Source organism: Pantoea trifolii (genome assembly GCF_024506435.1).
Lineage (GTDB): Bacteria > Pseudomonadota > Gammaproteobacteria > Enterobacterales > Enterobacteriaceae > Pantoea > Pantoea trifolii.
The window spans coordinates 345563-402380 of record NZ_JANIET010000001.1; the positions used below are offsets into that span (position 1 = coordinate 345563).

The following is a 56818-nucleotide window of genomic DNA, read 5'->3' on the forward strand; positions in this document are numbered from 1 at the left end:
GCCCGTGCTGTATCTGCAGGATAAAACCTCTGACTTTGCCGATGGCATCGAAGAGGACAACTGGGATGCACATGCGGCTGATAAGCTGAGCGATGCGATGCTGAGCCTCGACGAGCGTAGTCAGGATATTATCCGCGCCCGTTGGCTGGACGATGACAACAAAACCACGCTGCAGGAGCTGGCCGATAAATACGGCGTCTCTGCAGAGCGCGTGCGTCAGTTGGAAAAGAACGCCATGAAGAAACTGCGAGTGGCGATTGAAGCCTGATAACGATCGGGTGGAAAAATGGGGCGACTTTTAAGTCGCCCTTTTTATTGCGCGCGAATCGGTCGCCATGAATGGCGACCCTACGAACGGCGCGGGTTTTGTAGGGTGCGCATTTATGCGCACCGTTTCACCAACCGCACGAAATCCTTTCAGCGCACCCAACCCTCAGCCTGCGCACGAAAACCACAAGCCTGCATAAACGCCGCACGCACGCCCTGATCGGCATCGCCGTCATCGGCAATCCACCAATCGGCTAACGCGCTGTTCTGCGCCATCGTCTCTTCCAGCAAGTATTGTCCCACACCGCGTCGACGCGTGACTTCACGCACGTTGAAATGAGTGATTTTCCCCTGCGTGCCGCTGAGGGTCAGCTGCAGCGCCGCCAGCAATCTGTCATTAAAACGCGCCGCATACAGACGCTGCGTGTCGCTGAGTTGCGCTTCCAGTTGCACAATATCGATTTCCGGCCAGACTTTAGCTAAATCGATACGATCCTGAGCGGTTAACGATGCTAAGCGCTGGATTGTCAGCTTCATACCTAATACCTGTACTAGTGCAAAGGCGATAGTGTAGCGAATTTAGACAGTCAGAGCGCTGTCACTTTTTTCTGATGAAAATAGGTCAAATGCCAGCCAGTTTGCCAGGATTGTGGAGTAAGCCATCAATGTTAGCCAAAAAAGCCAGCATAACGCGCTGGTATCCTGCTGAAAAATCGGCCATAACAACCAGACGATTCTGCTGATCCACACAGCCAATTCTGAATATGTCAGTTGATTTACAGAAGAAAGTTCCTGTTTAATAACCTGAAAAATAAAGCCTTATTACCTATAAATGCCAGAAAAGCGTGCTAACCCATTATTGCAAAATGAGTTTTCCTCTTTGACTGGCAGAAAATAAACAATCACAACAAACACGACACAACAGATGGGGAAGTTCGCATGAAAATGAGTAAAGGACGCGCATTACTGGCGGGCTGCGTTGCCCTGGCGATGAGCCATGCGGCGCTGGCAAAAGACATTAAAATTGCCATCGTCGGCGCATCAACCGGTCCGGTCGCGCAGTACGGTGACATGCAGTTTACCGGTGCCGCGCAAGCGATTAAGGACATCAATGCTAAAGGCGGCGTTAACGGTGACAAACTGGTTGGCGTGGAATATGACGATGCCTGTGACCCGAAACAAGCGGTTGCGGTTGCCAACAAAGTGGTTAACGACGGCATTAAATACGTTATCGGCCATCTTTGCTCCTCCTCTACTCAGCCTGCTTCAGACATCTATAACGACGAAGGCGTGCTGATGATCACCCCAGCCGCGACCGCGCCAGAACTGACTGCGCGTGGCTATGCTGACGTGCTGCGTACTACCGGTCTGGATTCCGATCAGGGCCCAACGGCGGCGACCTACATCCTCGACCACATCAAACCAAAACGCATCGCCGTGGTGCATGACAAGCAGCAATATGGTCAGGGTCTGGCGGAATCCGTGCAGAAAACCCTGAAAGCCAAAGGCGGCAACGTGGTGCTGTTTGAAGGTATCACCGCCGGTGATAAAGACTTCTCCACGCTGATTGCGCGCCTGAAGAAAGAGAACGTCGATTTTGTTTACTACGGCGGTTACTACCCGGAGCTGGGCCAGATTCTGCGTCAGGCAAAATCCGCAGGCCTGAATGCCGGCTTCATGGGCCCGGAAGGCGTGGGCAACGCTTCTCTGTCTAACATCGCCGGTGATGCGTCTGAAGGCCTGTTCGTAACGCTGCCGAAGCGCTACGACCAGCTGCCAGAGAACAAAGCGATTGTTGATGCGATCAAAGCCAACACCGCGTCGAATCGCAAAGATCCAACCGGTCCGTTCGTCTGGACCACCTACGCGGCGATTCAGTCGCTGGTGGCCGGTATTGAGCGCAGCAAGAGCGATGAGCCCGATGCGATTGCTAAGAACCTGAAAGCAGGTGCTGCCGTTCCAACCGTGATGGGCAACCTGAACTGGGATGAGAAAGGCGATCTGAAGGGCTTCGAATTTGGTGTCTTCAAATGGCACAAAGACGGCTCTTCTACCGCAGTTAAGTAATCCCCCCAAATTCCCTCTCCCGCGCGCGGGAGGGGGAATTATTTAGCTCCAGAGCAGGTCCTCACTATGTCCGAGCAGTTTCTCTATTTCATTCAGCAGATGTTCAACGGGGTTACCCTCGGGAGCACCTACGCGCTGATCGCCATCGGTTACACCATGGTTTACGGCATTATCGGCATGATCAACTTCGCCCACGGCGAGGTGTACATGATCGGTAGCTATGTCTCCTTTATCGTGATTGCCGCCCTGATGATGATGGGCATCGACACCTCGTGGCTGATGATCGCCGCCGGTTTCGTGATGGCGGTGATCATCTCCAGCGCCTATGGCTGGAGCATCGAACGCGTGGCGTACAAGCCGGTGCGATCGTCCAAACGCCTGATCGCGCTGATCTCCGCGATCGGTATGTCGATCTTCCTGCAGAACTACGTCAGCCTGACGCAAGGCTCGCGCGATCTCGCGCTGCCAAGCCTGATCACCGGCCAGTGGACGCTGGGCGAGAGCAACGGCTTTGCTGCCACGCTCTCCACCATGCAACTGGTGATTTGGGTGGTGACCTTCCTGTCGATGCTGGCGCTGACGCTGTTTATCCGTTATTCGCGCATGGGCCGCGCCTGCCGCGCCTGCGCAGAAGACCTGAAAATGGCCAGCCTGCTGGGCATCAATACCGACCGCGTTATCTCTCTCACCTTTATCATTGGTGCGGCGATGGCGGCGGTGGCGGGCGTATTGCTCGGTCAATTCTACGGCTCGATTAACCCGTTCATCGGCTTTATGGCCGGGATGAAAGCCTTCACTGCCGCAGTATTGGGCGGCATCGGCAGTATTCCTGGCGCGATGATTGGCGGCCTAGTGCTGGGTATTGCGGAAGCGCTGACCTCAGCGTATCTCTCGACCGAATATAAAGATGTGGTCTCCTTCGCGCTGCTGATCGTGGTGCTGCTGGTGATGCCAACCGGGATTCTTGGCCGTCCGGAGGTGGAGAAAGTATGAAACGCCTCGGTTTGGTCAACGCCGTGATCTCCACGGTGATGTTGCTGATTCTCGCCACCTTCTTTATGGGCGTGCGCCTCGATCTGGACGGCACCAAACTGGTGGTCGCCAACGCGGGCGCGGTGCGCTGGAACTGGATTTTCATTGGTTGTGCGGTGGTATTTGTCTTCCAGCTGCTGCGTCCGCTGGTGCAGGGTAAATTCAAGCGCAGCGGCAAAGGTTTTGTCCTGCCGGGCTTTGATGGATCGACGCCAAAGCAGAAGCTGTTGATGGCACTGGTGATTGCCGCCGCGGTCATCTGGCCGTTTCTGGTCTCGCGCGGCAGCGTGGATATCGCCACGCTGACGCTGATCTACGTGATGCTCGGTCTCGGGCTGAACGTGGTGGTGGGTTTATCTGGTCTGCTGGTGCTGGGCTACGGCGGTTTTTATGCCATCGGCGCTTACACCTTCGCCTTGCTGAATCACTATTACGGCTTTGGTTTCTGGGAAAGCCTGCCGCTGGCTGGTTTAGTCGCCGGTGCGTTTGGTTTGCTGCTTGGCTTCCCGGTACTGCGCCTGCGCGGTGACTATCTGGCGATCGTCACGCTAGGTTTCGGTGAAATCGTGCGTATCCTGCTGCTGAATAACACCGCGATTACCGGCGGACCGAACGGCATTGCGCAGATTCCCAAGCCAAGCCTGTTTGGTCTGGAGTTTGGTCGTCGCGTCAGCGAAGGCGGCTGGAGCACTTTCCATGACTTCTTTGGCTTGAAATACGATCCCAGCGACCGCGTGATTTTCCTTTATCTGGTGGCGCTGCTGCTGGTGGTGCTGACGCTGTTTGTTATCAACCGTTTGCTGCGTATGCCGTTGGGCCGTGCATGGGAAGCGCTGCGCGAAGATGAGATCGCCTGCCGTTCGCTCGGCCTGAGCCCGACGCGCATCAAGCTGACGGCATTTACCATCAGCGCGGTGTTCGCCGGTTTTGCAGGCACGCTGTTTGCGGCGCGTCAGGGCTTCGTCAGCCCGGAATCCTTCACTTTCGTCGAGTCGGCCTTTGTGCTGGCGATTGTGGTGTTGGGCGGCATGGGCTCGCAGCTGGCGGTGATCCTTGCGGCGATTCTGTTGGTGGTATCGCGCGAGCTGATGCGTGATTTGAACGAATACAGCATGCTGGTGCTCGGCGGTTTGATGGTGCTGATGATGATCTGGCGCCCACAAGGTCTGCTGCCGATGAAGCGTCCGCATCTGAAGTTGAAAAGCAGTAAACAAGGAGAGCAGGCATGAGTCAGCCTTTATTAGCCGTTGAAGGCCTGATGATGCGCTTCGGCGGCCTGTTAGCCGTCAACAATGTGGCGCTTGAGCTGCATCCACAGGAAATTGTTTCACTGATCGGCCCGAACGGTGCCGGTAAAACTACGGTGTTCAACTGCCTGACCGGTTTTTACAAACCGACCGGCGGCACCATCAAACTGCGCGATCAGCAGCTGCAAGGTTTGCCAGGGCAGAAAATCGCGCGCATGGGCATCGTGCGGACTTTCCAGCACGTACGTCTGTTCCGTGAAATGACGGTGATTGAAAACCTGCTGGTGGCACAACATCAGCACCTGAAAAGCGGCGTGTTCTCTGGGCTGTTCAAAACCCCGGCTTTCCGTCGCGGTGAGAGCGAAGCACTGGATCGCGCAGCCACCTGGCTGGACCGCATCGGTCTGCTGGATTTGGCGAACCGGCAGGCGGGTAACCTTGCTTATGGTCAGCAGCGTCGTCTGGAGATTGCGCGCTGCATGGTGACGCGCCCGGAAATCCTGATGCTGGATGAACCGGCGGCCGGTCTTAACCCGCGTGAAACGCACGAGCTCGATGAGCTGATCGCCGAACTGCGCGGTGAGCACAAGGTTTCCGTGCTGCTGATTGAACACGATATGAAGCTGGTGATGGGCATTTCTGACCGCATTTACGTGGTGAACCAGGGAACGCCGCTGGCTAACGGCACGCCGGAACAGGTGCGTAACAATCCGGATGTGATCCGTGCTTATTTAGGTGAGGCGTAACATGGCAAACCCGATTTTAACTTTGCAGAGTGTCAGCGCCCATTACGGTCCGATTCAGGCGCTGCACAACATTAATCTGCACATCAATCAGGGTGAGATCGTCACGCTGATCGGTGCCAACGGCGCGGGTAAAACCACGCTGCTCGGCACTTTGTGCGGCGAACCGCGCGCCACCAGCGGCACTATCACCTTTGATGGTAAAGAGATCACCGACTGGCAAACCGCGAAAATCATGCGTGAAGCGATTGCGATCGTGCCGGAAGGTCGTCGCGTGTTTTCGCGCATGACGGTGGAAGAGAATCTGGCGATGGGCGGCTTCTTCGCCACGCGTCAGCAGTATCTGGAGCGTATCGACCGCGTTTATCAGCTGTTCTCTCGCCTTGCAGAACGTAAAGCGCAGCGCGCGGGGACCATGTCCGGCGGTGAGCAGCAGATGCTGGCGATTGGTCGCGCGTTGATGAGCCAGCCGCGCTTGCTGCTGCTGGATGAGCCGTCGCTGGGTTTGGCGCCGATTATCATCCAGCAGATCTTCGATACCATTGAGCAGTTGCGTAAAGAGGGCATGACCATCTTCCTCGTCGAGCAGAACGCCAACCAGGCGCTGAAGCTGGCGGATCGGGGTTATGTGCTCGAAAACGGTCATGTAGTGCTGGAGGATAGCGGCGAAGCGTTGCTGTCCAACGAAGCGGTGCGGAGTGCTTATTTAGGCGCGTAAGTTAGTGCTCGCTGTCCCCCATCCCGGCCTTCCCCCGCAAGCGGGGGAAGGAGACGCTGCCACATGCAGCTTCAACACTGACATGTGGCAGCATCTTCCTCCCCCATTAATGGGGGAGGACCGAGGAGGGGGACAGCCTGCACGTACGAAAGAGCAGCCAGCACGTACCAGCCAGCACTCCCAACCCACCTGTCACACCGCCGTCATAAACCTGTTATTAATCCGTCATTTCCCCGTGTCATGTTACGTCGCGAACTAAAAAATGCGCGAATTCGCGCGTACTTAACAGCACAGGAAAAACCTTATGTCCGCTTTTACGCTTCGTCCCCGCCTGATGAGTGTCGTACTCGGTCTGGCGCTCAGCGGTAATGCGCTGGCTGCAACTGAGATCCCTTTCTGGCACTCAATGGAAGGCGAGTTAGGCAAAGAAGTTGATTCTCTGGCACAACGTTTTAACCAGGCTCATCCCGATTACAAAATCGTTCCGACTTACAAAGGCAACTACGAGCAGAGCTTAGCGGCGGGTATCGCGGCGGTGCGTGCCGGTAAAGCGCCTGCGCTGCTGCAGGTGTATGAAGTCGGTACGGCGACCATGATGGCGTCAAAAGCTATCGTCCCGGTCAACCAGGTGTTTAAAGACGCTGGCGTGCAGATGGATCCGAAGCAGTTCGTGCCAGCCGTTGCCGGTTACTACAGCGACAGCAAAGGCCAGCTGATCTCTCAGCCGTTCAACAGCTCCACGCCGGTGCTGTACTACAACAAAGACGCGTTCAAGAAAGCCGGTTTGAACCCGGATCAGCCACCAAAAACCTGGCAGGAGCTGGCGAAAGACGCCGAAGCGCTGCGTAAAGCGGGCCTGACCTGTGGTTACGCCAGCGGCTGGCAGGGCTGGATTCAGATTGAAAACTTCAGCGCCTGGCATGCGCTGCCGGTCGCCACCAAAAACAACGGCTTTGACGGTACCGATGCGGTGCTGGAATTCAACAAGCCGGTGCAGGTGCGCCACATCGAAATGCTGGAAGCGATGAACAAGAAGGGTGATTTCACCTACTTCGGTCGCAAAGATGAATCTACCGCCAAGTTCTATAACGGCGATTGCGGCATCACCACCGCGTCTTCCGGTTCGCTGGCCGACATCAAACACTACGCCAAATTCAACTTCGGCGTGGGCATGATGCCGTACGATGAAACCGTACCGAACGCACCGCAGAACGCCATCATTGGCGGCGCGAGCCTGTGGGTGATGAAAGGCAAAGATGCCAACACCTACAAAGGCGCGGCGGAATTCATGAAGTTCCTCGCCCAGCCAGAAATCGCTGCTGAATGGCACCAGAAAACCGGTTACCTACCGATCACCACTGCCGCGTACGAGCTGACCAAGCAACAGGGCTTCTATGACAAGAACCCAGGCGCAGACATCGCGACGCGTCAGATGCTGAACAAAGATCCGCTGCCGTTCACCAAAGGCATGCGTCTGGGCAACATGCCGCAGATTCGTACCATCGTGGACGAAGAGCTGGAAGGTGTGTGGACCGGCAAACAGGCGCCGCAAGCTGCGCTGGATAACGCTGTGAAACGCGGTAACGAACTGCTGCGCCGTTTTGAGCAGCAAGTGAAGTAACGCTGTTATCTCGGGGCGGATGCCTGGCGTTCGCCCCGATTTTCTTCTTTGATTGAGCCTGCTATGTCCTCATCGCGCCCGGTATTTCGCTCCCGTTTTCTGCCCTATTTGCTGCTGCTGCCGCAACTGGTGATTACGGCCATCTTCTTCCTGTGGCCAGCCGGTGAAGCCTTGTGGTATTCACTGCAAAGCATTGATCCTTTTGGCATCTCCAGCACCTTCGTTGGGCTGGCGAACTTCAAGCGACTGTTCAGCGACGAATACTATCTGGCCTCCTTCTGGACCACCATTGAGTTCAGTGCGCTGGTGACGATTTGCGGCATGACCTTCTCCCTGCTGCTGGCGGCGCTGGTCGATTACGTAATTCGCCTGCGCAAGCTCTACCAAACCTTGCTGCTGCTGCCGTACGCGGTCGCGCCAGTGGTGGCGGCGGTGTTGTGGATGTTCCTGTTTAATCCGGGCCTCGGTTTGTTTAGCCATCTGCTGAACCAAATGGGCTACAACTGGAACTACGCGCAAAACAGCGGTCAGGCGATGTTCCTGATTGTATTGGCGTCGATCTGGCAGCAAATGAGCTACAACTTCCTGTTTTTCTTCGCCGCGCTGCAGTCGATTCCCAAATCGCTGGTGGAAGCGGCGGCGATCGATGGCGCCGGTCCGGTGCGTCGCTTCTTCAATTTGTCCCTGCCGCTGATCACGCCGGTGAGCTTTTTCCTGCTGGTGGTCAATCTGGTGTACGCCTTCTTCGATACCTTCCCGGTGATCGATGCCGCCACCGGCGGGGGTCCGGTGCAGGCCACCACCACGCTGATCTACAAAATCTATCGCGAAGGCTTCACCGGGCTGGATCTCTCTTCCTCCGCCGCGCAATCGGTGGTGCTGATGCTGCTGGTGATTGGCCTGACTATCCTGCAATTCCGCTTTGTCGAGCGTAAGGTGCAATACCAATGATTGAGAATCGACGCGGGCTGGACATCTTCAGCCATACCTTGCTGGTGTTGGGCGTGCTGACCATTCTGTTCCCGCTCTACATCGCTTTTGTCGCGGCAACGCTGGATAACGAGGCGGTGTATCAGGTGCCGATGACGCTGCTGCCGGGCACGCATTTGTGGGAGAACATCTCGCGTATCTGGACGCACGGCGTGAATGGCAGCGGTCCGGCGTTTGGCATGATGATGCTCAACAGCCTGCTGATGGCGCTCGGCATCACCATCGGCAAAATCAGCGTCTCGATGCTCTCCGCCTTCGCGCTGGTGTGGTTCCGCTTCCCGCTGCGCTCGCTGTTTTTCTGGCTGATTTTCATCACCCTAATGCTGCCGGTGGAAGTGCGTATTTTCCCGACGGTGGAAGTGATCTCGACGCTGAATATGCTCGACAGCTACAGCGGTTTAACGCTGCCGCTGATGGCGTCGGCTACCGCCACTTTCCTGTTCCGTCAGTTCTTTATGTCGCTGCCGGACGAGCTGATTGAAGCGGCGCGTATCGACGGTGCCAGCCCGATGCGCTTCTTCTGGGACATCGTGTTACCGCTGTCCAAAACCAATCTCGCCGCGCTGTTCGTGATCACCTTCATCTACGGCTGGAACCAGTATCTGTGGCCGCTGCTGATCATCAACGATACCAGTCTCAGCACCGCCGTCGCCGGAGTGAAAAGCATGATCAACAGCAGCGGCGGGCCGACGCAGTGGAATGAAGTGATGGCGGCAATGTTATTAACCCTGATTCCACCGGTGGTGGTGGTACTCGTGATGCAACGTGCGTTTGTGCGTGGCCTGGTAGAGAGTGATAAATAAATGGCAGGCGTAACCCTTCAGACCGTGACCAAATCGTATGACGGCAAAAATCAGATCATTCAGCCACTGAATATCACCATTAACGATGGCGAATTTATGGTGATGGTCGGCCCTTCCGGCTGCGGTAAATCGACGCTGCTGCGCATGGTGGCGGGCCTTGAGCGCGTATCGTCGGGCGATATCTATATCGACGACAAACGCGTCACCAACATGGAACCGAAAGATCGCGGCATCGCCATGGTGTTCCAGAACTACGCGCTCTATCCGCATATGACGGTGGGCGAAAACATGGCGTATGGCCTGAAAATTCGCGGCATGGGCAAAGTGCAGATCGATCAACGCGTAATGGAAGCGGCACGCAGCCTCGAGCTGGATCATCTGCTGCATCGCCGTCCACGCGAGCTGTCGGGCGGACAGCGTCAGCGTGTGGCAATGGGGCGCGCCATCGTGCGTGAACCGGCGGTCTTCCTGTTTGATGAGCCGCTGTCGAATCTGGATGCGCGCTTGCGCGTGCAGATGCGCCTTGAGCTGCAACAGCTGCATCGTCGCCTGAAAACCACCAGCATTTACGTGACGCACGATCAGGTGGAAGCGATGACGCTGGCGCAACGCGTAATGGTCATGAACAAAGGGGTGGTGGAGCAGGTGGGCACGCCGGTGGAAGTGTATGAGCGTCCAGCCAGCCAATTTGTGGCCTCGTTTATCGGCGCGCCCGCCATGAATTTGCTGCCGGGACAAATCAGCAGCGATGGCACGCGTTTCACGCTGGATGCGCTCAACAGCTTGCTGCTGGGTGAAAGCAAAGCCAAATGGGCCAATCGTCCGCTGACGCTCGGCATTCGTCCTGAGCACATCAAGCTCAGCAGCCGCGACGCGGGCGGCATTCCGCTGCTGGTGGAGACGCTGGAGATGCTCGGCGCGGATAATCTGGCGCACGGCCGCATCGGTAATGCGCGCATGGTGGTGCGTTTGCCGCACAGCGAGCGCCCGCAGGCGGGCAGCACCTTGTGGCTGCATCTGCCGTCAGATGCGTTACACTTTTTCGATTCAACCTATGGAAAGCGTCTGGAATGAGTCAACATAACTGGCCTTATCCGCACATTGTCGCGCATCGCGGCGGCGGCAAACTGGCCCCGGAAAATACCCTCGCGGCGATTGATGTCGGTGCGCAGCACGGTCACACCATGATCGAGTTTGATGCCAAGCTATCGGAAGATAAGCAGATTTTCCTGCTGCACGACGACACGCTGGATCGCACCAGCAACGGTTGGGGCGTGGCGGGCGCGCTGTCGTGGCATAAGCTGTCGCAGCTGGATGCCGGCGGCTGGTTTAGCCGCGATTATGAAGGCGAACCGCTGGCGCTGCTGAGCGAAGTGGCCGAGCGTTGCCGCCAGCATCAGATGATGGCGAATATCGAGATCAAACCCACCACTGGGCAGGATGTGGAAACCGGACGCAATGTGGCGCTGGCCGCACGCGAACTGTGGCAAGGACAAACCGCGCCGCTGCTCTCTTCATTCTCTTACGCTGCGCTGGAGGCGGCAATGGAAGCGGCACCTGAACTGCCGCGTGGTTTGCTGCTGGATGAATGGCACGACGATTGGCAGGCGCTGACTTCGCGTCTGGATTGCGTGTCGATCCACCTGAACCACAAATTACTCGACGCCGAACGCACCGCGCAGCTAAAAGCGGCCGGTCTGCATATTCTGGTGTATACCGTGAATCAGCCCGCGCGGGCGCGCGAGCTGTTAGGTTGGGGCGTCGATGCCATCTGCACCGATCGCATCGATATTATCGGGCCCGACTTCCGTTAGTTCTGCTGCTGTTGCTGGCCCGGCTGCGACTGAATCACGCGCTGCTGGGCGCTATCCCGCTGTTCCTGCACCTTGCGCTGTACATCCTGACTTTGCTGCTGCTGACTCTGCTGCAACTTGAGCTTCTGCTGTTGCTGCTGACTCTGCATCTGCGACTGCATCCGCTGCTGGCTCGGGTTATAGCCGGGTTTGTTCGGGTCGTTGGTGCTGTTCAACGTATTTGCCATGCTGCTTAACGGCAGCAATGCTGCGATCACAATTAGCCATTTGTTCATGGTCTTCCTCCATTCATGCAGCCTGCTGTGTGCTGATGCTGCCAATGCGGCAACACGCGCTGCAGCCATAAGTTTATGCGATATCACAAACCTATGATCCAGGAGTGCGCCGAATTTAGCTTACTGCTACGCTTTTTACCGTGTTTGCAAACACTTGCATCAATAAATAACAAATGGATACCCAAAATAATTCAAGGCGCAGGAAGGCGGCAAACGAGAGAGTCCCGATGAGCTTACATAAGTAAGTGATTCGGGTGAACGAGAGCAGCCAACGCATCTGCACCTTGAAGTATGAAGGGTATAAATAACTTTAAAAGGATGGTGGCAGATGAGGATACAGGGCAACGTGCGGCAGTTCGGCTGGGCATTATTGATGAGTTTTACCGTGGTGCAGGGCGCACAAGCTGCGCCCGCCAACGCGCCGCCGGTTTCGTATGGCGTTGATAGCGATACCTTTCACCCGGTAAAAGCCAAACATGGCATGGTGGCATCGGTGGACGCGATGGCGACAGAAGTTGGCGTCGATATTCTTAAGCAGGGCGGTAATGCTGTGGATGCAGCCGTTGCGGTCGGTTTCGCGCTGGCGGTGACGCATCCGCAGGCCGGTAACCTCGGCGGCGGGGGCTTTATGCTGCTGCGTACTGCATCCGGACGCACCACCGCCATCGACTTCCGCGAAATGGCACCGGCGCGCGCGTCACGCGATATGTTCCTTGATAAGCAGGGCAACGCCGACAGTAAGTTGTCACTCACTTCTCACTTAGCCTCAGGCACGCCAGGCACCGTGGCCGGTTTTGCGCTGGCGGCACAGAAATACGGTACCTTGCCGCTGAGCAAATTACTGGCGCCCGCCATTAAACTGGCGCGTGACGGCATTGTGGTGAACGATGCGCTGGCCGACGATCTCGCCACTTACGGCAAAGAGACGTTGATCAACCACGACAACAGCCGCGCGATTTTCTACAAAGCTGACGGTAAGCCGTACCAGAAGGGCGAACGTCTGGTGCAGAAAAACCTCGCACACAGCCTGCAGCTGATTGCCCAGCAAGGTCCGGATGCGTTCTATAAAGGCAAAATCGCTGATGAAATTGCCGGTGAAATGGCACAGCACGGCGGACTGATCGGCAAGCCGGATCTGGCGGCTTATCGCGCGGTAGAACGCAAACCGGTGAGCGGCACCTATCGCGGCTACGAAGTGTTCTCCATGCCGCCGCCATCGTCCGGCGGGATTCACATTGTGCAAATCCTCAATATTCTGGAAAACTTCGACCTCGCGAAGTTTGGCTTTGGCAGCGCCGATGCCATGCAGGTGATGGCAGAAGCGGAAAAATACGCGTATGCCGACCGTTCGGAATACCTTGGCGATCCTGACTTCGTCAAAGTGCCGCAGCAGGCGCTGACCAGCAAAGCCTACGCCAAAACCCTGGCGCAGCAGATTGACGTCAACAAAGCGCGTCCATCCAGCGAGATCAAACCGGGCAAACTGGCGCCGTATGAAAGTAATCAAACCACGCACTTCTCGGTGGTGGATAAAGATGGCAACGCGGTGGCGGTGACCTACACGCTGAATACCTATTTCGGTAGCGGCATTGTCGCCGGACAAAGCGGCATCTTGATGAATAATGAAATGGATGATTTCTCGGCCAAACCGGGCACGCCCAACGTATACGGCTTAGTGGGCGGTGAGGCGAATGCGGTGCAACCGGCCAAACGACCGCTGTCATCGATGTCGCCCACCATCGTGGCTAAAGACGGTAAAACCTGGCTGGTGACCGGCAGCCCGGGCGGCAGCCGCATTATCACCACCGTGCTACAAATGGTGGTGAACAGCATCGATTTTGGTATGAACGTAGCGGAAGCGACCAACGCACCGCGCTTCCATCATCAATGGTTGCCGGATCAGCTGCGCGTGGAGAAAGGTTTCAGCCCGGATACGCTGCGCCTGCTGGAAGCCAAAGGCCAGCATGTGAAAGTGATGCCGGCGATGGGCAGCACGCAAAGCATTATGATTGGGCCGGATGGCACGCGCTATGGCGCATCGGATCCGCGCTCGGTGGATGATTTGAGCGCAGGTTATTAATCACTTGTAGGGTCGCCATTCATGGCGACCTGGTTTCCAGGTGCGCATTAATGCGCACCCTACAAGGCAGCTGTGCATTCACATCAACCTTTCAAGCGCGCCATGTAATGCGTATCCACCATTTCGCCGTCGCGCATTGCGTGTCGACGCGCGGTGCCTTCAATCTCAAAGCCAAACTGCTGATACAAGCCAAGCGCTTTATGATTATCGGCGAACACCGTCAGCTCAATGCGCGTCACCTGCAGCCAGTTGTCGCACAAATCGATCATCGCTGACATCAGCGCTTTACCGACGCCGCGCCGATGAAAGGCAGAATCGACGCCCATGCCAAACGTCGCCGCATGACGACGGCGCGCCACTGACAGCACTTCAAGGGTGAGTTGCCCGGCAATCTGATCGTCAATACACGCCACTAGCATCTGCACACCCGGCCGCGGATTGCTGAGGCGTTCCTGCCACAGCGTCGGGGATTGAAACGGCAGATGCAGCGTGCTGGCCTGCGGTTCAGGCTGGCTGTACATGCGCGTTAAAGCGGCGGCATCTTCGGGAATGGCGTGACGAATGACGATCTGACTCATAGAGCGCTCCTTGTGCAAAATGGAATAAATCCCCTTTAACATCAAGGAATTCACATCGTTCGTCAACGCAAAATAATCCGCAAAAATACTTTACAGACGCGAATGATAATGATTATTATTGTCATGCGAGCTCGGAAACGTCTCCTGACAACCGGGTAAGCACGACATTGCTCACATTGCTTCCAGGTATTATTTAGCCAGCTCGGGTGCTGGCTTTTTTTTGCCTTTTACAGGGTGTACCAGGTTGCTGCACCGGGCCCGACCGGCAGGTTGAAGACAAACACCCACAGTACAAACAGCAGTGTCCAGCCAATCATAAATACCACCGAATACGGCAACATCATCGCCACCAGCGTACCGATGCCCATATCGCGACGATAGCGCGCCGCCACCGCCATAATCAGTCCAAAGTAACTCATCATCGGCGTTATCACGTTGGTCACCGAATCCCCTATGCGATAAGCCGCCTGAATCACTTCCGGCGCAAAGCCGACCAGCATCAGCATCGGTACGAAAATCGGTGCGGTCACCGCCCATTGCGCCGAGGCGGAGCCAATCATTAGGTTGATAAAGCCGCAGATCATGATGAAACAGACAAACAGCAGCGGCGCGCCCATATCCAGTGATGCCAGCAAATTGGCGCCTTTCACCGCCACCACGGTGCCGAAGTTGCTCCAGTTAAAGAACGCCACGAACTGCGCGGCAAAGAACACCAGTACGATATACATGCCCATGCTGCTCATGCTGGCAGACATGGCGTTGATCACGTCGCGATCGTTGCGCATATTGCCAATCATGCGGCCATAAACCATGCCGGGGATGGCGAAGAAAACAAAGATAAACACCACAATGCCTTTCAGGAACGGCGAGCCCGCCAGCGTGCCGGTTTTCGGGTTGAGCAACACCCCATAGCCTGGAATTACGGTCAGAATCAGCAGCAGCGTAACACCGAGAACCGCCCAGCCTGCGCCTTTCAGCGCGCGACGTTCTTCTGCCGATAGCGCGCCCATATCGCCACGCACCGCCTCGCCTTCGCCGTCGTGATATTTGCCAAGCTTAGGTTCGACGATGCTGTTGGTAATCCAGGTGCCAAGAATGGAGATCACGAAGGTACTGACAAACATGAAGTACCAGTTCACTTCCGGGCCAACATGGTAGTTAGGATCGATAATCTGTGCGGCGCTTTGGGTGATGCCAGACAGCAGCGGATCAATGGTGCCGAGCAGCAAGTTGGCGCTGTAGCCGCCGGAAACGCCGGCAAACGCCGCCGCCAGGCCCGCTAATGGGTGACGGCCCAGCGAGTGGAAAATCATCGCCGCCAACGGAATCAGCACCACATAACCCAGTTCGGAAGCGGTATTGGATACGATACCTGCGAACACGATGGTGAAGGTGATGAGCTTTTTCGGTGCGTTGAACACCAGCGCGCGCATCGCGGCAGAGAGCAGCCCTGAATGCTCGGCAATCCCCACGCCGAGCAGCGCAACCAGCACGGTGCCGAGCGGCGCAAAACCGGTGAAGTTGGTGACCAGATGGCTGACGATGCGCTGCAAGCCTTCGGCACTCATCAGGCTAACCACGTGAATCACGCCATCTGGTGCGCGGCCCGCCGCACCTACCGGGCGCGGATCGATCACGCTGACGCCGAAGGCGGCGGCAATCGCGGAGGCGACGATGATGAACAATGCAAACAACGCGAAGAGCGTAATCGGATGCGGTAATAAGTTTCCTAGCCACTCAACGGTATTGAGAAAACGCTCAATTGGGCGTTTGGCTGGTGTAGAGGAATGGTCCGTCATAATGGTCCTTTTTTTCGTCATTTAGTCTACTGTGCAGGACTGCCGATGCTCTTTGTTCCTTCTCTGCTTGGCTACAAGACCATTCTCGTTAGTTCTGCCTGAGGAGGGGGCCCGCAAAACCTGCACCTGACAAAAAAATGATAAACTCGGTTTATCTCTGATCTCAGGCGCATAAGATGAAGAAGAAAAGACCGGTATTACAGGACGTTGCCGATCGCGTCGGCATCACAAAAATGACCGTCAGCCGCTACCTGCGCAACCCAGATCAGGTCTCGGTAGCGCTGCGCGATAAGATTGCCGTGGCGCTGGATGAGCTCGGTTACATCCCCAATCGCGCACCCGACATGCTCTCCAACGCCACCAGCCGCGCCATCGGCGTGCTGCTGCCTTCGCTGACTAACCAGGTTTTCGCCGACGTCTTGCGCGGGATCGAAGCCGTCACCGACGAAGCGGGTTATCAAACGCTGGTGGCGCACTTTGGCTATAACGCGCAGAAAGAGGAGCTACAGCTGCGCTCGCTGCTCGGCTGGAACATTGATGGCATAATCCTCACCGAGCGTACCCATACGCCAGGCACGCTGCGCATGCTGGAAGTGGCGGGCATTCCAGTGATTGAGATGATGGATTCGGTAACGCCGTGCCTCGATATGGCGGTGGGCTTCGATAACGTCGAAGCCGCGCGCCAGATGACGCATGCTATTCTGAAAAAAGGCCATCGCCACACCGTCTATCTCGGCGCGCGCCTTGATGAACGTACCTTGCAGAAGCAGCAGGGCTACGAAAAAGCGATGCGCGAAGCGGGGCTCACGTCACACAGCGTGATGATGGAGGATGCCTCTTCGTTCAGCGCCGGCGCGCAACTGCTGTGTGAAGCGCAAAAGCGTTATCCCGAAACCGACAGCCTATTTTGTACCAACGATGACCTGGCGGTGGGCGCGATGTTTGAGTGTCAGCGTCAGGGATTGCGTGTGCCGGAGCAGATGGCAATTGCTGGTTTTCACGGGCACGACATCACGCAAGTGGTCAATCCGCGCCTGGCCACGGTGTTAACGCCGCGCGAGCGTATGGGACGCGAATCGGCAGCGATGCTGCTGGCGCGGATTGGTGGCGATCGCACGATGACGCAACCGCTGGATGTTGGCTTTGAAATCTCCGAAGGTGACAGCATCTGATTTTGGCGATTTTTTGAGTCAGTTCACACTTTCGTGCTTTTCCGCCTGAGAAGGGTTGCCAGCCTTTCAGTGGGCTCTGACAATGGCAACTCGATTTGTTATCGGTAACATTGGGCAGAATTCACTGCCGGAGCGCAAAACAATGACTACGCCATCTCCATCGCACCACGTCTTTATCCTGATGGGCGTTTCCGGCAGCGGAAAATCTGCCGTCGCCAATCAGGTCTCTTACCAGTTAAACACCGCGTTCCTCGATGGGGATTTCCTCCATCCGCGCAGCAACATCATGAAAATGGCCGATGGTCATCCGCTGGATGACACAGATCGCCAGCCGTGGCTGCAGGCGCTGAATGATGCGGCATTTGCCATGCAGCGCACGCAGGAGATCTCCATCATCGTCTGTTCGGCGCTGAAAAAGTCCTATCGCGATATCCTGCGTCAGGGCAACGAGAACCTGAAATTTATCTATCTGCAGGGCGATTTCGAAACCATTGAATCCCGCCTGAAAGCGCGTAAAGGTCACTTCTTCAAACCGCAGATGCTGGTGACGCAGTTCGCCACGCTGCAGGAACCCGGCGCGGATGAGCCCGATGTACTGGTGGTTGATATCAATCATTCACTGGATGAGGTAGTTGCGGCCACGGTTGCGACCATTGAGGGTGCAATCAACAAGGGTTAGTCATGAGTACCGCAACGCTAGTGTTAACCGCAGCAGGCTCTGTCCTGCTGCTGCTGTTTTTGGTGATGAAAGCGCGTATGCACGCCTTTGTTGCCCTGATGTTAGTCTCCATTGGTGCCGGTCTGTTCTCCGGCATGCCGCTCGATAAAATCGCTGAAACCATGGAAAAAGGCATGGGCGGAACGCTCGGCTTTCTCGCCATTGTGGTGGCGTTGGGCGCGATGTTCGGCAAGATCCTGCATGAAACCGGCGCCGTCGATCAGATTGCCATCCGCATGTTGAAAACCTTTGGTGAAAGCCGCGCGCACTATGCGATGGGCGTCGCCGGATTGATCTGTGCATTGCCGCTGTTCTTTGAAGTGGCGGTAGTGTTGCTGATCAGCATTGCGTTCGCCGTAGCGCGTCGTACCCAAGGTAATTTGGTTAAGCTGGTGATCCCGCTGTTTGCCGGCGTTGCGGCTTCTGCCGCGTTTCTGTTGCCGGGACCGGCACCGATGCTGCTGGCTGCGCAGATGCACGCCGATTTTGGCTGGATGATTCTGCTGGGCCTGTGCGCCGCGATTCCGGGCATGCTGATTGCAGGTCCGCTGTTTGGCAGCTTTATTGCGCAGCACGTCAGCTTTAGCGCACCGCCGGAAGATCATCAGCCGGAAGTGGAAGAGGGCAAACTGCCGTCGTTTGGCTTTAGTCTGGCGCTGATTCTGTTCCCGCTGCTGCTGGTGGGCCTGAAAACCATCGGCGCACGCTTCACTACGCCGGGTTCCCATCTGTATGAGTGGCTGGAGTTTATCGGCCATCCGTTCACCGCGATTTTGCTGGCCTGTCTGGTGGCGATTTATGGCCTGGCTTATCGTCAGGGCATGGATAAAGAGAAGGTGATGCAGGTGTGCGGCAGCGCGCTGCAACCGGCGGGCATTATTCTGCTGGTGATTGGTGCGGGCGGCGTGTTTAAGCAGGTGCTGGTGGATTCGGGCGTTGGCCCGGTTTTAGGGCATGCGTTGACCGGCGCAGGTATGCCGATTGCGCTGGCGTGCTTCATCCTTTCTGGCGCGATTCGCGTGATTCAGGGTTCGGCCACCGTGGCGTGTTTAACCACCGTCGGTTTAGTGATGCCGGTGATAGAACCGCTGCACTACAGCGGCGCGCAGCTGGCCGCGCTGTCGATCTGTATCGGCGGTGGCTCGATCATTATCAGTCACGTGAATGATGCCGGTTTCTGGCTGTTTGGCCGCTTTACCGGCGCCACCGAAGCCGAAACGCTGAAGACATGGACGCTGATGGAAACCATTCTGGGCACCACCGGCGCGATTGTTGGCATGATTGCGTTCAGTTTGCTGTCGTGATGTAAAACCAGCGCAATACATTGCGCCGCTACGCGATTTGTAGCGGCGCGATTCTGACCTTGTTAATCCTCTTCCCGCTCATCATCTGGTTGCCAGAATGTTTTCCTTAGAACGCATTATTCCTGATGCGAAAGGAACGGATGATACGATCCCATATTTCCAAAAGTTCAGAATCACTATAAGTCGGTGGAGAAAGTGCATGATTACTCAATGTCAGATCAAGATTGGGATGCCTGAAGTCCGCCGTTTTCTCATTAGCTATAGCGGTAAACAATAACTGTGCTGACGCGATATCGGGTGATTGTTCTGATGGAGCAGTGGCCAGCCATTCGCTGGCATCGAAACCGGCTATCTGCGTTTTACCCTTACGCAGCGTTCGGGCATTAACTTGATTCAGATAAGACTGAATTTCACCGCTTCGCTCCATCATGGTGGAACTTTCTTTTAATGCGTTATTACTCCAGACAACAAAAGAAAAGACCGAATTATGCGGATAGACAAAGGTAATATCTTCCTTCGGCGTCCCGCTCCCGTCGCGAATAAATCCTTCTGAAATACAGGTTCCTGGCTGCGTCGGAATTTCATTGTCTTTTCGCCCGCTCAGACGGGACATTAAGTCCTGTAACTCCGCCAGCTTCTGAGGCTTGGTGTTAAGAGAACTTATTCTTACGCCGGCATTGATGAAATCCTCCTTATCTTTTTGATATTTAGGATCAGATAAATCGATAATATCCTGGGTGAGCATAAACGCTACCCCGCCAACATACAGGTGCCCCTCCAGAGTGCGACCATATCCGCCCTCACTTCCGTTTCTATTACGGTCAAATATCACCGCATTTTCACTGACTCGATACACCTGCTTGAGAAAAGGCTGATCCATAGCATCAACTGTATGACTTTTTTCCAGCTCCTGCTCCCTCAGCCGTATACGCTGCTCAAACGCCGGCCGGTAGAGCCGCTTGCTGCTAATGCTGACCTCATTAATCTGGGCACGGTCCATCAGGGTATTTTCAAAAGAGGCAGGAACCTCAAACACGTAGCGCCCCATACACTGGGCTTTCGTGGTGGTAAACAGAGTATCGACCATACGTTTTTCCTTGTCCGTTAACGCCGGTGGCGTATGCACAAACGTCACATAGTTGTAAATATAGAATCCTGTCGCCAGCAACACTAAAGCCAGCGGGATAAGCAGCTCAAGCGGGAATTTTTTCATGGGGCCGGTACCTGCTGCACGATTTTCACCACCGAGCGGACCGTGAACACCAGGGCGTCTGACAGGTCGCTGTAAACCGAACGGGAGCGATCCACGGGGGCAACCGCATAAGCACCTTCATGATCAACATTAGTCGCCAGCACCCCATGAATACGAGGGGATGAGGTACGGATCGCCGAGACAGGCACTGTGCCGTCGCCGGGTGTCCCGGCGGAAATCAGCTCATGGGTTCTTAACGGGGACAGCTCAAGATGCTTTCCGGCATCCTTCCAGACTCTCTGCGCTTCTTTAACGCGCAGAGGGATCTTCTCTTTCCATGTCAGAAACGCGTCAGACTTATTGTCCGCACTCGCGCCGTAAAACAGCCAGGTCTGCGGGTGATATTTGCCATCCAATTTTTCAATAAACTCTTTCACTGGCTTCTTGATCCGATAAACAAAAGCCTCCCATTCACTGTTAGTATTCCCCAACAATAAATCCTGCTCACACAGCCGCCACCAGGCGGTTTTATTCAGGTAAATTTCCTCATACGGGTCATCCACCGGCAGGGACTGGCGGGGGCCGTTCCCCTCTATTTTCAGCCAGCCCGGACCATAAGCACTGCCCGGTAGAAGTTGTAGCGGTCCGGAGGACTGTGCCAGCACCGGCATCAGCTTTTCTGCGCTGTCGCCGATAATCATCCCGGTCACGCCGCGCTCACCGGTTTTCATGCGACGGTACGCCGCTGGCGAGCCGAGGTCCGGCATCACGCCGTGCACCATCCCCAGAATATTTTCCTGTCCATTCATGTTTTCTGAGTAGTGCCGGGCAACCAGCCCGCCCATCGAGTGGGTGATCAGAATGACTTTGTTCACCGCGAGACGGCCGTGATAATCACCCAGCACTTTGCTGATATACGCGCCCAGCAGCATCGCTGAGTCCGCATTGGACTGTAGCCAGTTGTAACCAAAAAAGTGCAGTGGGTATAAAAATCGGTGACTGTGGGCCGTTTCTACTTCTGTCAGCACCTGTTCTGCCGGTTCGTCACCGATTCTGACGCCGGTAAAACGCTGTCGTGCCGTCTGCAGCTGCGCCTCCCTGAAGTAATTATCCATCAGGATTTCGTCGTCGTTGAGCAGGTATTGCAGCCGGTCGAGCGCCTCCCCGTAGCTCTTGTAAAACGCGCTTCCCCATCCGCGATCCCGCCGTGAGGGGAATTTTTTTCCGTCAACGCTATCGTTAAGAATGGCCCCTCTGTCGTCAACTGTCGTGGTCTTCGGATCGAGCAAAAATTTCCTTTTATCCGGGCTGGCTAGCGTCCATTTTTTAAGCGACGAGGCACTAAACTGCCAGACTTCGCTCTGTTGGTTTTTTAGGTTTGATCCCATTACACCCGGAATAAATATTACCGGGATCACTTTTTCGGGCGGCACGAGGCATATCGCCAGGTGATTATTTTCTTTCGGTTGAGAAATTAACTCGTAGTAAAATTGACCGTTGTCATCCCAAATGGGGCGATGCCAAGATTGGTTTTTGTTGTCATCCATGCACTGAGGCTCCTGATATCTCCGTTGAAAACGGCAGAAGCCTCATAATACTCCGAACAGGACTTAACCCAAATAACCATTGTGTTAGTAGGTTATTTCAAATCAAGTGAACACAAAGTTTTAACCTAAATGTCCAGTCTGGTTTATGAACGGTAAGTCCTTCTAAAGATTCATTCGTTTCAGGAGTTTAATCCTCTTCCCGCTCATCATCCGGCTGATCCAAAACCGTGTACGCCACGGCGCAGAACAGCGAATTCAAACGCTTCATATCGCCCAGCAAGCCCAGATGCAGCGAACTGGTTTCGATGCTTTGCACGTTCTGCAGATGCAAACGCTCGACATGCGCGTGTGAGAAACGGCGAATCAGGATGCGGAAACGATGCTTGGAGCGGCGCAGGCGCTTGGCGCTGGTGACATCGTGCGACAGAAACACTGACAAACTCAGGCGCAGGTTATACAGCACCTGCTCCTGCAAGGTTTGCAGCTCCTCTAATCCCTCCGCAGAGAAGGCGCGGCGCGCGGTCAGCGACTTATCCGCTACGTCGGCACACATGCGTTCGATGATGTCGCCCGCCTGTTCAAGGTTGAGCGCCATCTCAATGATCTCCGCCCAGCGGCGTGAATCATCCTCCGGCAAGTCTTCTTTCGGCATACGCGCCAGATAGAGTTTGATGGCGGTGTAGAGCACATCAACATCATCATCCAGCCGCCGCACCGCGCGCTCTTCGCGCAGGTCGCCGTGCACCACTTTATTGAATGACTCAATCATCTGCTCGACCACATCGCCGATGCGCAGTGTTTCGCGTGAGGCATTAGCCAGCGCTAATGCGGGTGTATCGAGTGCGCTGCTGTCGAGGTGTTTGGGTTTCAGATGCGTTTCGTTTTCAGGATCATCGGCGATCATACGGCGGCACAGGCGCGCCATCGGATCGGCAAACGGCACCATGACCAAGCAGCGGATCAGGTTGTAGAAGACGTGGAAGAAGATGACCAGCTCTTCATCGTTGACCGGCATTTTATCCAGCACGTCGGCTACCACATTGACGAACGGCAAAATGGCGATGCTGCCAATCAGCTTAAACAGCAGGCTACCGAGCGCGACGCGTTTGCCCGCCGCGTTGGAGCCGCTGGCGTTGATCATCGCCAGCAAGCCGCTGCCGAGGTTGGCACCAATCACCAGACAGAGTGCCACTTTGAAGGAGATCACGCCGGTGGCGGTCAGCGTGGCGGTAATCAGTACCGCCGCAAGGCTGGAGTAACTGATGATGGCGAACACCGCGCCAATCAGCGCATCGAGCATCACGTCGCCGGTCAGCGTTGAGAACAGCACCTGAACGCCCGCCGCCTGAGTGATGGGTTTGGCGGCCGCCACAATCAGCTGCAGCGCCAGCAGAATCAGTCCGAGCCCAATACTGGCGCGGCCCAGCTGCCCAACGCGCGTTTGCTTGCGGCTGAGGAAGAACACCACGCCAAAGAAGATAAACAGCGGCGACAGCCACGACAAATCAAAAGTCAGGATGCGCGCCATGATCGCGGTCCCGACATCCGCGCCCAGCACCACCACCAGTGCGGGCGTCAGACTGACCAGATTCTGCGCCACAAAAGAGGTAACCAGCAGCGTGGTGGCGTTACTGCTCTGCACCAGCGCCGTGACGCCGATGCCGGCAAGAAACGCCATCGGTTTTTTTTCGACGCTGCGGCTGAGTACGCGACGCAGATCGGCACCGTAAACGCGCATGATGCCGGTTCGCACAATGTGTGTGCCCCACACCAGCAGCGCAACGGCGGAGAGTAGATTAAGCAGAGTTAACACGTATAGAGGCTCCTCATCCGTCAGGCTCAAATCACACCGATTGCCAGCCTGACGTTGAGCACAACCGGTAAAACCTTCGCCGCGTTGTGTCGCCTTTTTTCGTTTAAATTAAGCAACCTGGCGCAACGTCGACATCTCTAACTGTAGCCCAATCTGCATGCCAGCGGGATGCAAATCTGCCACGCTGCGATTGAGCACATCAACTGAGAGCTCTACATTTTGCGCGCGCACCCGATAGCGAATCACGTTGCCGAGCAAGCTATGGCTGAGGATGGTGGCGGGAATGCCAGCCTGCGGCGCGCACAGTTGGATTGACTCAGGGCGAATCGCGACCTGGCCGCTGAAAGCCTGTCCGGTCAGCTGCGTTGCCTGCTCGGCGCTCAGCAGGTTGTAGTTGCCAATAAAACCGGCGGCAAACACATCGGCCGGTTGGGTATAGAGCATTTCGGCGTTGCCGTTCTGCACGATCTTGCCCCGGTTCATCAACACGATGCGATCGGACATGGTCAGCGCCTCTTCCTGATCGTGGGTAACGAACAAGGTGGTGAGCTTCAGCTCGCGCTGAATATGGCGGATTTGCTCGCGCAGATGGCGACGAATGCGCGCATCCAGCGCCGACAGCGGTTCATCCAGCAGCAGCAAGCGTGGACGCGTCACCAGCGAACGCGCCAGCGCCACGCGCTGACACTGTCCGCCAGAGAGCTGATGCGGATAACGCCGCGCGAACTCGGTGAGTTCCACCAGCGCCAGCACCTCCATCACGCGCTTTTGAATCTCGCCGCTCGCCAGTTTCTGCATCTTCAGGCCAAACGCCACATTCTTCTCAACCGTCATGTTCGGGAACAGCGCGTAGCTCTGGAACACCATGCCGATGGTGCGCTTCTGCGGCGGCAGCGGCACGATATCCTGACCTTGCAGCAATACTTTGCCGCTATCGACGTCGGTCAATCCGGCGATGCAGCGCAGCAGCGTGGATTTGCCGCAGCCGCTAGGACCGAGCAGCGTGACAAATTCGCCTTCTTCGGCGCTGAAATCGATGTTTTCAAAAATGGCGGTTGGGCCGTAGCTTTTATTCAGCTGGGTGACGCTCAAATAACTCATGGTCAGCCTCGTTCAGGATTGAGGGCATTCGCCAGCCAGGTGACCAGCAGGACGACGGCAAAATAGGAGATCACCAGCGCGCTGGTGAAGTGGCCGCTGCCGTTGCGCATGTTAAACAGATACACCTGCAAGGTTTCATAGCGGGTGCCGACCAGCATATTGGCGAAAACAAACTCGCCAATCAGGAAGGAGAAGGAGAGCAGCACCGCGATAAACACGCCTTTACGCAGGTTCGGCAGCACCACAAACAGCGCCGCTTGCCAGGTGCTGGCACCGAGCAGCTGGGCGGCATCAATCAGCTCTTTCAAATTGATAGCCTGCATATTGTTGGAGATGGCGCGATAGATAAACGGCAAGGCGATGGTGAAGTAGCAGCCGATCAAAATCCACGGCGTGCCGGTGAGCATCAGCGGCGACGACGAATAGAGCTGCAGCAGACCGACCGACGAAACCACCGGCGGCACGGCGAAGGGCATCAGGATCAGCACGTTCATCACCGCATCCAGCTTCGGATAATAGTAAGCGATCACAAACATGGCAGGCAGCACCAGCACCAGCGAGAACAACAGCGCACCGCAGCAAACCAGCAGCGAATGACCGAGCGCGGTCAGGAAACGCGCATCGCTCCACAGCGCGCTAAGCCACTTCAGCGTAAAGCCCTGCGGCAGGATGGTGTCGCTCCAGCTGGTGGAAATGCCGTACAGTAAAGTAGCCAGCAGCGGCGCGGCTAAAATGGCCAGCAGCAGCCAGACAATCAGGCGATGATAAAATTTTTCCGCGCGCGACACGTGTAGCTCCTCAGGAAGGTTTGGCGTTGAGATAGCTGCGGCGCACCAGATACTGCTGCACCACGGTAATCAGCGCCATAATCAGCACCAGCAACATCGCCAGCGCGCCGCCGGTGTTGGGATCAAGCGAGATGTCGCCAGAGACCAGCGCGGCAATGCGTACCGGCACCACGTTAAAGTTGCCGGTAGTGAGCGCGTAAATGGTGGCGTAAGCGCCGAGCGCGTTCGCCAGCAAAATCACAAAAGTACCGAGCAGCGCCGGGAACAGAATCGGCAAACCGATGTGCCACCAATAGCGCCAGCGGCCTGCACCCAGCAGCGCGGCGGACTCTTGCCAATCCTGTCGCAAGCCATCAAACGCCGGATAGAGCAGCAAAATGCCGAGCGGGATTTGGAACCAGGTGTACACCAGCACCATGCCGTCACGCGAGAACAGTTTGAAGCCTTCCAGCACGCCGTAATGGCGCAGCAGCAGCGTCAGACAACCGTTCAGACCGAGCAGAATGACAAAGGCAAACGCCAGCGGTACGCCGGCGAAGTTGCTGGTCATGTTGGTAAATGACATCAAAAAGCGCTGAAAGCGGCCGCTGCCGAGCTGATGCAGCGAATATCCGGCAACCAGTGAGATCAGCAGGCCGTAAATGCTCGACCAGATGGAGATGTCGAGCGACAGGCGAAACGCCTGCAAATAGAACGGCGAGGTGAGGATATCGCTGTAGTTGTCGAAGCCCCAACGCTCATTGATGTCGCTCCAGAAGCTGTTGATGGCAATCCACAGCAGCGGCGCGAGCTGGAATGCCACCCAGAACAGCGCAAACGGCAGCAGCAATAGCGCGGCGAGCGTTTTGCCTTTCATTACTGCGGCTCCGCCAGTAACGCGCGACATAGCGGTTTGTCATGTTCGACGCCGAGCAAGGTGCACACGATGCCGCACAGTTCGGTCTGCTGCGGCTGGAGATCCGGCTGCAGCGAGAAACCTTTACCAAACACGAACAGCGGCACCTGGGTCTCTTCCGGCAAAATGCCGCCGTGCGAGCGGTCATCGTTCATGCCGTGATCGGCGGTGACAATCACCTGATAGCCAGCCGCCAGCCAGTCCGGCATCCACTGCGACAGATAACCATCGGCCATGCGCGCGCGGTTGCGATACTGCGGCGATGACAGGCTGTGCTTGTGTCCGGCATCGTCAATGTTCATCGGGTGGATCAGCAGGAAGTCAGGATCGTGCCGCAAACGCAGGCTTTCTGCGTCTTCAAACAGGTGGGAATCCGGATAACCGTCGTCCCAGTAAAAATGCCCATACTGAATCGGCAGATCGGGCGCGACCGTGTGGCGGTCGCGCGCCGCGTTGAACGGGGATTGATTGTAGAGCTCACTCACCCAGTGGTAGGCGGCCGCTGCAGTGGTGAGACCGGCGGCACGCGCGTAATGGAAGATGCTGCGCTGATTACTTAAGCGGCTGACGCCGTTATGAATAATGCCGCTGCGCACCGGTGGAATGCCGGTGAGAATGCATTCGTACAGCGGGCGCGACAGCGAAGGCAGTTCGCAGGTCAGCGTGTAATATTGGCCGTTGCCCTGCGCGCATTCGGCAAACAGATAGCCCATTGCGTGTTGCGCCACCTGATTACTCAGCCCATCCAACACCACCAGGATCGTTTTCATCCCTCGCTCCTTACTGCTTCATATTGATGATGACGTTCTCTTGCCACAGACGCGGCAGCATTTTCGAGGTTTTATCCCATGCGGCCTGGTCCTTGATTGGACGAGCATTTTTATACTCAGACTGCGGTAGCAGCTTGGCCTGCACGTCGGCTGGCAGTTTCAGGTGTTCGGCACGAATCGGACGTGCATAACCTTTCGCCAGGTTGATCTGACCTTCATCAGACAAGATGTATTCACGCGCCAGCTTGGCGGCATTCGGATGTTTGGCGTATTTGTTGATGATGGTGCTGTAGCCAGACGTCACGGAACCATCGGATGGAATCACCACTTCGTAGCGGTTTTTATCGATCTGATCGCGGTAGTTCAGGCCGTTAAAGTCCCACACCACGGCTACCTGAATTTCGCCTTTCTCGATGTTGGCAATCACCGGATCGGTCACGCCAAGGCGGCCTTCTTTCGCCAGATCGCCGAAGAAGCTCAACGCCGGTTTCACATTCTTCTCGTCACCGCCCAACGCGTAGCTGGCTGCTAACACGCCGTTGGCCGCCTGAGCCGCAGTGCCGACGTCACCGATAGTGACCACATACTTACCTTTCTTCAGATCGGCCCAGCTATGCGGCACATCTTTCACCTGCTGCTTATCCACCAGAAACGCGATGGTGCCGGTATAGGCCAGCATCCAGTTGCCATCCTGATCTTTCGCCCAGCTTGGGATTTGATCCCAATGCGTTGGTTTATAGGGTTGCGCCACGCCTTTCGCCACGGCAATCGGACCGAAAGCCGCGCCCACATCACCGATATCGGCGCTGGCGTTCTCTTTCTCTGCATCAAATTTTGCCAGTTCCTGCGCAGAGGACATGTCGGTGTCGCTGTGCTTCAGACCATATTTGCTGTTGAGGTCACTCCAGGTATCTTTCCAGTTGGCCCAGCTATCGGGCATGCCGACGCTGTTAACCTGGCCTTCGGCGCGCGCGGCTTTTTCTAACGCGGCGAGGTCATTATCTGCGGCTTGCGCGGCAGGCAGCGCAAGCAGTACGGCACTGGCTACTACAGAGGCGATAAACGCTTTCATCTCGATTGCTCCCGGTATATGTTGTGGGACTTCTTGGTCTAGTCCAGCAAGAACCGAGCCAATGTAGCCCGAGTAGATGAAGGTTTTATGACCATGGTGGTGAAATGGGGTGTGGCGCGACGATCCACATGCGGTTACAGCGCGCTAAAGCGTGGGTTGTACTCTGTCACATTGTAGTCATCGAACTGTCATAGTGCAGATTTGCCCCAAAATGAGGCTGGAAAATGTTGTCGAAAACGGCAGATGTGATTGCGGCAGGGCTGCGGGAACGCATTGAAAACGGTGAATTTGCCAGCGGTCGTTTGCCTGCCGAACGCAGCTTGAGCGAACACTATTCCACCACGCGCATCACGCTGCGTGAGGCGCTGGGGTTACTGGAAGCGCAGGGCATTATCTATCGGGAATTGCGTCGTGGCTGGTTTCTCGCACCGCCTCGGCTGGTCTACAACCCCTCTCATCACAGCCATTTTCACGCCATGGCCGCTGAGCAAGGCCGTATTGCCAGCACTGAAGTGCTGGAGGCGCGCGAAGTGCCAGCGCAATTAGCCATCGCGCGTCATCTGCAACTGCTGGAGGGCGATCGGGTTTACCGCATTCGCCGTTTGCGCCGTATTGATGGTCGCGCCGTGTTGTATGTCGAGCATTACCTCAATCCCGCCTTTTTTCCGGGATTGCTGGATGAAGACCTGACGCGCTCGCTGACCGATCTCTATGACCAGCGCTATGGCATTCGCTACGGCGGTGCGCGTTTTACCATGTTGCCAGGACCGCTGCCGGTGCGCGCCGCGCCCGCGCTCAATGTGGCGAGCGGCACGCCCGGATTGTTAATCACCCGCATTAACCGCGATCAGCTCAAGCGCGTGATTGATTGCGACTGCGAGTTCTGGCGCTACGACGCGCTGTGCGTGGATGTCGAAGTATAAATATTGTGATTTTGATCACACTACAGCATGATAGCGCCAGTGAGTAATTGAGAGCGTGAGGCGCAAAAATGACAATAAAAACAGGGGTTGGGCAGTACATTTCCTTAGCATTGCAGTGGGTGCTGAACATTGGACTGATCATCCTGGCCATTATTCTGGTGGTGTTTCTCGGTAAAGAAACCATTCATCTGGCCAATGTGCTGTTTAGCACTGGCGAGCAGACCTCTTCCTATCTGCTGATTGAAGGCATCGTTATCTACTTCCTCTACTTCGAATTTATCGCCTTGATTGTGAAGTACTTTCAGTCGGGCTATCACTTCCCGCTGCGCTACTTCATCTATATCGGCATCACGGCGATCATTCGCCTGATCATCGTCGACCATAAAAATCCGTTTGATACGCTCTACTATTCAGCGGCGATTTTGATTCTGGTGGTGACGCTGTGGCTGGCCAACAGTAACCGCCTGAAGCGCGAGTAATAAACCCTGTTTTTGGCGCGTGGCACAACCAGCAGTGCCACGCATTCTCCTCTGCGTTAAACTAGGGCAACTTTTTTTCCGGAGATGTCCTGATGTCGCATGACGCGCTGCGCCAGTTACGCGCACTGCACTGGCTGCCAGCCTCTTCCCCGCAGCTTTCTGCCCCGTTACTTGACTGGTTAATGGAAGAAGATTCCATGACGCGTCGCTTCGAGCAGCATTGTCAGCAAGTGACCGTAGAAGTGATCCGTGAAGCGTTTATAGGCGCCGATGAGATAACGGATGAGGCGGAATTTCTGCCCGCCGATCCGCGCTTCTGGCTGCGCGAAATTGTGCTGTGCGGTGATGGCGTACCCTGGCTGATTGGCCGCACGGTGGTGCCAGAAAGCACGCTGAACGGCCCGGAGCAGATGCTGCAACAGCTCGGTACGCGTCCGCTCGGTCGCTATCTGTTCTCATCATCTACCCTGAGCCGCGATTTTATCGATCCCGGTCAGGTTGGCGAGTTATGGGGACGCCGTTCTCGCCTGCGCTTGTCGGGCAAACCGCTACTGTTAACTGAACTGTTTTTACCGGCGTCGCCGCTCTATCGCGCGCTGGATCAAGGATAAACCACTGTGCAAAACACCTTACCCATGACCAAATGGCAGGCTTACTGCCGCCTGATGCGTATTGATAAACCCATCGGCACCGTGCTACTGCTATGGCCAACCCTGTGGGCATTGTGGCTCTCCGGCATGGCGATTCCACCGCTGCCGGTGCTGTTAGTGTTTGTGCTCGGCGTGATCGTGATGCGTGCTGCAGGCTGCGTCATCAATGACTACGCTGACCGCAAAATCGATGGTCACGTTAAGCGCACGGCGTCACGTCCGCTGGCCAGCGGCGCGGTATCTGAGAAAGAGGCCAAACTGCTTTTCGCCGGTCTCGGCTTGCTGGCGTTTATGCTGGTGCTGACCATGAACACCATGACCATTTTGCTGTCATTTGGCGGCCTGGCGCTGGCGTGGGTTTATCCGTTTATGAAGCGCTATACGCATCTGCCGCAGGTGGTGCTCGGCGCGGCATTTGGCTGGGCGATTCCCATGGGTTGGGCGGCAGTTAGTGAGTCTTTACCTTTGGTCTGCTGGCTGGTTTTCCTGGCAAATATCTGCTGGACGGTGGCCTATGACACGCAGTACGCAATGGTCGATCGTGATGACGATTTGAAGATTGGTGTGAAGTCGACGGCGATTCTGTTTGGTCGTTATGACAAACTGATTATCGGTTTATTGCAGCTGGCGACGCTTGGCCTAATGGCATTGGTGGGCATGATGCTCAATCTGAATGGCGCGTTTTACTGGTCACTGTTACTGGCAGCTGGTTTGTTTGTGCATCAGCAGAAGCTGATTGCCCAGCGCGAGCGTGATCCCTGCTTCCAGGCGTTTCTGAATAACAACTATGTGGGCATGGTGCTGTTTCTCGGCATTCTGCTCAGCACCGTGCCGTTCGCGGATTTGTTATAAACAAAAAAGGCGCACTGAAGCGTAATATTGTTCAGTTAAGCGCAGAGCGACTTTCGTTCGCTTTGCGCTGAGGCAGTTGCAGCACCTTCGTGCGGCGACCGAGCAGAGAGCGCCTGGCCGCGCCCTCTGCACTCCCGGGCCTTGCGCCAGCCCAGCTCGCCGCTGCGCGGTGCCTTCACTCGTTCACAATTCCTGACGGACCGGTGGCGATTCGCTCCTGCTCAGCGCCACCTCTCGCCGCATCCATGCGGCTCGCCCTGGAATCCCTCACTCGTTCAGCGAGTTGGGATGTCGCCTCAACACCCGCGCTGCACCATCAAGGCATAATTTTGACTCGCCATCGCTACAAGTCTCGTAGGGTCGCCATTCATGGCGACCGAGATGAGTCATCAGGCAGGAGGGATCGTGGGAGAATAGCGAGGACTTAGCAGGGCGCACCGAAGTGCGCCTTTGTGTTTTCATGTCGCCTACTAATCGTGGGTGACCGCGCTCTCAATCGTCAGACGGACATCGCTGGTGACCAGCTCCGCCAGCATCTGCCACATCATATGGCTGCGTTCCGCATCGGCATCGCCTTTGTCACTGATATAACCTTCATCACGCAGCGTAAGTACCAATGCAGTGAATACCGCTTTATCAAAGAACTCGGGTGCGTTGATACCGTGCAATACAGAAAGGCGTTGAGCCAGGGTGCGGCTCTCTTTCTCCAGCGTGCCACGGTTGATGGCCGGTTTCGCGCTGAGGATAGCGAAGGTAATCGCGAAGCGCTGAAGCGTCTCACGAATACCCGCCGCCAGCAGTTGCAGCGAACGGTGACGTGCCGGCGTCATTCTTAGTTGACCATCCTGCAAGGTGATCAGGCCCTGGCGCGCCATCTCTGCACAGAGTGCGTTAAGTAGTGCAGGCAACTCCGCCTTGTCCCAGCGTAAGAACAACTCGCTCTTTAGCATCGGATATACCAGGCTCACCTGACGCAGCAGCTCTGCTTCGCTGATTTCACGATGTTGCTGCACGATGGCGGCAATCAACGATGGCATCACTAACATGTGATGAATGTTGTTGCGATAGTAGGTCATCAGCACTGCCTGCTCGCGCGGCAGAATGATAATGTCGCCAATGCTGTCTTGCTCGGTCTCGAACTTGTTCATGCCCATCGCGTGGTCAAGCAGCGCTTCGGCGCTCATATCGGGCACCGTGGCTTCCGGTGAATAAGGCACGTTGCGCAGCAGTTGGGTGTAGCACTCTAACTGCTCAATCAGCTGTTCGCGGGTTAATGAACGCTGACGTGACGCCAGCAGCGCAGTCACGCACAGGTTCATGGCGTTGGCCGCACCGGCTTCGTTAATGCGCACCATCAGCTTCGCCGCAATGTCATTCACAGCAGGTGTCATCCACGCAGGGCGTTGCGGTTCGATAGGATCAATCGCATCCCGCCATTCCGGCACGTTTTTGTTCAGGTAGTTCATCAACGGCAGCGGTTCGCCGAAGTTAACGTAGCCCTGACCAAGATTGCGCAGCTTACGCAAGCCGCGCACCATCTGCAGGAAGCTCTCTTTCTCTTTGGCCGCGCCACGCAGCTCTTTGGCATACGTGCCCACTTCCATCACGTGCTCGTAACCGATGTAGATCGGCACGAAGGTGATAGGACGACTGCCGCCGCGCAGCATCGCCTGCAGCGTCATCGACAGGGTGCCGGTTTTCGGATCCAGCAAACGGCCGGTACGCGAACGTCCGCCTTCCACAAAGTATTCAACGGAGTAACCACGGCTAAACAGCTCGCCGAGATATTCACGGAACACGGTGGAATAGAGTTTGTTGCCCTTAAAGGTACGACGAATAAAGAACGCGCCCAGGCGACGGAAAATCGGGCCGGCTGGCCAGAAGTTCAGGTTGATCCCCGCAGCAATGTGCGGCGGCACCAGGCCTTGATGATAAAGCACGTAGGAGAGCAGCAGATAATCCATGTGGCTGCGGTGGCAGGGCACATAGACAATCTCATGACCATCCTGCGCCAGCTGACGCACGCGCTCACCGCCATGCACGTTGATGCCCTGATACAGGCGGCTCCAAAGCCAGCCCATCACGCGGTCGGTGACCTTAATTGCCTCGTAAGAGAAGTTCGCCGCCACTTCTTCCATCATTTCGATGGCGTTCTGCTGGGCTTTCTCATGCGAAATCTTTTTGCTGCGTGCTTCATCTTCTACCGCTTTTTCAATCGCTTTGGACTGTAAAAGCTTGTTGAAGAGATCCTGACGTGCAGGCAGACGCGGGCCGACCGCTGCCAGACGTTGGCGAGCAAAGTGAATGCGCGCTACGCGAGCCAGCTTCTGTGCAATCGACTTATCAGTACCGTGTTCGGTCGCCATCTGGCGTAGCGAAACGGTTTGCGAGAAGCGGACAAAGCTGTCGCGGCCATGCCACAAAATGGCGAAGAACTTCTGCACGCCATTCAGCACGCGCAGATGCGGCGTGGATTCACCGGATGTTTCACGTCCCGGCGCGCGACCAAACATCACCGCGACCGGCAGCATTTGCACGTCGAGTTGCGGGTTGCTGCGGTGCAAATCCAGATAATCGTGGAACAGCTTCACCGATTCGGGATTGGCCACGAAATAGGGAATCACGCGTGGGCCATCGTGGATAAACACGTGGCGCGGCAGCAGGGTGCCATCGATCTCCAGCGGAGCCAGCGGATCGGGCAGATCATGTTTCAGGCATTGAGCACGCAGCGTGAGCAGGTCAGCCTTTGAATCATAAGGCAAAACATACATCACCGGACGTGTAGGATCGATCCCATGTTCAGAAACGGGATCGGTCGGAATGACCTTACTTTTTACCAAAATAGAGAGTGGTAAATTCAATAATTTGTAATAGAGTTTACGCCAACCTGACATAGACAACTTTAAGCCTCTTGTTAGCAAAGCGCGGCAAGCATACCAGAAAGCGCAGCGAAGGTCTGTGGCTCTGCCGCCTCAAACTGCCCACTCATTGACGTCAAAATAGTTCAAGGGTTCCATAGACATGGCAAATAACGTCACCGGTTTAGTAAGAATAGTGAAAGCAGCCGGTTATTCCTGGCAGGGCCTGCGTGCCGCATGGCAGAACGAAGCCGCATTTCGGCAAGAAGCTGTCGCCGCGTTGGTGGCCATTCTCGTAGCCTGCTGGCTGGATGTAGATACCCTCTCCCGCATCTTGATGATTGGCTCGGTAGTGCTGGTTATCATCGTTGAAATCCTTAATAGCGCTATCGAGGCGGTGGTCGACCGCATTGGGCAGGAACAACATCCGCTCGCGGGCCGCGCCAAAGATATGGGATCGGCCGCCGTATTGCTGACTATCTTACTGGCTCTGTTCGTCTGGATCGCGCTGCTCTGGACGCATTTGAGATAGGGATTCCAGATTCATCAAACCGCTGATTTTTCCCTCTGTTACGGTTTTCATTTCGCGAATACCTGTATATACTCACAGCGACTGTATAAACAACCAGGGGGCGGGATGAAAGCGTTAACTGCACGGCAGCAACAGGTCTATGACCTGATTCGCGACCATATTAACCAGACGGGCATGCCGCCAACGCGTGCGGAAATTGCTGCGCAACTGGGTTTTCGCTCGCCCAATGCTGCTGAAGAGCATCTGAAAGCGCTGGCGCGTAAAGGCGTAATTGAAATTGTTTCCGGCGCATCGCGCGGGATTCGTTTACTAATGGAAGAAGAACCAAGCGAAGGGTTGCCGCTGATTGGTCGCGTCGCTGCCGGTGAACCCTTGCTGGCGCAGGAACATATTGAAGCCCACTATCAGGTGGATGCGAATCTGTTCAAACCGAGTGCCGATTTCCTGCTGCGCGTGAGCGGCATGTCGATGAAAGATATCGGCATTATGGATGGCGATCTGTTAGCCGTGCATAAAACGCAGGAAGTGCGTAACGGCCAGGTTGTCGTGGCGCGCATTGATGATGAAGTCACCGTGAAACGCTGGAAAAAGCAGGGCGCGATTGTCCATCTGCTGCCGGAAAACACCGATTTCCAGCCGATTGTCGTTGATACCCGTGAGCAGTCGCTAACCATTGAAGGTTTAGCTGTCGGGATTGTACGCAACGGCGAGTGGCTCTGATCAGTTTCTGATCCTCCCCAACTGCGGCGGTGCGAATTTGCGCTGACCGCAGTCTGCTGTTTTACTTCTCTGTGACTCTTTCTGCGGCTCACGCTGGCGCCATTACGCTGATTACCGCACACAACGGAATGGGCTGATGCAGCTGTTTTCCTCTTCAGATAAAACACTCTGGCGGCTAGCGCTGCCGATGATCCTGTCAAATATCACCGTCCCGTTACTGGGCGTGGTGGATACCGCCGTTATTGGTCATCTCGATAGCCCGATTTACCTCGGTGGCGTCGCCGTGGGCACAACAGCGACCAGCTTCATCTTTATGCTTCTGCTATTCCTGCGCATGAGCACCACCGGATTGACCGCTCAGGCATTTGGCGCCAATGACAAAACCGCGCTGGCGCGCGCCTTAACGCAACCGCTGCTGATTGCCCTGGTTTTTGGCGTGCTGTTTATGGTGCTGCGAACGCCGGTAAGCAGCCTGGCGGCAGCTTTAATGGGCGGCAGCCCGGAAGTGCAGCAGCAGGCGCAAATATTTATTGAGATTCGCTGGCTGAGTGCCCCCGCAACCTTAGCCAATTTGGTGATTCTTGGCTGGCTGCTAGGCGTGCAGTATGCGCGCGCACCGATGGTGCTGCTGATCATCGGCAATCTGGTGAATATCCTGCTTGATCTGCTGTTCGTCCTCAAACTGCATTGGGGTGTGGCTGGCGCGGCGGCGGCCACCGCGCTGGCAGAATATGTCACGCTGGGCGTGGGTTTGTGGATGGTGGCGCGCGTGCTGAAGATGCGCGGTATCCATTTTACTCTGCTTAAAAGCAGTTGGCGTGGCGATGCGGCGCGGCTATTCCGCCTCAATCGCGACATCATGCTGCGTTCTTTGATGCTGCAAATTTGCTTCGCGTCACTCACCATCCTTGGCGCGCGGATTGGCCCGGATGTGGTGGCGGTCAATGCGGTGCTGTTGATGTTTCTCACTTTTACCGCATACGCGCTGGATGGTTTTGCCTATGCGGTTGAAGCCTGTTCGGGTGAAGCGGTTGGGGCCAAAGATCGCAGTAGGCTGTTGCTGATTTGGCATGCGGCTTGTCGGCAGGCTTGCTTCGTTGCAGCAATCTTTGCGCTGATTTATGCGTTCACCGGTCCGCAGATTGTGGCGATGCTGACGTCACTGGAAGCGCTACGCGAGATGGCCGATCGCTATCTGATTTGGCAAGTGATTCTGCCGCTGATTGGCGTCTGGTGTTATTTGCTGGATGGCATGTTTATCGGCGCGACGCGCGGTCGTGAGATGCGCAACAGCATGGTGATAGCGGCAATCGGCTACGGTCTAGCGCTGCTCACATTGCCATGGCTCGGTAATCACGGTTTATGGCTGGCAGTGACGGTGTTCCTGGCGTTACGCGGACTGACGCTGTGGCTGATTTGGCGCGGTCACTGGCTGCGCAATAGCTGGTTCAACGCCTGAATAAGCGAAGCGTAACCTACAGATTAATCTGTATTTCTCTGCAAACTGCGAAGCGGCTACTACAATTACCTTATACGGCGCACATGAGTAGCGCGTTGTCTGGGTATATCGCCAGCTAAGCAGGCAATATATCTATCTCACTCAGGATGTAGTGGAGGATTATTATGAACAAAGACGAAGCGAGCGGAAACTGGAAGCAGTTTAAAGGTAAGTTTAAAGAAAAGTGGGGCAAGCTTACCGATGACGATATGACGGTGATCGAAGGTAAACGCGATCAGCTGGTCGGTAAAATCCAGGAACGCTACGGTTATGCAAAAGACCAGGCCGAACAAGAAGTTAAGGACTGGGAAAGCACCAATAAAGATTACCGCTGGTAATTGCCCCTGAGGAAGATGCTCCTACCCGCCAATCATTTAGCGTAGTGATTGGCCCGGCACAAGGACGTGCCTCTCTATTTTCTTACCCGTTTTTTTCCCTCAACCTGATGATCATGCTCGCAGCTTTCATGATGCGTGCAAGCCGCCACTTCTGCGCAGCTCTCACACAGGCCATGTGCCTCAATCACGGTATGACGCAAAGAAAATCCCGCCTGATCCGCTAACCCAGCAATGGTCTTTTCAACACCATGAGCATGTTTTTCAGTCACTGCCGCGCAACCGTCACACACCAACATCACTGAAGTATGTGCCGGCTCATCAAAATGATGACAAACCACATAGCTGTTATTCGACTCAACGCGATGAATAAATCCCTGTTCCAGCAGGAAATCCAGCGCACGATAAATGGTAGGCGGTTTAGCTTGCGGTTCACTGACGCGCAGCTGATCCAGCAAATCGTAAGCGCTTATCGAACCATTCTGCTCTGCCATCAAGCGCAGCACTTCGGCGCGCTGAGTGGTGAGGCGCACGCCGCGATCAAGGCAAAGTGATTCAGCCTGGGTAAGAAGTTGTTCTGGCGTGAGGTTTGACATAAGCATTCTCCGGGTTGCAGGTGATGTTATTTTATCACACAAATTTTTACGCTGCTGTGATTGCTTATTTTCCTTAAACTCCTGCAGAAAACTCCCACCAATCAATCGATTATCCTTCCTGTTAACCCAACAACATTGTTGCAACCATTATGTCTGAAAAATCCGTCCAGCCAGACAGCGCAACGGCTACAAGGATTTTGCTTTGCAACTCACCGGGTTAGCGTATAAGGTTCAAAAGGTCTTAAGTAATTTCTGGTATCAATTTATTCACTGTTAATTTTTCTGCATATAAACACAGCAGAATGGTGCTTACGCATCCAATTCTGCGAATAGCAGTGCTATTTCCTTTTAATTCACAGCAATGAAGCGTTAGCCAGGGTTCAGAATGGCGGCTAACTAAACTTTCAGTCGGTGAGTGATTCAGCGACATTTCAAAGGTGATGGCAGGCTCATGGCGAAGACATTATTCAGGCACAAAAAAGTAGCTTATCTTGTTGGTTTGAATGCAGTATTTCTTTCTTCCTCAGCTCTGGCAGCAGGTACATGGTATGACGCGCGTAACGATGCGATGGGCGGTACCGGCGTAGCCTCTTCCACCTGGAGTTCCGCAGTGCTGGCTAACCCAGCATTGATGACCAAGGCGCAGCCTGAAGACAACGTTAGCATCATTCTTCCATCAGCCGGTGCACAGGTTACCGATAAAGACAAATTGATTGATCGCGTCGACGACATTACCGATACCGTTGATCGTTATCAGGATGAGCTTCGGGACTTTTCTCTCGAAGATTATTTAAATGGCTATCCAGAGGTGAAAGCTGCTGCGGGTGATATGGCTAACCAGCTCAGTCAGTTACGTGGTAATAAAGCCCATGCTACCGCAGGTGTAGCACTAGCCGTCACTGTTCCAAATGAAACCCTACCTTTTGCCTTTATAACTAAAGCGTACGGTACCGCATTGGTACGTGCCAATGTGGCAGACAGCGATATCACTTACCTTCGCGGCATTTCAGATGGCACTATTCCTCTGACGCCGGGCGCTGAAGATAACTTGCGCTCCAGCGCCAATGGGCTGGCGGCTTTGATCACCGATTATGGTGTGTCAGTTGCGCATGAGTTCTCGATTGCTGGCCATCCAGTTTCTGTCGGCGTGACGCCAAAGCTACAGAAAACCTGGCTGTATAACTACACCGCGAGTATCTACAACTACGACAAGAGCGACATTAACAGCAGTCGCTATCGCAGCAGCGATACCGGTTTCAACGTGGATGCTGGCGTTGCAACGGATTTCGGTGAGAACTGGACCTTCGGTGTGACTGGGCAAAACCTGATCTCGCGCGATATCGACACCAAAGAGGTGAACGGCTACCGCGATACTTACCAAATTCGTCCACTGGTTACGACCGGGCTTTCCTGGAATAGCGGGCCGCTCACGTTGGCCGGTGATGTTGATCTAACTGAAACTAAACGCTTTAAATCGGAAGACAGCAGCCAATATGCTGGCGTAGGTGCGGAGTATCGTGTGCTGGATTGGCTGGCGCTGCGTGCCGGTTATCGTGCCGATCTGAAGTCGAACGATACTGACGTGTTCACCGCCGGTTTAGGTGTGTCACCGTTCAACAATACCGTTCATCTCGATCTGGCCGGTTCTGTGGGTAAAGACAACACCGTGGGTGCGATGCTGCAGCTCGGATTTAACTTCTAATTCCCTATCTGATAACGGGCGGCTGTGCCGCCCGTTTTGCTGTGGTATGATTGCGCAGTTTCTCATCACTTAACTTACTGCGGATTCACTGCGTTTCATGACCGATACTTTCTCCTCGCAACGTTTTTCCATCGCCCCCATGCTCGACTGGACCGATCGCCACTGTCGTTATTTCCACCGTCAGCTGAGCGGCGACACGCTGCTGTACACCGAAATGGTGACGACCGGTGCGATCATTCACGGTAAAGGCGACTATCTGGCCTACAGCGAGGAAGAGCATCCGCTGGCGCTGCAGTTGGGGGGCAGCGATCCCGCCGCACTGGCGCAGTGCGCTAAGCTGGCAGAAGAGCGTGGCTACGATGAGATCAACCTCAACGTGGGTTGTCCGTCCGATCGCGTACAGAATGGTCGTTTTGGAGCCTGCCTGATGGGCGATGCGGCGCTGGTTGCCGACTGCATTAAAGCGATGCGCGATGTGGTAAGCATTCCAGTGACGGTGAAAACCCGTATTGGCATTGATGAGCAGGACAGCTACGAATTCCTGTGTGATTTTATTGGCACCGTGGCGCAACAGGGCGGCTGCGATACCTTTATTATCCACGCACGTAAAGCCTGGCTTTCCGGTTTGAGTCCAAAAGAGAATCGCGAGATCCCGCCGCTCGATTATCCACGCGTTTACCAATTGAAGCGCGACTTCCCGGCGCTGACCATGGCGATTAATGGCGGCATCAAAACCCTGGAAGAAGCTAAGCTGCATCTGCAGCATATGGATGGCGTGATGATGGGGCGCGAAGCCTATCAGAATCCGGGTATTCTGGCGCAGGTTGATCGCGAACTGTTTGGCCGCGATACACCGCGCGTCGATCCGGTGGCGGTGGTGCGCTCAATGTATCCGTACATTGAAGCTGAATTATCCAAGGGCATGTATCTCGGCCATGTTACGCGCCATATGCTTGGCCTATTCCAGGGCATTCCCGGTGCGCGCCAATGGCGTCGTTACTTAAGTGAAAACGCCCATAAACCCGGTGCCGATGTGCGCGTGCTGGAAGCGGCGTTAGCGCTGGTTGCAGATAAGATCCCGCAGGAAGTGATGTAATTATCGTCAGGCAAGCCGGAGCGTTCCGGCTTTTGTAGGGTGTGCATTCATGCGCACCTGAAAGCCAATAGGATGGTTTTTTTTTGCGCCACAAATTAGTTTTTTTCATCACCCTTCCAACCTTGCACTCATCCATTTTTCTTCAAATTCAAGTAGTTAGCTATTATTATAAGTTGGCACGCATCTTGTAATGTTCCTGATGTTATTTACACAGGAGAGCCTTCGTGGAAATTCTATTTGTTATCGGCTTTTTTCTGATGCTGCTGTTCACCGGCGTTTCGCTGCTGGGCGTCATCGCGGCATTGGTGGTGGCGACCGCTTTAATGTTCTTTGGCGGATTGCTGGCAATTGTTATAAAAGTGTTGCCGTGGCTGGTGCTGGCAGTGGCTGTTGTATGGCTTTATCGCGCATTTACCACACCTTCAGGTGAGGTTAAATTGCGCAGGCTGAAAAGAAAAATCAGCGACTTAGATAGAAGGGACTGGCGCTAATTGCGGTGACGATCACAGACTCGGAAATTGCTTAGCATAATTCCGCATTTAAACATATTTTTTACTTATGTTTTCTGTCAGGATGATTGGCGTTGTTTCAAACGAATTCATCGCCGCTGTCCCTACACCAGCGCGAACTATAAAAAAGAAAGAAAAAGGGGCTTCCTACGGGAAGCCCCGTTTGCATTTAGCGATCAGGGAATCAGCAGGCTGGAACCCTGAGTCGCGCGACTCTCCAGCACCTGATGCGCGCGCACTGCGTCACGCAAGGCAAATTTCTGCTGCTCTGGCACGTTAAGCTGAATTGCCCGGCTGGCGATCAATGAGAACAATTCATTGCTGGCGGCATCCAGTTCTTCACGATTGGTGATGTAGCCGAACAGCGAAGGGCGGGTAACGAACAGTGAGCCTTTCTTATTGAGAATGCCAAGATCAACGCCGGTTACCGGACCCGATGCATTACCAAAGCTGACCATTAATCCGTGGCGACGCAGGCTATCCAGCGAAGGTTCCCAGGTGTCTTTCCCCACCGAGTCATACACTACGGCCACTTTCTCACCGTTGGTCAATTCGTTGACGCGCTTCGCAATATCCTCTTCGCGATAGTTGATCGTCGCCCAGGCGCCGGCATCTTTGGCAATCTTCGCTTTCTCTGCAGAACCTACCGTGCCAATCAGATGTGCGCCGAGCGCTTTGGCCCATTGGCAGGCGATCAAACCCACGCCACCGGCTGCGGCATGGAACAGGAAGATTTCATCGGCTTTCACTTTATAGGTTTGGCGCAGCAGATACTGCACGGTTAACCCTTTAAGGAAAGAAGCCGCGCCTTGCTCAAAGGAGATGCTGTCCGGCAAGATCACCAGGCGATCTTCCGCCACATTGTGCACTTCGCTATAAGCGCCGAGCGCGGCCTGGCAATAGACCACGCGATCGCCCGCTTTAAAACGCGTCACCGCCGATCCGACTCGCTTCACCACACCGGCTGCTTCGGTGCCCAAGCCGGAAGGGAAGCTGCTTTGCGGATACAAGCCGCTGCGCACATAGGTATCAATGTAGTTAATGCCAATCGCCTTGTTTTCCACCTGCACTTCGTGCTCGGCGGGATCGGCCAGTTCGAAATCGACCCATTGCAGCACATCTGGGCCGCCGTGTTGGTTGAACTGAATACGCTTTGCCATTCTGACTCCTGTGATTGTTCATCCTGGGACGTTATACTTGCGCGTCCCTTTCACGATCGGTAATGCATTCACTATGGCAGGAAATAAACCCACCAACAAATCGAACGAACCCCGCGATCGGCAGCTGGAAGGCGTGAAAATGCCGCCGCATTCCATAGAAGCGGAGCAGTCGGTGCTCGGTGGGTTGATGCTGGATAATCAGCGCTGGGACAACGTTTCGGAGCGTGTTGTCGCCAGTGATTTTTTCAACCGCTCGCACCGCATGATTTTCACGGAAATGCAGCGTTTGCTGGAAGCGGGCCAGCCGATCGATTTGATTACACTCTCTGAATCGCTGGAAACGCTGGGCGAGTTAGAAATGGCCGGCGGTTTCGCCTATCTGGCCGAGCTGGCTAAAAATACGCCAAGTGCGGCGAACATCGGCGCTTATGCGGATATCGTGCGTGAACGTGCGGTGGTGCGTGAGATGATCTCGGTGGCGAACCAAATCGCTGATGCCGGTTACGATCCGCAAGGACGCAGCAGTGAAGATCTGCTCGACTTCGCTGAATCCAACGTTTTCAAAATAGCTGAACAGCGCGCCAATAAAGATCAGGGCCCGCAGAACATCGAGCAGATCCTCGAAGCCACGGTTTCGCGTATTGAGTCGTTGGTCTCAACGCCGCACGATGGCGTGACCGGCGTCGATACCGGCTATCAGGATTTGAACAAAAAAACCGCCGGTTTGCAGGGCTCTGATCTGATTATCGTCGCGGCGCGTCCTTCGATGGGTAAAACCACCTTCGCCATGAATTTGTGCGAAAACGCCGCGATGTTGCAGGACAAGCCGGTGCTGATTTTCAGTCTGGAGATGCCCAGCGAACAGCTGATGATGCGTATGCTGGCATCACTGTCGCGTGTGGATCAGACGCGTATTCGTACCGGCCAACTGGAAGATGAAGATTGGGCGCGTATTTCCGCCACCATGGGGATTTTGCTCGAGAAGAAGAACATGTTTATCGATGACTCTTCTGGCCTGACGCCAACTGAAGTGCGTTCACGCGCGCGCCGCATTTTCCGCGAAAACGGCGGGTTGAGCCTGATCATGATCGACTACCTGCAGCTGATGCGCGTGCCTGCACTGTCGGATAACCGTACGCTGGAGATCGCCGAGATCTCGCGCTCGCTCAAAGCGCTGGCGAAAGAGCTGAATGTGCCGGTGGTGGCGCTGTCGCAGCTGAACCGCTCACTGGAACAACGTGCGGATAAGCGTCCGGTGAACTCGGATCTGCGTGAATCAGGCTCGATCGAGCAGGATGCCGACTTGATCATGTTCATCTATCGTGACGAGGTGTATCACGAAAACAGCGATCTTAAAGGCATCGCCGAGATCATCCTCGGTAAGCAGCGTAACGGCCCGATCGGTACGGTACGTTTGACCTTTAATGGCCAATGGTCGCGCTTTGATAACTACGCTGGCCCGCAATACGACGACGAATAACCCTTTCAACCCGGATGCATGCACGTTTTGTGCATGCATTTCACGTCATCAGAAAATAGTGTTGGACAACCCCGGCTTTAATCAGGTTATCTGTAGCAAAGCGCCCCTTATTTCGCTGTGGAAACAGAATGACTCAGGTAGACGATCACGACCTTAAGATATTGACATTACTACAATCTAACGGACGCCTCACCAACCAGGAACTCAGTGATTTAGTCGGACTTTCGGCATCGCAATGTTCACGCCGCCGCATCAATCTTGAGCAGGCCAACCTCATTCTCGGCTATCACGCGCGCCTCTCGCCCGACGCGGTTGGCCTTGGCATGGTGGGATTGATTGAAGTGCGATTGAAAAACCACACGCCCGATTATGAAGAGAGTTTCCATCGCATGGTGGAAGAAGAAGCCGCCATCGTCGATGCCTTTAAAACCACTGGCGATGCCGACTATCTGCTGAAAGTAGCGGTGGCCGATCTGGCGTCATTGAGCGCACTAATCAGCCAGTTAGTGGCTGGTCATCAAAGCGTGGCGCACGTGAAAACGTCCGTGGTATTGAGCCGTTTAAAAGAGAACGGTTTGATGATAATCCCGCAGCACAAAACGCGCCAAAAAAGTGCGTGATGTGCTAATCTGGTGCAATTATTGCCTTAATAATGCAAAAAACGCGCACCAGAAAACAGATTTGTGCATGGGTTGATGGTTTGAGTCTCAATTGATGCACAAAAACCTGCAATAAAGCGCCTTAGTTATCAATTGGATAATCGCTGGCACCCATCGGCGGCGCGCATACGTCGCCGATGTGGTGCGTTTTTTGCATTTGAACCGCATCATTTGCAATGAGATTAATCCATGGATAACGTTGTTCAACCCACCAAAGTTCCCCATTCGCTGATTGAAGATGCGCTGGCAATAGTGCTCGGCACGCTGATGGTCTCTTTCGGCGTCATTATGCTGAAACAGGCTGGCGCACTGACCGGCAGTTCAGCGGGTATTGCCTTCTTAATCAGCTATTTATCGCCGCTCTCCTTTGGTAGCGCCTTCTTCCTGATCAACCTGCCATTTTACTGGCTAGCCGTGCGACGCATGGGCTGGGAATTTACCCTGAAAACCTTCTGCGCGGTTGGCCTGGTGTCGCTGTTTACCCATTTGCATCCGCTGTTTGTGCATTTTTCTGCGCTAAATCCGTTTTATGCGACACTGTTCGGTAACGTGGTGATGGGCATTGGGTTTATAGTGTTGTTCCGTCATAAAGCCAGCCTCGGTGGCATCAATATTTTGGCGCTCTGGCTGCAGGACCGCATCGGTCTGCGTGCCGGAAAACTGCAAATGGCGGTTGATACCTGCGTGGTATTAGCGTCACTGTTTGTGGTGTCGTTACCGATGCTGTTTGCTTCCATCGCGGGCGCGGTGATCCTCAATCTCATCATCGCAATGAATCATCGTCCCGGCCGTTACATGGTTTGATGACGCATCTTTACCTCTTATTTCTGACCAATCATGGAGATCTGCACCGTGTTTCAAAACGTTGATGCCTATGCCGGCGATCCGATTCTGTCGTTGATGGAAACCTTCAAACAAGATCCGCGCGATAACAAAGTAAACCTGAGCATCGGTCTCTATTACAACGAAGCGGGCATCATTCCTCAGCTGCAGGCAGTTGCCGCAGCAGAAGAGCGCCTGCAGGCGCAGCCGCATCAGGCATCGCTGTATCTGCCGATGGAAGGTCTGAACGCTTACCGCAACGCCATTGCACCGCTGCTGTTCGGTAAAGAACATCCGATGCTGCACGCGGGCCGTATTGCCTCCATCCAGACCTTAGGTGGCTCAGGTGCGCTGAAAGTCGGTGCTGATTTCCTTAAGCGTTACTTCCCAGCGTCAAACGTGTGGGTGAGCGATCCAACGTGGGAAAACCATATCGCGATCTTTAACGGTGCGGGCTTCGAAGTAGAGACTTATCCGTGGTACGACGCAGAAACCAACGGCGTGAAGTTTGATGCGTTCATCGCCAAGCTGAAAACCTTGCCGAAACAATCCATCGTGCTGCTGCATCCGTGCTGCCACAACCCAACCGGCGCCGATCTGACTAATGCGCAGTGGGATGAAACCACCGACGTGCTGAAAGCGCAGGAGCTGATTCCGTTCCTCGATATCGCTTATCAGGGCTTTGGTGCGGGCATGGAAGCGGATGCTTATGCCATTCGCGCCATTGCGGCTGCCGGCTTGCCAGCGCTGGTGAGCAACTCGTTCTCCAAGATCTTCTCGCTGTACGGCGAGCGCGTTGGCGGCTTGTCCATTGTCTGCGACAGCGCGGAAGAATCCGCTCGTGTGCTGGGCCAGCTGAAAGCGACCGTACGTCGCAACTACTCCAGCCCGCCAAACTTTGGTGCGCAGGTGGTTTCATGCGTGTTGAACGACGAAGCGCTGCTGAATAACTGGCTGGCAGAAGTGGAAGCGATGCGTCTGCGCATTATCGAAATGCGCCAGGCGCTGGTGAATGTGTTGAGCACCAAGCTGCCAGGTCAAAACTTCGATTACCTGCTGAAGCAGCGCGGTATGTTCAGCTACACCGGCCTGAGCGCGCAGCAGGTTGATCGCCTGCGTGATGAGTTCGGCGTCTACCTGATTGCCAGCGGCCGTATGTGCGTTGCCGGCCTGAACAGCCGTAACGTCAACCAGGTTGCTGAGGCATTTGCTGCGGTAATGTGAGTCAACACCCAGTCAACACAGAGCCACCACGCTGACATCATCCAGTATCAAAACCATGGCCGCTAAGCTGAGCGACTAACCTTCAGGCGGCAGAGTTCACGCTCTGCCGCTTTTTCCTCTCTTCAGGGTTTACCTTTCGCCGACATGCTGCACACTTAAACGGTGTGATTACTTTTAGGATTCTGGCATGTGGCATCAACAAACGCTTACGCTTGGCGCCAAAGCGCGCGGCTTTCATCTGATTACCGACGAGATTGTCGGCCAGCTTCACGGCTTATCCGATGTGCGCGTCGGCCAATTGCATCTCCTGCTGCAACACACATCGGCGTCGCTAACGCTGAATGAGAATTGCGATCCCACAGTGCGCAGCGATATGGAGCAGCATTTCTTACGCCATGTTCCGGAAAGCGCGCCTTATCAGCACGACTACGAAGGGGCCGACGACATGCCCGCACACATCAAATCGTCGCTACTCGGCGTTTCACTGCTGATTCCGGTCAACCGTGGTCGCCTGATGTTAGGCACATGGCAGGGAATCTGGTTGGGTGAACATCGGGTGCAGGGCGGTGCGCGGCGTATCGTGGCGACCTTACAAGGGGAATAAAACATGAACACATCGGATTTACTGACGTACTGCATGAGCAAGCCGGGCGCGGAGCAAAGCTTTAAAGAGTGCTGGCAGGCAACGCAGATTAAAAGTGAAGGCGTGCTGTTTGCCATGCTTTATGAGGTAAAAGGGCGTCCGGCCTTGTCGCTGAAAGCCACGCCTGCACTGGCGGAATTATTACGTGAGGAGCATAACGATGTGTTTCCCAGTGAGCACTTGAACAAGTCGCACTGGAGCACGTTGTGGCTGGACGGTTCGCTAAAGGATTCGCAGATTTACTATCTGGTGGATGCTTCCTGGCAACAGGCTGACGCCACGCGTGAAGCGGGCGTCAACCATGATGACCACTGAGGCGAATTAAGCCGCAGATTCCTCGCGCAGGGTATTGATATCAATCACGAAGCGGTATTTCACGTCGCTTTTCAGCATACGTTCGTAGGCTTCGTTGATTTGATTCATCGCGATCAGTTCGATATCTGAAGTGATACCGTGTTCGCCGCAGAAATCCAGCATCTCCTGGGTTTCCGCGATGCCGCCAATCAGTGAACCGGCGATGCTGCGACGTTTGAAGATCAGGTTGAAGACCTGCGGTGCCGGGTGATCGTGTTCCGGCGCGCCGACCAGCGTCATGTTGCCATCACGCTTCAGCAGGGCGATGAACGGGTTGAGATCGTGCTGCGCCGCAACGGTATTCAGGATGAAGTCAAAGCTGTTGGTGTGCGCGGCCATTTGATCGGCATCTTTCGAAATCACCACTTCATCCGCGCCCAGACGTTTACCATCTTCAATTTTTGACGGTGACGTGGTGAACAGCACCACATGTGCGCCCATCGCATGAGCCAGTTTCACGCCCATGTGACCGAGGCCGCCCAAACCGACAATACCGACTTTTTTACCCGGACCGACATTCCAGTGACGCAGCGGCGAGTAGGTGGTGATACCGGCACACAGCAGCGGCGCAACGCCTGCCAGATCGAGATTTTCGGGTACGCGCAGCACGAAGCTTTCATCTACCACCATGCTGGTGGAGTAACCGCCGTAGGTGATGGCTTTGGTTTCACGGTCTTCACCGTTATAAGTGCCAACGAAGCCATTTTCGCAATACTGCTCCAGCCCTTCCTGACAGCTTGGACAGCTGCGGCAGGAATCAACCATACAACCCACGCCGACCAAATCACCCACTTTGTAATTGTGAGTGTGCGCGCCAACGGCAGTGACGCGACCCACGATTTCATGGCCCGGCACCACAGGGAAAATGGTGTTGCGCCATTCGTTGCGCGCGGTATGCAGGTCAGAGTGGCAGACGCCGCAGTACAACACTTCAATCTGCACATCATGAGCGCGCAGTTCGCGTGGCTTAAAGTCGAACGGGGCGAGTTTTGCTTTCGCGTCCTGTGCGGCATAGGCATGCGTAATATTCATGGTGTCTCCAGTAGGATGTGTCGTGATTTTTATGCGGGATCCCGTCAGGGATAAAAGGCGCGTGAGTCACGCCAAAAGGAACGCTGTAAGGATAGTCAGCAGGATGGAATGCGTATATGCCTGAAGTTGTCTGATTCTTGCCTGTTCCTGCATTTCGTTGCGGAATTCGACAGATAAAAATCAGGCCCGCAATGGCGGGCCTGGGAGAAAATTACTTCTTCAACATTGGTTTAAGGAAACGCGCCGTGTGTGATTTTTCACACTCCACCACCGTTTCTGGCGTGCCGGACACCAGGATTTCACCGCCGCCGCTACCACCTTCTGGGCCGAGATCGACAATCCAGTCCGCGGTTTTCACCACGTCGAGGTTGTGCTCAATCACCACGATGGTGTTGCCCTGATCGCGCAGCTGATGCAGCACTTCCAGCAGTTGCTGAATATCCGCAAAGTGCAGGCCGGTGGTCGGCTCATCAAGGATATAGAGCGTCTGGCCGGTGCCGCGTTTGGACAGCTCTCGCGCCAGCTTAACGCGCTGCGCTTCACCGCCCGAGAGCGTGGTCGCCGACTGGCCGAGGCGGATGTACGACAGGCCAACATCGATCAGCGTTTGCAGCTTACGCGCCAGCGCCGGCACCGCATCAAAGAACTCGCGCGCTTCTTCGATGGTCATATCCAGTACTTCGTGGATGCTCTTGCCTTTGTATTTGATCTCCAGCGTTTCGCGGTTATAGCGTTTGCCTTTGCACTGGTCGCACGGCACGTAGATGTCGGGCAGAAAGTGCATCTCTACCTTGATCACGCCATCGCCCTGACAGGCTTCGCAGCGTCCGCCGCGCACGTTGAAGCTGAAGCGCCCCGGATTGTAGCCGCGTGAACGCGCTTCCGGCACGCCGGCGAACAGTTCACGCACCGGCGTGAAAATGCCGGTATAGGTCGCGGGATTCGAACGCGGTGTGCGACCGATCGGGCTCTGATCGATATCGATCACTTTATCGAAATGCTCGAGACCGGCGATCTCACGATAAGGCGCGGCTTCGATGGTGGTCGCGCCGTTGAGCTGGCGCTGCGCAATTGGGAACAGCGTATCGTTGATCAGCGTCGATTTACCCGATCCGGACACGCCGGTGATGCAGGTAAATAAGCCGACCGGAATCGTCAGCGTGACATCTTTGAGGTTGTTACCGCGCGCACCGGTGAGTTTCAGCACTTTAGCGGGATCGCCTTTGACGCGCTGTTTAGGGATGGCAATCTCACGTTTGCCGCTGAGGAACTGGCCGGTCAGGGAATTTTCATTCGCCATGATCGCGTGCACATCGCCTTCCGCAACCACCTGACCACCGTGCACGCCGGCGCCCGGACCGATATCGATCACGTGGTCAGCGGCACGAATCGCATCCTCATCGTGCTCCACCACAATCACCGTATTACCGAGATCGCGCAGGTGAATCAGCGTGCCGAGCAGGCGCTCGTTGTCGCGCTGATGCAAGCCGATAGACGGTTCATCCAACACGTACATCACGCCGACCAAACCGGCACCAATCTGGCTGGCCAGACGAATACGCTGCGCTTCACCGCCGGACAGCGTTTCCGCCGAGCGTGACATCGACAGGTAATTCAGGCCGACGTTCACCAGGAAGCTCAGGCGATCGCCAATCTCCTTAAGGATTTTTTCCGCGATCTGCGCACGCTGGCCGCTCAGCTTCATGTTGGCGAAGAAATCCATCGCATGACCGATGCTCATTTCTGAGATGGTTGGCAGGTTGGTGTCTTCGACAAAAACATGGCGTGCTTCACGACGCAGGCGCGTGCCTTCGCAGCTGGCGCAGGCGCGGTTACTAATAAATTTCGCCAGCTCTTCGCGTACCGCGTTGGATTCCGTCTCTTTATAACGGCGCTCCATGTTGTGCAGCACGCCTTCAAACGGATGGCGGCGCACCGAGGTGTCACCGCGATCGTTGATGTATTTGAATTCGATATTCTCTTTGCCGGAACCGTACAGAATCACATGGCGCGCGTTGTCACTCAGGCTGTTGAACGGGGCTTCGACATCGAATTGCAGATGTTCAGCCAGCGAGCGCAGCATCTGGAAGTAGTAGAAGTTACGGCGATCCCAGCCGCGAATGGCGCCGCCCGCCAGCGACAGCTCGGGATTTTGCACCACACGGTCAGGATCGAAATATTGCTGCACGCCCAGGCCATCACAGGTCGGGCAGGCGCCGGCTGGATTGTTGAACGAGAACAGGCGCGGTTCGAGTTCACGCATGCTGTAGCCACAAATCGGGCAGGCAAAGTTGGCGGAGAACAGCATCTCTTCGGCGCTGGTATCATCCATATCGGCGACGATCGCCGTACCCCCGCTCAGTTCCAGCGTGGTCTCGAAGGATTCGGCCAGACGCGTTGCCAGATCGTCGCGCACGCGGAAGCGGTCAATCACCACTTCGATGGTGTGCTTCTTCTGCAACTCCAGTTTCGGCGGATCCGACAAATCGCACACTTCACCATCAATACGCGCACGGATGTAGCCTTGCGCGGCGAGGTTTTCCAGCGTTTTGGTGTGTTCGCCTTTGCGATCTTTCACCACCGGCGCCAGCAGCATCAGACGACGACCTTCTTCCTGCGACAGCACCTGATCGACCATCTGGCTAACGGTTTGCGCCGCCAGTGGAACGTCGTGATCCGGACAGCGCGGCTCACCCACGCGTGCAAACAGCAGGCGCAGATAGTCATGAATTTCAGTAATGGTGCCGACGGTGGAACGCGGGTTATGCGAAGTCGATTTCTGCTCAATGGAGATGGCGGGCGAAAGACCTTCAATATGGTCAACGTCCGGTTTCTCCATTAATGAAAGAAACTGGCGCGCATAGGCCGAAAGCGACTCGACATAGCGACGCTGGCCTTCCGCATACAGCGTATCAAACGCCAGCGAAGACTTACCGGAACCTGACAGACCGGTGACCACAATGAGCTTATCGCGAGGGATGATCAGGTTGATGTTCTTCAAATTATGGGTGCGAGCACCGCGGACTTCGATCTTATCCATTCACCTTTCCCGGATTGAACAACACTCGCCATGCCTTGCCAGCACGACCAGCAGAAACGGTCCATTATGGCACAAAAAATAAACTGAATAAATATCCAGTGTTTTTGCTATTCTGTCCGCCGATAAATTTTGGAATCCCGCTCTAAAGTGGGCACACGCCAATGTGACGTGATACAATTTTTCGCTTAGACTTTTAGCATCAACTCATCGGGAGACAGCAACATGGCCAGTCGTGGCGTAAACAAAGTGATTCTAGTCGGGAATCTGGGTCAGGATCCGGAAGTGCGCTACATGCCAAATGGTGGCGCGGTAGCCAACATTACGCTGGCCACGTCAGAGAGCTGGCGCGACAAGACAACCGGTGAAAACAAAGAGATCACTGAATGGCACCGCGTTGTGCTGTTCGGCAAGCTGGCGGAAGTGGCTGGCGAATACCTGCGTAAAGGTTCTCAGGTTTACATCGAAGGCCAGCTGCGCACCCGCAAATGGACCGATCAGGCCGGCCAGGAAAAATACACCACTGAAGTGGTAGTTAACGTTGGCGGCACCATGCAGATGCTGGGCGGACGTCAGCAGGGCGCGAACGCAGGTGGCGCACCTTCGGGCGGCCAGGGCGGCGGCAATAACAACGGTTGGGGCCAGCCACAGCAGCCACAACAGCAGCCGCAGGGCGGTGGCAACCAGTTCAGCGGCGGTGCACAACAGCGTCCACAGCAGCAGAGCGCACCAGCCAACAACGAACCGCCAATGGATTTTGACGACGATATTCCGTTCTAAAAATACATTACGTAGTATTTGTTAAGAGCCCCGTAATGCGGGGCTTTTTGTTATTCAAAAGAGGATGTTTTTTATTTTATCAATCGTTTATCGAATGCAAACGGTAACTTATTTACGCTCGACAAATAACTCTCAAATACTGGATGCTCCGGGTTCAATATCGCATTATTTTCCATCGGAATAATGCTTGAAGGAATGATCAGTGCTGCACCTTCTCTCGATTGCAGCCAACCTGTGCCCAAATCCATAGTTGAAACTGGAGCCGGATCCTGGCGCCAGTCAGCAGGCAAAAAGTCTTCTGAAATGTAGGAGACTTCATCGTCAGGAATCTCGATGCTGAATAAAGTGTACTCATCCAAAATCGACTCGTTCGAAACGTGCACCAGCACTTCAAGCGCGGCAAGTGAAACCGAGGTCGCGACATAAATGGTTGGGTGGCCTTTGTGATTCCAGCGGCCACCATACTGTTTCGCACCGTTGCCGGTCCAGGCTTCAGAAGCGTATAGCGTTTTGGTTAGCCGATAGAAAATCACGAGAAGACACCATGCTCCAAACGGCCAATCAAATCGAGCACATCCAGTGCGCCGCTTTCAGTGGCGAGCAAGGTAATAGGTGCAATGTTGCCTAATCCTTTGACCGGCCGGCTTAACCATTGCGTAGCATCTTCTTTATTACCACCAAAAAATTGAACGGCTGCATCCATCACTCGGACGAAGCGGGCTATGCGTTCGCTCTCATCGGGTGACAAGCTTTTACCTGCGCTTTTACGGCGGGCAATATTTCGCTCATTGATGCCAGTGACCTTCATAATTTCGGCTCTACTCATTGCCGACCAATGACGAATGTCATCAATCACCGCGACCGGCAAGCCCGCCTCAAGCATGCGAGTTAGCTCCAATCCGCGTGGGGGTAAGCCAGCAAAGCGCCAAAGTGCATTGTCATGTGATTTGCCATCAGGAATGTAGGCTCTCATAAGATTCTCCAGGTCTGACAAATGTCATACTCTATTATTGACACTTGTCAGAAGTTTTCAATAGCAGAACCTTTAATGCGGTCGCCATTCCCGCAATAACGCTTCCGTCTCACGCACCCGCACCGGATTGTCCGGCATAATCAAATCGGCCCACACTTCGTTGTGCTGATTGATCTGCTGCTGCGCGGAAACATACGTGCGGTCGGCGGTGGTATGCGCATCGGCGGCGACGGTGATGTGATAGCCGAGGCTGGCGCCGACTTTGATGGTGGTATCGACACAGTAATCGGTCGCGCAGCCGCAAATGACGAAGCTTTTAATGTCGAGTTGGTCGAGTTGAGCGGCGAGATCGGTTTGCCAGAAGCTATCGCAAGCGGTCTTATTAATGAAGATGGCGTTGGCTGGCTGCTGCAGCTCGGGCACAATCGCCCAACCAACTGAATCAACTTCTAAACCTGGCCCAACGTGCTGGATGAAGATCACCTGATCGGCCGCAGCGGTTAACTGATTGATTCGCTCACAGCGTCCGGCGCGATCAAAACGCGGCGTTGCCAGCACGCCATTTTGCATATCCACCACAACTACGACTCGATTCGCCATTTCACTCTCCTAAGTTTGAAGCCTCAGTGTGGATTGCCGACGCGTAGAGGTAAAGCAATTCACCTTTGCATTTCTCGCCACTGCCGCGCATGCTTATAAGCGCTTTTATTCCGGAGGTGTGTTGTGAAGGTGGTTCCTGAAATCTTTCCTTGTGAGCAAGATCGTGCGCAGTTTCAGCATTTCGCTGAGCTGCCGGGCATCGAGCTGTATCAGGCGCACATCTCCCGCTACGCTTTTGAACCGCATACCCATGAAGCCTTTGGCATCGGTACGATTGAGTCCGGCGCCCAGCGTTTTCGCTATCGCGGCGCCAATTACACCGCGCCACAGCATTCGTTAGTGATGATGAATCCCGATGAACTGCACACCGGTGAATCTGCCTGCGACGAAGGCTGGCGCTATCGCATGATCTACATCGATCCGCGGGAGATGGATCGTCTGACCGGCGACCGTGATTGGTGGTTCACCGATGCGCTGCGCACCGATGCGCGACTGGCGCAGCCGTTTTCGCAACTGCTGGCGCAGATGTGGCAGGCGGAAACCACACTGGAGCGCGAAAGCAATTTGCTTGAACTGCTGGAGTTAATGCGTCCGCTGGCGCGTCAGGGACAGCAACGACCTGCCGAAGGTGCACATCGCTTTGATGCGGTAAGAGACTATTTGCGTGAAAACCTCGCCGAACCGGTACGGCTTGAAGAACTCGCTGCGCTGGCATCCCTGTCGCCGTGGCATTTCCTGCGCAGTTTTAAACAGCACTTCCACGTTACGCCGCATCAAATGCTGATGGCTTTTCGTCTGTTCGCCGCGAAGCAGCAGCTGGCGCGCGGTGACAGTGCAGCAACCGTTGCGGCATCGGTCGGTCTTACCGATCAGGCACATCTCACCCGCGCCTTCGCGCATCGCTACGGCATCACGCCGGGCCGCTATCAAAAACAAGTGTTCCCTTCACGCTAACCGCAATCTGCTACAAGCCTTTCGCCTCCGCCTGCGTCACACTGCAGCGGAATGCCTATAAAGGAAGAGTTTATGTTTGCTGGAATACTGTTTGCGCTGGCAGCGGGACTGATGTGGGGATTGATCTTTGTGGGTCCGCTGCTGATACCGGATTATCCGGGCACCTTACAATCTGCCGGACGCTACGTTGCCTTTGGATTGGTGGTGTTGCCGCTGGCCTGGCTGGATCGCCGTCGTTTGCGTCAGCTGGCGCGCAAAGATTGGATTGAAGCGCTGAAGCTGTCGCTGATTGGCAATTTACTCTATTACGCGTTTCTCGCCAGCGCGATTCAACGCACCGGCGCGCCCATTTCTACCATGATTATCGGCACCTTGCCGGTGGTGATTACCGTGACGGCCAATCTCTGTTATGGTCATCTTGAAGGGCGCTTGCCGTGGCGTAAATTGACGCCAGCGTTGCTGATTATTGCTGTGGGCCTGGCTTGCGTGAATGCCGCCGAACTCCAGACGCAAGGCCCCGATTTTGATTGGTCGCGCTATCTCACCGGTTTAGGGTTAGCGGTTCTGGCGGTGGCATGCTGGACATGGTATCCGCTGCGTAATGCTTTATGGTTACGCGCGCATCCCCAGCACAAGCCATCCAGCTGGGCGACGGCACAAGGTTTGGTGACGCTGCCGCAGGCGTTGGTGTTCTATCTATTGGTCTGCGTACAGCTCCACTGGCAACAACCTGAGTTTGCGCTGCCCTTCGGGCCGCAGCCGCAACGCTTTCTATTATTGATGTTAGGTATCGGGCTGATTTGCTCATGGTTGGGCACGCTCTGCTGGAATGCGGCCAGCCAACGCGTGCCGACGGTGATCATGGGGCCGCTGATTGTGTTCGAAACCTTAGCCGGTTTGCTGTGGACATTCCTGTGGCGACAAAGCTGGCCGCCGCTGCTAACTGCGGTCGGCATTGGCTGTTTGATTGTTGGCGTAATCTACGCAATGCGCATTAAACCTCAGCCGCATATTACAGCGGTATAAGTCATCAATGAGCGCTGCTGAAAAACATTTCGGCAGCGTACTCCGCTGTATTTTAAGAATTTGACCAACCTCTTTCACACCTCTAATCCCGCTTTCTGACGCTGACCAGGCCGTCGATATAACTTTTCGGCTTATTTCAGCCGCTTTTTCAGCCCTGATTTGTCATAAACAGACATGTCGCTGCGTCCCGCGCGACAGTGTTTGGCCGTATGAAGGCGCACTAAACCTTCATTAATCTTCGTTCTTCCTGGCTATAGCAGGCCCTAAAGTGGAAAAAACCGGCGCGTTAAGGCGGAAAAACATGCATCTAACCTACCGTTTATTGCCGTTTGGCACTGAAGATTGGCACTCGAAAGCCACTTTTTGCTTAAGGGAATAGGGCGATGTTAAGAAAGATTCCATTAATCTTTGGCAAAAAACCATTAAGCGTAACGATGAATAGGGTGCAGTAATTTAACTTATCCCCCACTTTTTGGCTGTTATTGTTTAGGCTCGATAACCTTTCTTATCAGGGTTATTCCTGGCGGCTTGATAAGGAATGCTGGTCTACGCGCGTCAACCGAATGATGAATGAATTCAGGAGTAGGTCCAGTTAATAACAGAGGTTATGTGTGAACGGTTACACACCGTTGTTCATTAATGCTTAACAGAATTGTCTGCATTCAGGGCTGATGATTAATGTTGGTAAAGTAATAATTGAAGCGCCAATCTCACCGAAATGAGATTGGACTTCGTTTGAATGGCTTGAATAGAGAGACTTTTGCTGATGTGAATCTATTTTACCGCAAAAAAGGAAGCAATTCCGCGATGGTATTCATCAGGAAAAACTGGAGCGAATTGTTATGTTGTGAACGCCGTATTAAATGATCTTCATATCTTCTGGTAAGAACAAATCTCAGCATTAAGTCAAATAACATC

The 56818-nt window shown here is 54.9% G+C and carries 55 protein-coding genes (1 of these 55 only partly in view); 35 read left to right on the forward strand and 20 right to left on the reverse strand.

Annotated features, from left to right (window positions below; genetic code table 11):
• On the forward strand, positions 1 to 268 hold the end of the coding sequence (rpoH, locus tag NQH49_RS01515) for an RNA polymerase sigma factor RpoH (RefSeq protein ID WP_008109892.1). It extends 590 nt beyond the left edge of the window; 268 of the gene's 858 nt are visible here — the last part of the coding sequence; the start codon falls outside the window, past its left edge; its stop codon occupies positions 266 to 268.
• Positions 269 to 417: 149 nt separating this feature from the next.
• Here the strand turns inward: rpoH and panM are convergent, their stop codons facing one another.
• Positions 418 to 804 (reverse strand): aspartate 1-decarboxylase autocleavage activator PanM, encoded by a 387-nt coding sequence (gene panM / locus NQH49_RS01520; RefSeq protein ID WP_256698128.1) that lies wholly within the window; start codon positions 802 to 804, stop codon positions 418 to 420.
• Positions 805 to 1206: 402 nt separating this feature from the next.
• Here panM and NQH49_RS01525 point away from each other — a divergent pair, with 402 nt between their 5' ends.
• The 10 genes from NQH49_RS01525 (at position 1207) to ugpQ (ending at position 11302) form a co-directional block, all read left to right on the forward strand.
• Positions 1207 to 2334: a branched-chain amino acid ABC transporter substrate-binding protein gene (locus tag NQH49_RS01525; RefSeq protein WP_008109896.1), complete on the forward strand. Its 1128-nt coding sequence runs from the start codon at positions 1207 to 1209 to the stop codon at positions 2332 to 2334.
• Between the two features lie 66 nt (positions 2335 to 2400).
• Positions 2401 to 3327, forward strand: coding sequence for a high-affinity branched-chain amino acid ABC transporter permease LivH (livH, locus tag NQH49_RS01530; RefSeq protein ID WP_008109897.1), 927 nt, complete (start codon positions 2401 to 2403; stop codon positions 3325 to 3327).
• A complete protein-coding gene (locus tag NQH49_RS01535; protein WP_061718402.1) occupies positions 3324 to 4595 on the forward strand; it encodes a high-affinity branched-chain amino acid ABC transporter permease LivM in 1272 nt (423 codons plus the stop codon). Before livH ends, NQH49_RS01535 begins: the two co-directional genes overlap by 4 nt.
• Positions 4592 to 5359 (forward strand): high-affinity branched-chain amino acid ABC transporter ATP-binding protein LivG, encoded by a 768-nt coding sequence (gene livG / locus NQH49_RS01540; protein WP_008109900.1) that lies wholly within the window; start codon positions 4592 to 4594, stop codon positions 5357 to 5359. The genes NQH49_RS01535 and livG overlap by 4 nt, the downstream gene beginning before the upstream one ends.
• Position 5360: 1 nt before the next feature.
• Positions 5361 to 6074, forward strand: a complete 714-nt coding sequence (gene livF / locus NQH49_RS01545; protein ID WP_256698129.1) for a high-affinity branched-chain amino acid ABC transporter ATP-binding protein LivF — start codon at positions 5361 to 5363, stop codon at positions 6072 to 6074.
• Positions 6075 to 6378: 304 nt separating this feature from the next.
• Positions 6379 to 7695 (forward strand): sn-glycerol-3-phosphate ABC transporter substrate-binding protein UgpB, encoded by a 1317-nt coding sequence (gene ugpB / locus NQH49_RS01550; RefSeq protein ID WP_256698130.1) that lies wholly within the window; start codon positions 6379 to 6381, stop codon positions 7693 to 7695.
• Between the two features lie 63 nt (positions 7696 to 7758).
• Positions 7759 to 8646 (forward strand): sn-glycerol-3-phosphate ABC transporter permease UgpA, encoded by an 888-nt coding sequence (ugpA, locus tag NQH49_RS01555; protein ID WP_008109906.1) that lies wholly within the window; start codon positions 7759 to 7761, stop codon positions 8644 to 8646.
• Positions 8643 to 9488, forward strand: coding sequence for a sn-glycerol-3-phosphate ABC transporter permease UgpE (gene ugpE, locus NQH49_RS01560; protein WP_256698131.1), 846 nt, complete (start codon positions 8643 to 8645; stop codon positions 9486 to 9488). Before ugpA ends, ugpE begins: the two co-directional genes overlap by 4 nt.
• Positions 9489 to 10562, forward strand: a complete 1074-nt coding sequence (locus tag NQH49_RS01565; RefSeq protein WP_256698132.1) for a sn-glycerol-3-phosphate import ATP-binding protein UgpC — start codon at positions 9489 to 9491, stop codon at positions 10560 to 10562.
• Positions 10559 to 11302: a glycerophosphodiester phosphodiesterase gene (gene ugpQ / locus NQH49_RS01570; RefSeq protein WP_154154766.1), complete on the forward strand. Its 744-nt coding sequence runs from the start codon at positions 10559 to 10561 to the stop codon at positions 11300 to 11302. The genes NQH49_RS01565 and ugpQ overlap by 4 nt, the downstream gene beginning before the upstream one ends.
• Here ugpQ and NQH49_RS01575 read toward each other — a convergent pair.
• Complete coding sequence (locus NQH49_RS01575) at positions 11299 to 11577, reverse strand: DUF2756 domain-containing protein (protein ID WP_256698133.1); 279 nt, start codon at positions 11575 to 11577, stop codon at positions 11299 to 11301. The genes ugpQ and NQH49_RS01575 overlap by 4 nt on opposite strands.
• Before the next feature lie 328 nt (positions 11578 to 11905).
• Between NQH49_RS01575 and ggt the strand changes: the two genes are divergently transcribed.
• A complete protein-coding gene (ggt, locus tag NQH49_RS01580; RefSeq protein ID WP_061718397.1) occupies positions 11906 to 13657 on the forward strand; it encodes a gamma-glutamyltransferase in 1752 nt (583 codons plus the stop codon).
• Between the two features lie 83 nt (positions 13658 to 13740).
• Here ggt and NQH49_RS01585 read toward each other — a convergent pair whose 3' ends face one another.
• Together NQH49_RS01585 and NQH49_RS01590 are read right to left on the reverse strand one after the other, a co-directional pair.
• Entirely contained in the window at positions 13741 to 14235 is a 495-nt protein-coding gene (locus NQH49_RS01585) for a GNAT family N-acetyltransferase (RefSeq protein ID WP_256698134.1), read from the reverse strand.
• A gap of 227 nt (positions 14236 to 14462) precedes the next feature.
• The gene (locus NQH49_RS01590) at positions 14463 to 16034 is read right to left on the reverse strand and encodes an AbgT family transporter (protein WP_256698135.1); all 1572 of its coding nucleotides are present in this window, start codon (positions 16032 to 16034) and stop codon (positions 14463 to 14465) included.
• Positions 16035 to 16210: 176 nt separating this feature from the next.
• Between NQH49_RS01590 and gntR the strand changes: the two genes are divergently transcribed.
• From gntR to gntU, 3 genes are all read left to right on the forward strand, one after another.
• Entirely contained in the window at positions 16211 to 17206 is a 996-nt protein-coding gene (gene gntR, locus NQH49_RS01595) for a gluconate operon transcriptional repressor GntR (protein ID WP_256698136.1), read from the forward strand.
• A 142-nt stretch (positions 17207 to 17348) separates the two neighbouring features.
• A complete protein-coding gene (gntK, locus tag NQH49_RS01600) occupies positions 17349 to 17885 on the forward strand; it encodes a gluconokinase (RefSeq protein ID WP_256698137.1) in 537 nt (178 codons plus the stop codon).
• Between the two features lie 2 nt (positions 17886 to 17887).
• Positions 17888 to 19228 carry a gluconate transporter gene (gntU, locus tag NQH49_RS01605; RefSeq protein WP_256698138.1) on the forward strand — a complete coding sequence of 447 codons (1341 nt, stop codon included), beginning with the start codon at positions 17888 to 17890 and terminating at the stop codon, positions 19226 to 19228.
• Positions 19229 to 19334: 106 nt separating this feature from the next.
• On the opposite strand, the gene NQH49_RS01610 is transcribed toward gntU, so the two are convergent.
• From NQH49_RS01610 to NQH49_RS01645, 8 genes are all read right to left on the reverse strand, one after another.
• On the reverse strand, positions 19335 to 20441 hold the full coding sequence (locus NQH49_RS01610) for a Tli4 family immunity protein (RefSeq protein ID WP_256698140.1): 1107 nt from the start codon (positions 20439 to 20441) through the stop codon (positions 19335 to 19337).
• The gene (locus NQH49_RS01615) at positions 20438 to 21967 is read right to left on the reverse strand and encodes a Tle4 family T6SS lipase effector (protein WP_256698141.1); all 1530 of its coding nucleotides are present in this window, start codon (positions 21965 to 21967) and stop codon (positions 20438 to 20440) included. The genes NQH49_RS01610 and NQH49_RS01615 overlap by 4 nt, the downstream gene beginning before the upstream one ends.
• Before the next feature lie 187 nt (positions 21968 to 22154).
• Complete coding sequence (locus tag NQH49_RS01620) at positions 22155 to 23780, reverse strand: Na/Pi cotransporter family protein (RefSeq protein ID WP_008109921.1); 1626 nt, start codon at positions 23778 to 23780, stop codon at positions 22155 to 22157.
• Between the two features lie 108 nt (positions 23781 to 23888).
• The gene (locus NQH49_RS01625) at positions 23889 to 24881 is read right to left on the reverse strand and encodes an ABC transporter ATP-binding protein (RefSeq protein ID WP_256698142.1); all 993 of its coding nucleotides are present in this window, start codon (positions 24879 to 24881) and stop codon (positions 23889 to 23891) included.
• A gap of 2 nt (positions 24882 to 24883) precedes the next feature.
• Complete coding sequence (locus NQH49_RS01630; protein ID WP_101763078.1) at positions 24884 to 25669, reverse strand: ABC transporter permease; 786 nt, start codon at positions 25667 to 25669, stop codon at positions 24884 to 24886.
• Positions 25670 to 25679: 10 nt separating this feature from the next.
• Positions 25680 to 26525, reverse strand: a complete 846-nt coding sequence (locus NQH49_RS01635; protein ID WP_101763077.1) for an ABC transporter permease — start codon at positions 26523 to 26525, stop codon at positions 25680 to 25682.
• Positions 26525 to 27334: an alkaline phosphatase family protein gene (locus tag NQH49_RS01640; protein WP_192412697.1), complete on the reverse strand. Its 810-nt coding sequence runs from the start codon at positions 27332 to 27334 to the stop codon at positions 26525 to 26527. Before NQH49_RS01640 ends, NQH49_RS01635 begins: the two co-directional genes overlap by 1 nt.
• A 10-nt stretch (positions 27335 to 27344) precedes the next feature.
• Entirely contained in the window at positions 27345 to 28406 is a 1062-nt protein-coding gene (locus tag NQH49_RS01645; protein WP_008109931.1) for an ABC transporter substrate-binding protein, read from the reverse strand.
• Positions 28407 to 28630: 224 nt separating this feature from the next.
• Between NQH49_RS01645 and NQH49_RS01650 the strand changes: the two genes are divergently transcribed.
• The 4 genes from NQH49_RS01650 (at position 28631) to ubiA (ending at position 31310) form a co-directional block, all read left to right on the forward strand.
• Positions 28631 to 29329, forward strand: coding sequence for a UTRA domain-containing protein (locus tag NQH49_RS01650; protein ID WP_256698143.1), 699 nt, complete (start codon positions 28631 to 28633; stop codon positions 29327 to 29329).
• Positions 29330 to 29397: 68 nt separating this feature from the next.
• Complete coding sequence (psiE, locus tag NQH49_RS01655) at positions 29398 to 29808, forward strand: phosphate-starvation-inducible protein PsiE (RefSeq protein WP_008109934.1); 411 nt, start codon at positions 29398 to 29400, stop codon at positions 29806 to 29808.
• A 92-nt stretch (positions 29809 to 29900) separates the two neighbouring features.
• Positions 29901 to 30419 (forward strand): chorismate lyase, encoded by a 519-nt coding sequence (gene ubiC, locus NQH49_RS01660; RefSeq protein ID WP_256698144.1) that lies wholly within the window; start codon positions 29901 to 29903, stop codon positions 30417 to 30419.
• A gap of 6 nt (positions 30420 to 30425) precedes the next feature.
• Positions 30426 to 31310, forward strand: a complete 885-nt coding sequence (gene ubiA / locus NQH49_RS01665) for a 4-hydroxybenzoate octaprenyltransferase (protein WP_008109936.1) — start codon at positions 30426 to 30428, stop codon at positions 31308 to 31310.
• Positions 31311 to 31780: 470 nt separating this feature from the next.
• Here the strand turns inward: ubiA and plsB are convergent, their stop codons facing one another.
• Positions 31781 to 34204: a glycerol-3-phosphate 1-O-acyltransferase PlsB gene (plsB, locus tag NQH49_RS01670; RefSeq protein WP_256698469.1), complete on the reverse strand. Its 2424-nt coding sequence runs from the start codon at positions 34202 to 34204 to the stop codon at positions 31781 to 31783.
• 127 nt (positions 34205 to 34331) lie between these two features.
• Between plsB and NQH49_RS01675 the strand changes: the two genes are divergently transcribed.
• The 4 genes from NQH49_RS01675 (at position 34332) to NQH49_RS01690 (ending at position 37256) form a co-directional block, all read left to right on the forward strand.
• Positions 34332 to 34700, forward strand: a complete 369-nt coding sequence (locus NQH49_RS01675; protein ID WP_256698145.1) for a diacylglycerol kinase — start codon at positions 34332 to 34334, stop codon at positions 34698 to 34700.
• A 105-nt stretch (positions 34701 to 34805) separates the two neighbouring features.
• Positions 34806 to 35420, forward strand: coding sequence for a transcriptional repressor LexA (lexA, locus tag NQH49_RS01680; RefSeq protein ID WP_256698146.1), 615 nt, complete (start codon positions 34806 to 34808; stop codon positions 35418 to 35420).
• A gap of 136 nt (positions 35421 to 35556) precedes the next feature.
• Positions 35557 to 36879, forward strand: coding sequence for an MATE family efflux transporter DinF (gene dinF / locus NQH49_RS01685; protein WP_256698148.1), 1323 nt, complete (start codon positions 35557 to 35559; stop codon positions 36877 to 36879).
• Between the two features lie 164 nt (positions 36880 to 37043).
• Entirely contained in the window at positions 37044 to 37256 is a 213-nt protein-coding gene (locus NQH49_RS01690; protein ID WP_008109944.1) for a CsbD family protein, read from the forward strand.
• A gap of 74 nt (positions 37257 to 37330) precedes the next feature.
• On the opposite strand, the gene zur is transcribed toward NQH49_RS01690, so the two are convergent.
• A complete protein-coding gene (gene zur, locus NQH49_RS01695; protein ID WP_256698149.1) occupies positions 37331 to 37849 on the reverse strand; it encodes a zinc uptake transcriptional repressor Zur in 519 nt (172 codons plus the stop codon).
• Between the two features lie 451 nt (positions 37850 to 38300).
• Between zur and NQH49_RS01700 the strand changes: the two genes are divergently transcribed.
• From NQH49_RS01700 to pspG, 3 genes are all read left to right on the forward strand, one after another.
• Positions 38301 to 39551 (forward strand): conjugal transfer protein TraF, encoded by a 1251-nt coding sequence (locus tag NQH49_RS01700; RefSeq protein ID WP_256698150.1) that lies wholly within the window; start codon positions 38301 to 38303, stop codon positions 39549 to 39551.
• Positions 39552 to 39648: 97 nt separating this feature from the next.
• Positions 39649 to 40647, forward strand: a complete 999-nt coding sequence (gene dusA / locus NQH49_RS01705) for a tRNA dihydrouridine(20/20a) synthase DusA (protein WP_008109947.1) — start codon at positions 39649 to 39651, stop codon at positions 40645 to 40647.
• Between the two features lie 224 nt (positions 40648 to 40871).
• Complete coding sequence (pspG, locus tag NQH49_RS01710; RefSeq protein WP_256698151.1) at positions 40872 to 41138, forward strand: envelope stress response protein PspG; 267 nt, start codon at positions 40872 to 40874, stop codon at positions 41136 to 41138.
• Between the two features lie 194 nt (positions 41139 to 41332).
• On the opposite strand, the gene NQH49_RS01715 is transcribed toward pspG, so the two are convergent.
• A complete protein-coding gene (locus tag NQH49_RS01715; RefSeq protein ID WP_256698152.1) occupies positions 41333 to 42316 on the reverse strand; it encodes a quinone oxidoreductase in 984 nt (327 codons plus the stop codon).
• A 73-nt stretch (positions 42317 to 42389) separates the two neighbouring features.
• On the opposite strand from NQH49_RS01715, the gene dnaB reads away from it, so the two are divergent.
• The 6 genes from dnaB (at position 42390) to NQH49_RS01745 (ending at position 47459) form a co-directional block, all read left to right on the forward strand.
• Positions 42390 to 43796, forward strand: a complete 1407-nt coding sequence (dnaB, locus tag NQH49_RS01720; protein ID WP_176970070.1) for a replicative DNA helicase — start codon at positions 42390 to 42392, stop codon at positions 43794 to 43796.
• Positions 43797 to 43924: 128 nt separating this feature from the next.
• Positions 43925 to 44416 (forward strand): Lrp/AsnC family transcriptional regulator, encoded by a 492-nt coding sequence (locus tag NQH49_RS01725; protein WP_097095220.1) that lies wholly within the window; start codon positions 43925 to 43927, stop codon positions 44414 to 44416.
• Positions 44417 to 44644: 228 nt separating this feature from the next.
• Positions 44645 to 45259: a YitT family protein gene (locus NQH49_RS01730; protein ID WP_008109953.1), complete on the forward strand. Its 615-nt coding sequence runs from the start codon at positions 44645 to 44647 to the stop codon at positions 45257 to 45259.
• 48 nt (positions 45260 to 45307) lie between these two features.
• Positions 45308 to 46501 carry an amino acid aminotransferase gene (locus NQH49_RS01735; protein ID WP_256698154.1) on the forward strand — a complete coding sequence of 398 codons (1194 nt, stop codon included), beginning with the start codon at positions 45308 to 45310 and terminating at the stop codon, positions 46499 to 46501.
• Between the two features lie 187 nt (positions 46502 to 46688).
• Entirely contained in the window at positions 46689 to 47105 is a 417-nt protein-coding gene (locus NQH49_RS01740; RefSeq protein ID WP_061718371.1) for a secondary thiamine-phosphate synthase enzyme YjbQ, read from the forward strand.
• Positions 47106 to 47108: 3 nt separating this feature from the next.
• On the forward strand, positions 47109 to 47459 hold the full coding sequence (locus tag NQH49_RS01745) for an MmcQ/YjbR family DNA-binding protein (RefSeq protein WP_008109961.1): 351 nt from the start codon (positions 47109 to 47111) through the stop codon (positions 47457 to 47459).
• 6 nt (positions 47460 to 47465) lie between these two features.
• Here NQH49_RS01745 and NQH49_RS01750 read toward each other — a convergent pair whose 3' ends face one another.
• A complete protein-coding gene (locus NQH49_RS01750) occupies positions 47466 to 48530 on the reverse strand; it encodes an NAD(P)-dependent alcohol dehydrogenase (RefSeq protein ID WP_061718370.1) in 1065 nt (354 codons plus the stop codon).
• Between the two features lie 211 nt (positions 48531 to 48741).
• Positions 48742 to 51570, reverse strand: a complete 2829-nt coding sequence (uvrA, locus tag NQH49_RS01755; protein ID WP_256698155.1) for an excinuclease ABC subunit UvrA — start codon at positions 51568 to 51570, stop codon at positions 48742 to 48744.
• A gap of 222 nt (positions 51571 to 51792) precedes the next feature.
• Here uvrA and ssb1 point away from each other — a divergent pair, with 222 nt between their 5' ends.
• Positions 51793 to 52347 (forward strand): single-stranded DNA-binding protein SSB1, encoded by a 555-nt coding sequence (gene ssb1, locus NQH49_RS01760; protein WP_008109965.1) that lies wholly within the window; start codon positions 51793 to 51795, stop codon positions 52345 to 52347.
• A 71-nt stretch (positions 52348 to 52418) separates the two neighbouring features.
• On the opposite strand, the gene NQH49_RS01765 is transcribed toward ssb1, so the two are convergent.
• The 3 genes from NQH49_RS01765 to NQH49_RS01775 all read right to left on the reverse strand — a co-directional run bounded on the left by NQH49_RS01765 (position 52419) and on the right by NQH49_RS01775 (position 53920).
• Entirely contained in the window at positions 52419 to 52880 is a 462-nt protein-coding gene (locus NQH49_RS01765) for an RES family NAD+ phosphorylase (RefSeq protein ID WP_256698156.1), read from the reverse strand.
• Positions 52877 to 53320 (reverse strand): Xre family toxin-antitoxin system antitoxin, encoded by a 444-nt coding sequence (gene parS, locus NQH49_RS01770; RefSeq protein ID WP_256698157.1) that lies wholly within the window; start codon positions 53318 to 53320, stop codon positions 52877 to 52879. The genes NQH49_RS01765 and parS overlap by 4 nt, the downstream gene beginning before the upstream one ends.
• A 72-nt stretch (positions 53321 to 53392) precedes the next feature.
• A complete protein-coding gene (locus tag NQH49_RS01775; RefSeq protein ID WP_256698159.1) occupies positions 53393 to 53920 on the reverse strand; it encodes an isochorismatase family protein in 528 nt (175 codons plus the stop codon).
• A gap of 123 nt (positions 53921 to 54043) precedes the next feature.
• Between NQH49_RS01775 and NQH49_RS01780 the strand changes: the two genes are divergently transcribed.
• Positions 54044 to 54874 carry an AraC family transcriptional regulator gene (locus NQH49_RS01780; RefSeq protein ID WP_256698160.1) on the forward strand — a complete coding sequence of 277 codons (831 nt, stop codon included), beginning with the start codon at positions 54044 to 54046 and terminating at the stop codon, positions 54872 to 54874.
• A gap of 72 nt (positions 54875 to 54946) precedes the next feature.
• Entirely contained in the window at positions 54947 to 55900 is a 954-nt protein-coding gene (locus NQH49_RS01785; RefSeq protein ID WP_256698161.1) for a DMT family transporter, read from the forward strand.
• Positions 55901 to 56818 lie beyond the last annotated feature (918 nt).

Excerpts from the sequence above, each read along its gene's own strand:
- panM (WP_256698128.1), bottom strand. The coding sequence starts at position 804 with ATGAAGCTGACAATCCAGCGCTTAGCATCGTTAACCGCTCAGGATCGT.
- NQH49_RS01525 (WP_008109896.1), top strand. The coding sequence starts at position 1,207 with ATGAAAATGAGTAAAGGACGCGCATTACTGGCGGGCTGCGTTGCCCTG.
- livH (WP_008109897.1), top strand. The coding sequence starts at position 2,401 with ATGTCCGAGCAGTTTCTCTATTTCATTCAGCAGATGTTCAACGGGGTT.
- NQH49_RS01535 (WP_061718402.1), top strand. The coding sequence starts at position 3,324 with ATGAAACGCCTCGGTTTGGTCAACGCCGTGATCTCCACGGTGATGTTG.
- livG (WP_008109900.1), top strand. The coding sequence starts at position 4,592 with ATGAGTCAGCCTTTATTAGCCGTTGAAGGCCTGATGATGCGCTTCGGC.
- livF (WP_256698129.1), top strand. The coding sequence starts at position 5,361 with ATGGCAAACCCGATTTTAACTTTGCAGAGTGTCAGCGCCCATTACGGT.
- ugpB (WP_256698130.1), top strand. The coding sequence starts at position 6,379 with ATGTCCGCTTTTACGCTTCGTCCCCGCCTGATGAGTGTCGTACTCGGT.
- ugpA (WP_008109906.1), top strand. The coding sequence starts at position 7,759 with ATGTCCTCATCGCGCCCGGTATTTCGCTCCCGTTTTCTGCCCTATTTG.
- ugpE (WP_256698131.1), top strand. The coding sequence starts at position 8,643 with ATGATTGAGAATCGACGCGGGCTGGACATCTTCAGCCATACCTTGCTG.
- NQH49_RS01565 (WP_256698132.1), top strand. The coding sequence starts at position 9,489 with ATGGCAGGCGTAACCCTTCAGACCGTGACCAAATCGTATGACGGCAAA.
- ugpQ (WP_154154766.1), top strand. The coding sequence starts at position 10,559 with ATGAGTCAACATAACTGGCCTTATCCGCACATTGTCGCGCATCGCGGC.
- NQH49_RS01575 (WP_256698133.1), bottom strand. The coding sequence starts at position 11,577 with ATGAACAAATGGCTAATTGTGATCGCAGCATTGCTGCCGTTAAGCAGC.
- ggt (WP_061718397.1), top strand. The coding sequence starts at position 11,906 with ATGAGGATACAGGGCAACGTGCGGCAGTTCGGCTGGGCATTATTGATG.
- NQH49_RS01585 (WP_256698134.1), bottom strand. The coding sequence starts at position 14,235 with ATGAGTCAGATCGTCATTCGTCACGCCATTCCCGAAGATGCCGCCGCT.
- NQH49_RS01590 (WP_256698135.1), bottom strand. The coding sequence starts at position 16,034 with ATGACGGACCATTCCTCTACACCAGCCAAACGCCCAATTGAGCGTTTT.
- gntR (WP_256698136.1), top strand. The coding sequence starts at position 16,211 with ATGAAGAAGAAAAGACCGGTATTACAGGACGTTGCCGATCGCGTCGGC.
- gntK (WP_256698137.1), top strand. The coding sequence starts at position 17,349 with ATGACTACGCCATCTCCATCGCACCACGTCTTTATCCTGATGGGCGTT.
- gntU (WP_256698138.1), top strand. The coding sequence starts at position 17,888 with ATGAGTACCGCAACGCTAGTGTTAACCGCAGCAGGCTCTGTCCTGCTG.
- NQH49_RS01610 (WP_256698140.1), bottom strand. The coding sequence starts at position 20,441 with ATGAAAAAATTCCCGCTTGAGCTGCTTATCCCGCTGGCTTTAGTGTTG.
- NQH49_RS01615 (WP_256698141.1), bottom strand. The coding sequence starts at position 21,967 with ATGGATGACAACAAAAACCAATCTTGGCATCGCCCCATTTGGGATGAC.
- NQH49_RS01625 (WP_256698142.1), bottom strand. The coding sequence starts at position 24,881 with ATGAGTTATTTGAGCGTCACCCAGCTGAATAAAAGCTACGGCCCAACC.
- NQH49_RS01635 (WP_101763077.1), bottom strand. The coding sequence starts at position 26,525 with ATGAAAGGCAAAACGCTCGCCGCGCTATTGCTGCTGCCGTTTGCGCTG.
- NQH49_RS01640 (WP_192412697.1), bottom strand. The coding sequence starts at position 27,334 with ATGAAAACGATCCTGGTGGTGTTGGATGGGCTGAGTAATCAGGTGGCG.
- NQH49_RS01645 (WP_008109931.1), bottom strand. The coding sequence starts at position 28,406 with ATGAAAGCGTTTATCGCCTCTGTAGTAGCCAGTGCCGTACTGCTTGCG.
- NQH49_RS01650 (WP_256698143.1), top strand. The coding sequence starts at position 28,631 with ATGTTGTCGAAAACGGCAGATGTGATTGCGGCAGGGCTGCGGGAACGC.
- psiE (WP_008109934.1), top strand. The coding sequence starts at position 29,398 with ATGACAATAAAAACAGGGGTTGGGCAGTACATTTCCTTAGCATTGCAG.
- ubiC (WP_256698144.1), top strand. The coding sequence starts at position 29,901 with ATGTCGCATGACGCGCTGCGCCAGTTACGCGCACTGCACTGGCTGCCA.
- plsB (WP_256698469.1), bottom strand. The coding sequence starts at position 34,204 with ATGTCAGGTTGGCGTAAACTCTATTACAAATTATTGAATTTACCACTC.
- NQH49_RS01675 (WP_256698145.1), top strand. The coding sequence starts at position 34,332 with ATGGCAAATAACGTCACCGGTTTAGTAAGAATAGTGAAAGCAGCCGGT.
- lexA (WP_256698146.1), top strand. The coding sequence starts at position 34,806 with ATGAAAGCGTTAACTGCACGGCAGCAACAGGTCTATGACCTGATTCGC.
- dinF (WP_256698148.1), top strand. The coding sequence starts at position 35,557 with ATGCAGCTGTTTTCCTCTTCAGATAAAACACTCTGGCGGCTAGCGCTG.
- NQH49_RS01690 (WP_008109944.1), top strand. The coding sequence starts at position 37,044 with ATGAACAAAGACGAAGCGAGCGGAAACTGGAAGCAGTTTAAAGGTAAG.
- zur (WP_256698149.1), bottom strand. The coding sequence starts at position 37,849 with ATGTCAAACCTCACGCCAGAACAACTTCTTACCCAGGCTGAATCACTT.
- NQH49_RS01700 (WP_256698150.1), top strand. The coding sequence starts at position 38,301 with ATGGCGAAGACATTATTCAGGCACAAAAAAGTAGCTTATCTTGTTGGT.
- dusA (WP_008109947.1), top strand. The coding sequence starts at position 39,649 with ATGACCGATACTTTCTCCTCGCAACGTTTTTCCATCGCCCCCATGCTC.
- NQH49_RS01715 (WP_256698152.1), bottom strand. The coding sequence starts at position 42,316 with ATGGCAAAGCGTATTCAGTTCAACCAACACGGCGGCCCAGATGTGCTG.
- dnaB (WP_176970070.1), top strand. The coding sequence starts at position 42,390 with ATGGCAGGAAATAAACCCACCAACAAATCGAACGAACCCCGCGATCGG.
- NQH49_RS01725 (WP_097095220.1), top strand. The coding sequence starts at position 43,925 with ATGACTCAGGTAGACGATCACGACCTTAAGATATTGACATTACTACAA.
- NQH49_RS01730 (WP_008109953.1), top strand. The coding sequence starts at position 44,645 with ATGGATAACGTTGTTCAACCCACCAAAGTTCCCCATTCGCTGATTGAA.
- NQH49_RS01740 (WP_061718371.1), top strand. The coding sequence starts at position 46,689 with ATGTGGCATCAACAAACGCTTACGCTTGGCGCCAAAGCGCGCGGCTTT.
- NQH49_RS01745 (WP_008109961.1), top strand. The coding sequence starts at position 47,109 with ATGAACACATCGGATTTACTGACGTACTGCATGAGCAAGCCGGGCGCG.
- NQH49_RS01750 (WP_061718370.1), bottom strand. The coding sequence starts at position 48,530 with ATGAATATTACGCATGCCTATGCCGCACAGGACGCGAAAGCAAAACTC.
- uvrA (WP_256698155.1), bottom strand. The coding sequence starts at position 51,570 with ATGGATAAGATCGAAGTCCGCGGTGCTCGCACCCATAATTTGAAGAAC.
- ssb1 (WP_008109965.1), top strand. The coding sequence starts at position 51,793 with ATGGCCAGTCGTGGCGTAAACAAAGTGATTCTAGTCGGGAATCTGGGT.
- parS (WP_256698157.1), bottom strand. The coding sequence starts at position 53,320 with ATGAGAGCCTACATTCCTGATGGCAAATCACATGACAATGCACTTTGG.
- NQH49_RS01775 (WP_256698159.1), bottom strand. The coding sequence starts at position 53,920 with ATGGCGAATCGAGTCGTAGTTGTGGTGGATATGCAAAATGGCGTGCTG.
- NQH49_RS01785 (WP_256698161.1), top strand. The coding sequence starts at position 54,947 with ATGTTTGCTGGAATACTGTTTGCGCTGGCAGCGGGACTGATGTGGGGA.